Source organism: Klebsiella ornithinolytica NBRC 105727 = ATCC 31898 (assembly GCF_001598295.1).
GTDB classification, from domain to species: Bacteria; Pseudomonadota; Gammaproteobacteria; order Enterobacterales; family Enterobacteriaceae; genus Klebsiella; species Klebsiella ornithinolytica.
Genome location: NZ_BCYR01000003.1, coordinates 168924 through 224876, shown reverse-complemented (window position 1 = coordinate 224876; position 55953 = coordinate 168924). Strand labels below are relative to the sequence as shown.

Here is a 55953-nt window from a genome sequence, read left to right as displayed (position 1 = left end):
GACGGATAAACCGTGCGCGCCAGGGTTTCAGCAGCGCAATCGCCAGCGCGGCAGTAATAAAATCAAGCCCTATCGCACAGCTGAAGACCACCCCCCACCCTTGAGTATGCTGGTACAGCAGCGCCGCCAGCGGGCCGCCAAAAATCGATCCGATCCCTTGCGATATATACAACCAGCCGTAGTTAGAGCTCGCATATTCGCTGCCGAACGTGTCGGTCAACGTGGAGGGGAACAGTGAAAAGATCTCTCCCCAGCCGAAAAACACCACCCCGGACAACAGCACAAACAGCATCGGATCGTCCCGGCAGGCCAGCCACAGGGTCATCGCCACCCCTTCCAGCGCAAAGGCGATAAACATGGTGTTTTCGCGGCCATAGCGATCGGAGATAAATCCGAACAGCGGTCGCGTCAGGCCATTGGTAAAACGGTCGATAGTCAGCGCCAGCGGCAGCGCGGCCATGCCGAAAACCACCGCCTTACTGATACCGAAATCCTCAGCAAAGACGGCCATTTGCGACGTCACCATCAGTCCGGAGGTCGACATCATCGCCATCATGGCAAACATCAGCCAGAAAAGCGGTTGGCGCAGCATTTCGCGCGAAGTGAATTGCCGGGTACTTTGCGCAACGCTCCGACTGGCGGGCAACGCTCCGCTATCGGGCGGCAGCTTCAGCCCCTGACTGGCCAGCAATCCCACGGCGGCAAAGAGGATGCCAAAGACCGTCATGGTCTGTTCCAGTCCGTACTGGCCCAACGAAACGGAGACAGGAAAGGTGGTCATAATCGCCCCCATGCCATACCCTGCCGCGACGGCGCCAGCGGCAAATCCACGATGGCGGGGAAACCATCGCACCATTAAACCGACGACGCCGATATAGACAATACCGGTCCCCAGCCCGCCGAGGCCGCCATAGACGAGGTACAGCGCGGCCAGGCCGCTGACCTGAGCCGAGAGAACCCAGCTCAGCCCAGCCATGACCGTGCCGATAGAGATAAGCAGCCGAGGGCCAAAGCGCTCAACCAGCCGTCCCTGAAACGGCGAGAAAAACGTCTGCAGGATAATCAGCAGCGAAAAGGTAACCTGTAGTTCCGCTAACCCGACGCCCAGCTTTTCGGTCAACGGTCTGGTCAGCAACGTCCAGACATATTGCGGACTGGATATTGCAGCCATACAGATCAGGCCAAGTGAGAGTTGCGTCCATTTGCCATATCTGGCGACAACCAAAGGTTCTCTGAGAACGGTCATAATCAGCTCCAGTAATCCGTTAGCCACAAATCAACAATGACGGCCATGACGGTTATGGGTCCTTGAAACCCCGCCCCGTCCCCTGCGCATCCCAATACTTACAGTGCTAAGCATTAACCATGCCACGTTATTTATTTGTTATTTATCAATGTCTTCTTGAAGTCATCGGCCGCCGTATGTTCAGCCAGGCGTTGCGCTGCACCGCTGAAGGGCGGTTTTTGTTCGCCTGGTGTGCAGCTAGAAAGGGAGATTCGCTATAATTGTGTCGCCGCCGGGGATGTTCCGGGTTCAGGCAGGGAAAAGAGAAAGGAGTGAGATTGACTATTTCAGTTCGTCAGGCAACCCGTCATGACTGGCCAGCATTACAGCGGCTGTTTCTTTTATCGCGGTGTCATACGTTTACGTGGCTGAACGTCACCGATTTTCGCTTAACCGATCTGGAAAAGCAGACTGAAGGGGAAACGATCTGGCTGGCGCATGATCCTCAGGGAGAGCTGGCCGGTTTCATTGCCGTCTGGATGCCAGACCACTTTATTCACCATTTGCATGTCGCTCCCGCCCGTCAGGGATGCGGAGTGGGCAAAATGCTGCTGCAGGCATTACCCGGCTGGCAAGAACACGGCTATCGGCTGAAGTGCCTGACGCGCAATCACAAGGCGCTGGCGTTTTATGCCGCCAGCGGCTTTGTCACGCTTGGCGAAGGGAAAAGCGACGAGGGAACGTATCACCTGCTGGAACGCAAAGCGGCCTGGCCGCAACAGCAGGCGAAAAAAATGCGCCCGCAGGCGCATCGTTGACGCGGCGCGGATCTACTCTTCGCTGGCCGGGGATTTCACCCGTACGCCGGCAAAAACAATAATCATGGCGGTCAGCAGGAGTAAACCGCTGCCGGTAAAGACGCCGCTGGCGCCATTGAGGTCAAACACCGCCCCGCCGCCGGCCGCGCCGGCGCCAATCGCCAGCTGAATAGAGGCAACCAGCAGCCCGCCCGCGCTTTCCGCTTCATCCGGTACCGTCGTCGCCAGCCAGGTTGACCAGCCTACCGGCACCAGACCGAAAGCAAAGCCCCACATGGCGACCAGCAGTCCGTCGAGAAGCGCGATGTGGCCGAAGGTCACCATCATCAGCGCCAGCACGCTCATGGCCAGAGGAACCAGCGCCAGCGTCAAACGCAGGCTACGGCTCAGCAGATGCCCGGCAATAGAGGTCCCGATAAAGTTCGCCACCCCAAATCCCAGCAGAATCAGAGAGACCCCTTCGACGCTGGCCTGGGCGACGGTCTCCAGAAACGGCCGCAGATAGGTGAAAAAGGCAAAATGTCCGCTGAAGATTAAAATGGTCGCCAGCATCCCGCCAACCATGCCGGGACGACGCAGAACCTTAAACAGCGTAGCAAAGCTGCCGACGCTTTCCGGGCGCATTGAGGGCAGTACCCACAGTTGCCACAGCAGCGCCAGAACGCTCGGGACGGTACAGAGAATAAAGACGCTGCGCCAGCCGATCAGGCCGCCAAGATAGCTGCCCAGCGGCGCCGCTACCACGGTCGCTATCGACACGGCGGAGAAGATCACCGCCAGCGCTTTCGGCACGAACGCGGCAGGCACCAGACGCATCGCCGTGGCGGTCGACATCGACCAGAATCCGCCGATCGCTATCCCCAGCAGCAGGCGTCCCAGCAGCAGAAACTCGAGCGAGGTGGCGAAAGCCACCATCAGGCTGGAGACGATCTGCAGGACAGAAATGAACATCAGTACCCAGCGGCGGTCGATATTTTTAGTGGCGGGGGTGATCAGCAATCCGGTCGCCAGCGCCACCAGAGCCGTCGCGGTCACCGCCTGCCCCGCCATCCCTTCGCTGACCCCAAGGCTGGCTGCCATCGGTGTTAACAGGCTGGCGGGAAGAAACTCTGCAACAATCAGGCCGAAAACGCCCAATGCCAGTGCATACACGGCGCGCCATGCGGGCCTGGCGGTGGCCAGCCTCTCTTCAGTTGCAATGCAGGAACTCATAAACATCTCTCCAGAACAATTAACATTTCGTTAAGGTTAGGAGGTTCCGTCAGGACGATCTATGATAAATACTCTGTGATTATTGATAATTCGTCCGGGAATGATGTTATGACTCAGCAAGCCCTCGATCTCACCAGCGAACTACTGCGCGGCATGCGCCTTTCCGGCGTCAACTATCGGCGCATCGAAACCTCCCGTCCTTTCGGCGTCGAGTTCGGCTTTGTACCCGGTAAAGCGCAGTTTCACTTTATCAGCCGGGGACCGGTACTGCTGCGCATGGTCAGCGGTCAGCGCTTAATGTTGCAAAGCGGCGATGCGCTGTTTATTCCCAACGGCGATGGCCACGTGCTGCTCTCTGATGACCAGGCATCGGTAGTCAACGTCTCCAGACTTCCCAGCGAACCGGTTTGTGACTCGGTAAGCTGTGTCAAAAACGCGTGCGACGACGCGGAAAGCGGCAGCGCCATTATCTTCAGCGCTTGTATGGACTTTGAGCTGGGCGGCATGCAGCCTCTGGTTAAAGCGATGCCCGAAGTGATGCTGGTCAGCAGCCTTCTGACCAGCCGCCCGGAAATCCAGCCGATGCTGGCGGCCATGGAACGCGAAAGCCTCACTCGACAGGCGGGCTATGCCGGTATTCTGGCGCGACTTGCCGATGTGGTGGCGGCGCTGATTGTTCGCGGCTGGGTGGCGTGCGGTTGCGGTAACGCAAACGGCTGGGTACAGGTCCTGCGCGATCCCAAACTTGCCAGAGCTATCTACGCGATGCATCAGCAGCCTGGCGTCAACTGGAAAGTCGAAGAGCTTGCGCGCGAAGCCGGGACCTCACGTTCCGTTTTTGCGGAACGTTTCCTCGCCGCCACCGGTACCACACCCGCGCGTTATCTCACGGAACTGCGGATGCGTCTGGCCGTGCAGTATATTTCGGATGAAGGTCAGACGCTGGAAAAGGTCGCCTTCCGCCTGGGATACAGTTCGTTAGCCGCCTTCAGCCGGGCCTTTAAGCGCATCACCGGCAAGGCGCCAGGGGCGCTCCGTGGCGAGACGGTGCTGTAACGCTTCGCGCTTACGCCCTACTCTTTTTTATTCTGCCAGTTCGCCCACGGGCTTTCCGCCGACAGCGGCGTCGCGGTGGAGGTTGAATCGCCGAGAGAGTCGATATAAAGGTCTTCAACCTCTTTACGCGCCCACGGCGTTCGACGTAAAAATTTGAGGCTCGATTTGATGCTCGGGTCGCTCTTAAAACAGTTGATATTGATCCGTTTTGCCAGCTCGGCCCAGCCATACTTCGCCACCAGGGCGTTCAGTAAAGCCTCAAGGGTGATGCCATGAAGAGGATCTTTAGAAGGCTGCATTGCGATGTTGAATCCTGAATATCTGATAAATGTCGCACACCATACTGGCTACACCGCCCCTGCGCAAGGCAGAAAGCAGGTTCGCGACGTCTTTATCCATTATTCGCAAAAGCACAGAACCCCGCCCGGTCATAAATTAGAAAAGAAGGTTATTGGTTGATTATTTTCCGTTGAGGCAAGCTGTGTTCACCCCACAGAATGAGGAAATCACCATGCGCTGTTGTTGTCCCCGAACCCTGAATATGAATAAACGCAACTCCCTGAATGCCGTCTTCGGAGCACACAATGAACGCAACGACTTTGCCGATTCTCGATCTTGCTCGCTACGCCGATCCTGCTGAAAAAACGGCTTTTCTGGCCGACCTTCGCCATGCGGCCCGCGAGATCGGCTTCTTTTATCTGATCAATCATGGCGTCGACGATGCCCTGCAAAAAGCTGTCCAGCAGCAATCCCGCCGCTTTTTTGCCCTGCCTGATGAGCAAAAACAGCCGGTTGCGATGATTCATTCCCCACACTTTCGCGGCTATAACCGCGCCGCATCCGAGCTGACCCGCGGACAGCCAGACTGGCGAGAACAGTTTGATATTGGCGCCGAGCGTCCGGCGCTGCGTCTGGATGACGATGCGCCGCGCTGGCAGCGTCTGCAGGGGCCTAACCTGTGGCCGGAAGCGCTACCGACGTTGAAACCCACGCTGCTCAGCTGGCAGCGCGCCATGACCGAGGTCGGCACAACCCTGTTGCGCGCCTTTGCTGAAGCGCTGGCGCTACCTGATGACGCCTTTGAGACCTTGTATGGCAATAAACCCAACGAGCATATCAAACTGATCCGCTATCCCGGTCAGCATGAGACGCAAAGCCACCAGGGCGTCGGCGCGCATAAAGACTCCGGGTTCCTCAGCTTCCTGCTTCAGGATGAGCAAAAGGGTCTGCAGGTAGAAGTTGCCCCCGGGCAATGGATCGATGCGACTCCGCTGGCCGGCAGTTTTGTCGTCAATATTGGCGAACTGCTGGAGCTGGCCACCAATGGCTACCTGCGTGCCACCGTCCATCGGGTGGTGTCTCCGCCGGTACACCAGGAGCGTCTCTCTATCGCATTTTTCCTCGGTGCGCAGCTGGATGCCACCGTTCCGGTCTTCACCCTGCCGCCGGAACTGGCGCAGGAAGCGCTCGGACCGGACAGCGATCCGCAAAACCCGCTGCTGCGCGAAGTGGGCTGGAATTACCTGAAGGGCCGCCTGCGCTCACACCCGGATGTGGCTGAACGCTACTACCAGGATGTGTTTCGCGAACCGGCCGGGCAACCAATCGTTTAAAGATAACAATAAAGGAAAACACCATGAAAATTGCCGCTTTTAAACTGGCAGGGGTTGCTCTGTCTCTCTCTTTCGCCTGGACATCAGCGCAGGCCGCCGCCTTACGCGTAGCGGCTGACCCGGTTCCGCATGCGGAGATCCTTAACTACATCAAGAAAATCGATCCGAGCCTGGATTTGAAGGTGGTCGAACTGACCAGCGGCGTAAATGCCAATGAACTGCTGGCAAACGGCGACGTGGATGCAAACTATTTCCAGCACGTACCCTATTTGAAGGATCAGGAAAAGGCGCTGGGCAAGACCTTCGCCGTCGCCGCCACGGTTCATATTGAGCCTTTGGGTATCTATTCGCGCAAGCACAAAGACTTTGCTTCACTGCCGGAAAATGCCACCGTCGCCGTGCCCAATAACACCACCAACCTGAGCCGTGCCCTGTTCCTGTTGCAAAGCCAGGGACTGATCAAACTGGCCTCCTCCTTCACCGACCCGGCCACGACGCTGGCGACGCCCAAAGATATTGTGGAAAACCCGAAGCATCTGAAGATTCTCGAAATTGAATCGCCGCAGATCCCGCGCTCTCTGGACGATGTCGATCTGGCCGTGATCAACGGTAACTATGCGCTGGAAGCCGGGCTGACGCCGGCAAAAGACGCGCTTGGCCTTGAGAGCGCCAGCCATAACCCTTACGCCAACATTCTGGTCACCAATCCCTCCCTGGCAAGCGATCCGCGCATCAAACAGCTGGCGAAAGACCTGACTTCGCCGCAGGTGGCTGAATTTATCCGTCAACGCTATAACGGCTCGGTTATTCCGGTTATCCCGAAATCATGATTGAAGCGATCGGGCTGAGTAAAACCTACGCCGGAACAGGCCGACCGGCGCTGAACAATGTGTCGCTGCAGGTCCCGAAGGGCGCGATTTACGGCATCCTCGGACGCAGCGGCGCGGGAAAAAGTACGCTGATCCGCTGTCTGAATCTGCTGGAGCGGCCCACATCGGGCCGCATTATTGTGAACGGACAGGATATTACGCAGATGGATAAAGCCGCGCTGCGCGCTTATCGCCTGCGTACCGGGATGATCTTTCAACATTTTAACCTGCTGCACGCACGTAACGTCGCCGACAATATCGCTGTGCCGTTGGAAATTGCCGGCATGACCAAAACGGCGCGTCAGATGCGAGTCGCGGAGTTGCTTGAGCTGGTCGGGCTTAGCGATAAAGCCCACGCGTTCCCTTCCCAGCTATCGGGCGGGCAAAAACAGCGCGTGGGTATTGCAAGAGCGCTGGCGTCAAGGCCGGACGTCCTGCTGTGCGACGAGGCGACCAGCGCCCTGGATCCCGAGACCACCGCCTCGGTGCTGGCATTGCTCGCAGATATTAATCAGCGTCTGAATCTGACGATTGTGCTGATCACCCATGAACTGGAGGTGGTCAAAACCCTGTGCGACCACGCCGCGCTGCTGGAAAATGGCGAAATCGTCGAAAGCGGCAGTATCGCCGAACTGCTGGTGGCGCCGTGGTCGAAGCTGCGTCAGTCATTGCTGCACGATCCGCAGTCGGAACGCGATTTTCTTGCTCGTCATGGTTATCAGCGGAGGCCATTATGCACAGTCGCATGAGCTGGGATGACCTTTGGCCGCTGCTGTGGGACGGGACGCTGGAGACGGTGTATATGGTGGGGCTGGCGGCGGTATTTACCGTTCTGCTCGGCCTTCCTGTTGGCGTGGTGCTGTTTATTTCGCGTAAAAACGGGTTGCTGCCGATGCCGAAACTCAACGCGCTGCTGGGGGCAGTGATTAACTTTGGTCGCTCGCTGCCGTTTATCGTGCTGCTGATCGCCCTGATCCCGTTTACCCGGCTGATTATCGGTACGACGCTCGGGAGCACGGCGGCGGTGGTGCCGGTAACGATTGGCGCCTTCCCTTTTTTCGCCCGGCTGACGGAAAACGCGCTCGATGAAGTGGATTACGGACGTATTGAAGCCATTTTGTCGATGGGCGGCACGGTCTGGCATGTAATTTTTAAATCGCTACTGCCGGAAGCATTGCCAACCCTGCTGGCTGGCGTCACGCTGACTATCGTGATGTTGATTGGCTTCTCGTCAATGGCCGGCGTGATCGGCGGCGGCGGGCTGGGCGATTTGGCGATTCGCTATGGCTATCAGCGCTTTAATAATGAAGTGATGGTCGGCACGGTGCTGATTCTGGTGGCCCTGGTGCAGGGCGTGCAGATGGCGGGCGACAGCCTGGTCCGCCGACTGGCCCACCGTCGTTAAACATCAGCCGTCGCGGCAGGTCGCCATCACCGCCGCGACGGCTGAGTGGAAAATCCGCCCTCCCGGATCAGCGTTTGCATCAGCTCCGCTGCCGGCAACGCCCGGATCATCCCGACCCCCTGTCCTGCCCAATGTGCCCCAAATCCCCATTCGCCCTGCGCTTTCGCCGCTGCCGCCAGCGCTTTTCCCGCGTCGTAGGCTAGCGGGTAGTCCGGGGGCATAACGTCGGGATTGCGTCGGCCGGTTTCACAAAATGCATTGTCAATGCAGCGCGCCGGGCGACCGGAAATCGCCGCAGTCATCACGGTTTCTGGCGTTGGTTCACCGCTCAGCGCCTGGCGATATCCGGCGTCGGTAGCCGATTCCGGGCAGAGCAGGAACGCGGTCCCCAGCTGAACCCCTTCTGCGCCCAGATGCATCATGCTGCGGATCCCGGCACCGTCCATGATCCCCCCGGCGGCAATAACCGGTATCGACACCGTCCGCTTTAGCGCCTGGACCAGCGTCAAGGTACTCATTTGCCGATCGTCGCCGCGAGGATCGAAGATCCCGCGATGACCTCCGGCCTCATACCCCTGCGCAATCACCACATCGACGCCCTGGGCGACGACCCGCTGTGCCTCGTCTACGCTGGTGGCGCTGGCCATGATCAGCACACCTTTTTCCTTCAGCCGGCGAATGAGTGTCTTATCCGCCACGCCAAAGTGGAAACTGACCACCTCTGGCGCCAGGTCAAGTAGCAGCTCGGCCATGGGCTGATTCACAAGGAAACTTTGATAGATTTCCGTCAGCGTCTCGGGCGGTTGCGCGCCGAAACGAGCGAATAGCGGACGCAACAGCGCGGTCCACCTTGCTTCCGTGTGCGGGTCCCGGCGCGCCGGCGCATGGCAAAACAGATTGACATTGACGGGCTGCGTGGTCAGATGACGAGTACGCGCAATCAGCGCTTCGGCCTGGAAAACGGTCGCGGCCCCCAGCCCCAGCGAGCCGAGCCCGCCGCTGTTACTCACCGCGGCAGCCAGCTCTGGGGTTGAGACCCCGGCCATCGGCGCCTGTATGATGGGATAGGCAATATCCAGTCTCTGCGTAAAGCGGTTGCTCATGGTCACCCTGTTTGAATGTGTGATGCTGAATGCTTAACATCTCTTTTTGAGATGTTAAGATCAATATCATTTCCATATTTAGAAGAAAAATATGAACCACGCCACGTTACTGATCTTTAAAATTGTCGCGGAAGAGCAAAGCATTACCCGGGCAGCCAAGAAGCTGGGCCGTGTGCAATCAAACATCACCACGCGCATCCAGCAGCTGGAAGAAGAGCTTGATGTCGAGCTGTTCGTGCGGGGCAATAAAAAAATGGTGCTCTCCTCTGCCGGCAAGCAGTTCCTCGATTATGCGCTAAGAATACTGAGCCTTGGCGAAGAGGCGAAACAGGCGCTGCACCCGACAAACCCCGCCGGGCGCCTGCGCCTGGGGGCGATGGAAGCGACAGCCGCGAGCCGGCTTATTCACCTCCTTCCACGGTTCCGCGCCATCTGTCCGCAGGTCGAACTGACGTTGCACACCCAGCCTACGCAGCAGTTGACCGATCTGGTACAGCGTGCCGCCCTCGACTGCGCGCTGGTGAGTCTGCCGGTTACCGCCGAAGGTGAGCTTGTCCGCCCGACGGACATCGACGCGATCCCCGTTTTTGACGAGCAGCTGATGCTGGTGAGTCCAGAGGGGCCGGCTGATATCAGACTTGCCGCTTTTCCCAGGGGCTGCAGCTATCGGGCGATCGCGGAAGCGTTTTTCGCCTCCGATGCGCATGTCGAGATTCAGGATGTGGGGTCGTACCACGCCATGATCGCCTGCATTGCGTCCGGTGGTTATCGCGGTATCCTGCCGCAAAGCGTAATAGATATCCTGCCCCTGCCAGACAACTGCCAGATTCAGCCGCTTAAGCAGGTACAGACTCAGCTCATCTGGCGCCGGGAATCTATGTCCCCTGCGCTCAGTGAAATGCGGCAACTGCTGACGGCGGGCATCCAATTTTAAGGATGCGCGCGCGCTGACCTGACCGCAACCAGCCCTGCCGCCAGACACAGAGACGCTGCCGCCGCAAGCAATGAGGGATTAAACGATCCCGTCAGGTTATGCAGCGTCCCGGCGACAAATGGCCCGATAATCTGTCCGATACCATAAGTGGCCGTCATCGCCGCGATCATATTGAATTTTACCCGCTGATTCAGCCTTCTGGCTTCCGGGAGCGCAATGGTAACGGTGCCCATAAAGGTAAAACCGACCAGCAGCGCGCTGAGCAGGCAAGCGAGGAGCGTCTGGCTGAGAGCCGGCAGTACCACGCCCGCCGCCTGTATCAGCAGATTGGCGGTCAGCGCCCGGCGGAAGCCCAGTTTGATCACCAGTTTGTGCCAGATAAAGCATGAAGGGACCGCCGCGAGACCAAACAGCGCCCAGAGTTGCACGGGATCGATCTGCGCCAGCGAAGCGGATAAAAACAGCGGCAGGTAGGTCGCGGTAATGATGTAACCAAAGCCAGAAAAACCATATATCGCCAGCAATCGCCAGGCATCGGCGGTTTGTCCATCCGTCGCTGTTAAAGCCGGCGACTGCGGCGGCCAGGTCTGCACCTCATGGGCCGGCGTCAGCAGCAGGCGCACGACCAGTAAAAAGAGGATCGTCGCGCTCGCGGCGCAGATAAGCCAGATTTGTGGGCTGGAGAGCGCCGCATGTTTCGCCAGCGAAATACCTTCGGCGGATAAAAAGATCCCCATTCCAACGCCGGAAAAGAGTACCGGCGCACCGTGATGGTGTTGCATATGCTGGAGCAGCCATAGCGAGGCGGCGATCATCGTCACCGCACTCAGCACCCCCGCCAGTCCGCGGATAAGTATGATCCCCGAGGGCGAACTCACCCACGCCAGTAGCGCCAGGCACACTAACGTGCATGCCACCGAAGCGAGAGTCAGGCGGGTGCTGTCAGCCGGTCGGGCTTTCGACAGCAGCAGCGCCCCGATCAGATAACCCGCGTAGTTGACCGACGCTGCCAGATTCCCCTGCTGCAGCGATAGAATCTGCTCATTCAGCATTACCGGGAGAATTCCGGTATAGGCAAAACGCCCGTATCCCATGCCGATAATCAGCACCACTGCACCGGCCAGCGCCAGCCACAAAGCCTGACGTTCCGGCCGCTGTTTCGTCCTGTTCACTCGCTACCTCGCCGCTGAAAATCTCAATAAGAGAATGACGTTTCTACTGTTCTCTTGGTGTCGTGGTAATAAACAGGCCGACCAGCAGAAAACGCGGAGCGCAGGCCGACCACTGCTGCCAGTGTAGAGGAGCCCGATGAAGATGCTTCGCTGAACAACGAAGTGTGGTGGTCAATGCGACGGATAAATAATGCGGGGGGCTTGCAGCCCCCGTAACGGTTAGCGGTAACTGAGCGCCAGTCTGGCCGCAAAGAGCATAAATACCCCCATTTTCGGATTTAATACGTTCCCGAGCACTCCTTTTAAAAACCAGTTGCTGGTAGAAGGCGCGGTAGACTGGCGCGTATCGAAGGCCTGACGTGGACGAAGCAGAAGCTGAAAGCCTGGCCAGCATAAGTAGGCTGCCCCACACCATTTCAGGATGTTGGTCACGAGCCGCATCGTGCTTCAGCGCACCAGGCGGTTCCACTCCTCCCGGGTGATTTCCCACAATTCTGCATCCAGCATGCCCGCGGTAAACTGCTGTTTCTCTACGCGAATCAGGCGCATGCCGCTGTTCATCGATATTTTCCTCGATCCATCGTTGTCGCGGGCTTTAGGCGCGCGCAGCACCTCCCGATGGAGAGTGTTAAACCAGAAATCGGTCACACAGCGGCAGGCTTCGGTCATTAACCCCTGACGCTGCCAGGCCGGATCCAGCCAGAAGCCGCGATTGTTATCCGCCTGGTCGGAGAGCGTAATCAGGCCGATAAGCTGCTCCGGGTCGGCCTGGCGGCGAATCGTCCAGAACCAGCCGCTCCCCTTTTCGGCAGCCGGTAAGGCAATCGTGTTCACATAGCGAGACGCGCCGTCGTCCGGGAACGGCCACGGAAAACTGGCCGCCAGATGGCGCACGATTTCCCATTGCGGAAACACCGCCTGAATCTGCGGCGCGTCGTCTTTGACCAGCGGGACCAGCCGCAGCCTGTCGGTGGTTAAGAGTGGCGCTTTCACGGAGCCTCCTCGCGGAGCCATGGCGTAATTGTGACGCCCGTCAGCAGCCCTTCCGGGCTGAGCAGTCGGGTGACGGTCTGACCCCATGGTTCTTCCCGGTTGGCTATCAGCAGTTGGTATCCTTTGGCCATCAGTACGTCGGTGGCGGCCTGAATATCGCGCACTTCAAATTCAATCCACGCCTGGGGAACGGGCAGATCTGCCGGCCACTCTTCACTGCCAAAGCAGGAGAACGCCGCCTGGGCCAGCGGCCAGAGGGCAAAATGTTTCACTCCCGCCAGCGCATCCTGCTCGGTCAGCAGATAGTCATCGTTACCCGCCATCCGTTTCAACGGTAAACCTAACATCTCGCCATAAAAGGCATGGCTCAGCGCGGTGTTTTGCGTGATGGGGCCAAATCCCGCGACAAACAGCACGGCGATATCGGTGAAATCTTTTGTCATCTTCCCTCCTGACGGTGAACACAGAATAGAGCCAGTAGAAAATTTATACATTGAATACGCAGACTTGCACAGATTCGTCTTGTCCCAACGCTAATTTTGGTGGGTTTGGCTAAAACAGCGGAAAAACGCATCCTGTGCTCGTCCGAATGACCGGGTCTGCGCTATGCTGCTCACACCTTCGTTTGAAATACCATGATGTTATGACCTCTTCAGTCAGTAATACTCAGCTTAATCTGCGCATTATCTCGATCGTCGTTTTCACCTGTATCTGCTATCTCTCCATCGGCCTGCCGCTTGCCGTGTTGCCGGGATATATCCATTACCAGCTGGGATACAGTACGCTCATTGCCGGTGTTGTTATCAGCCTGCAGTACATTTCGACGCTGTTCAGTCGGCCGCACGCCGGACGCTATACGGATATCTGGGGGCCGAAAAAGGTCGTCAGTCTTGGGATCGTCTGCTGCCTGTTGAGCGGTCTGTTCACACTGGTTGCTGTGGCGCTGCAATCGGTGCCGGTGCTGGCGATTAGCGCTTTGTTGATTGGGCGTATTTTCCTCGGCGTCGGTGAAAGCTTTACCGCGACGGGAGCAACGCTGTGGGGAATTAAAACCGTGGGGGCGATCCATACTTCGCGAGTGATTTCGTGGAATGGCGTGGCCACCTATGTGGCGATGGCGGTAGGCGCGCCACTCGGCGTGATGCTCAACAGCGTCTTTGGTATCAGCGGTTTTGCCGCGGTGGTCGTTCTGGTGGCGGTGATTGGCCTGCTCTTTGCCCGTACGCGCCAGGATGTCAGCGTCACCGCCGGTATCCGGGCGCCGTTCCACGTGGTGGTGCGCAAGATCTGGCCTTATGGCCTGGGCCTGGCCCTGGGAACCGTCGGATTCGGGGTCATCGCGACCTTCATCACGCTCTACTTTTCCGCGCATCGCTGGCAAGGCGCGGCATTTACCCTCTCCCTGTTCAGCGCCGGGTTTATCTGTGTTCGCCTGGTCGCAGGCAATGTAATTACCCGCTATGGCGGCGTCCGCGTCTCTCTGGTCTGCTTCGTGGTCGAGTGTCTCGGGCTGATGATTATCTGGCTCGCGCCTTCCGCATGGATAGCCGGCCTCGGCGCACTGCTGACCGGCAGCGGTTTCTCTTTGGTTTTCCCGGCGCTGGGCGTGGAGGCGGTCAGACAGGTTGAAGAACAAAACCAGGGGACGGCGCTGGGGACCTATTCGGCCTTTCTCGATTTAGCGCTGGGTTTGACCGGTCCGCTGGCTGGCTGGGTCGCCGGCTATTATGCACTGGATACAATTTATCTGCTGGCCGCGGTGGTCGTCGTGCTGGCATTCCTGCTGGTTTTTCGTGTCCACCTGCAGCAACGCGCCGCTTTGCGCCACGTATGAGCGACGGTCTCCGGTAGCCGCAGGTTACCGGAGCCGGTAAAAAACTAATCAATAATTGACTGTGATTCCGCATCCGTGCCAACATCCTTGTCACGTCTGGTTACAGGCGCACTGACGTGGCGGGTGGCATAACAGAGATCGCGTAATTAAAGATCCGGCCCGTGACGTAACCCAATCCGAATCACTGACCACGACGGTGAGTTCTTGAGCCTGGCGGGAAATACGCAAATGCATCAAAGCTTTAATCAGCGCGTTCATTTCTATTACTGCATCTTAGTCGCGCTGAAAATTCATGGAAAATCAAAAAAATCGGGTGGAATCAGAGGAAAGAACAATTTCCTGCTGAAATGGCTGCGTAAAGCTCAGGACAACAATATCTTCCATCCGGATATCACCAGCGAAATCGAATGGCTGCGCGGTAAAATTATTCAGGCCGGGTATGACACCGATCTGGAGCCGATGCTGGACTTCGTCTATGCCACGGCGAAACGCGCCGAAGCGCTCAAGGAGAGCGATTAACCGCCCGCACATTGCACATTACACATGCCGGGCTCCCCGGCATAGCCCACGTGTAAACGCTGAGGCACGTGCGGCGTACCGCTCGTGCGTGACATTGTCACAAAAAGGGTGACAATTCCTTCATCGCGAGCAAAAGACGTTTTATCTGATGGCATTGCCCTCTATGCTGATGAACGCGTATATCTTACCCGGAGTCACCCATGGCCGACTGGAATCCTTCCCTGTATCTGAAATTTGGCGCTGAACGTACGCGCCCCGCCGCTGAATTAGTCGCCCGTATTGCACAGCATCCCGTCACATTCGCTGTCGATCTGGGCTGCGGTCCTGGTAACAGCACCGCTTTGCTGCATCATGCCTGGCCGGAAGCGACCCTTGTCGGCGTCGACAGCTCACCGGCGATGCTCGATGACGCCGCCCGGGCGCTGCCGACCTGCCGGTTCGTCGCCGCCGATATTCGCCAGTATCAACCCGAACGCCCCGCGGATCTTCTCTATGCGAACGCATCGCTGCAGTGGCTGACGGATCATGAAACCCTGTTTCCGCACCTCGTTAATCAGCTGGCGGATAACGGCTTGCTGGCGGTACAAATGCCGGACAACTGGCAGGAACCCTCCCACACGCTTATGCGTCAGGTGGCGCAGGAGATGGGATTCCCGGAGAGCGGACGTCATCCGCTGCCGGGTGCGCAGGCGTATTACGATATTCTCACCGCCTGCGGTTGCGAGGTGGATATCTGGCGAACAACATATTACCACCCGCTGGAGTCGCACCAGGCGATTATCGACTGGCTGCAATCCACGGGGCTTCGCCCCTACCTGCAACCGCTCGATGCCGGGCAGCAGGAGGGATTCCTCGAACGCTATCTGGCGCTGTTGCAGCAACACTATCCGCTACAGCGTAACGGAAAGGTCCTGCTGCTGTTCCCACGACTGTTTATCGTCGCGCAGCGCAAACCTCGCCTCTGATGACAGAGACGTCCGGCGAGATAGCCACGCAATGCGCTATCGCCGGGCGTCAGCGTCGTTTTTGTCGTTGTAATGACCGCTTTCTGGCATTACGCGTTTTTTTCTTTTCTCATTGATCGTCAACTCAAGCATAAGGTCTTCCATCCGCTGTTTATCGTCCTCGTGGCGAAAGATAAATTGACATGAAATACGATATTCAACGCGGCTGTCGCGGCCAAAACAGGGGGGGCTATAAATATTTTTTATCGCCAGATCAACGATTATTTCGCCATAGGCACCAAGATTTAATATGGCTTGCTTCAGATACAGGTTAGCGACTTTTAATTCACTGAATGCCTGATGCGCTATTAATCCGCAGCCGCCGCAGGATAGATTATCGATCGCAAAATGATAGTTTTTGCCATTACGAAAACGGCCATGGCAGAAGAAAGGATAGTCCGGCGCCGTCGTCAGGCGCGGATGCGCTCTTCTCTGGGTTATTGTAATGCTATCCGGGAGATTAAATAGTGTCCCGATACTGTCCGCTACACCCTTCTTTCTCCGTGAAAAAAAATTAGCCTTTCCATTCTCGCTAAAAATAGTAAAGGATAATTTTTTACCATCAGAAATATCAAGGTCGGTGGTAAAACCGGCGGCACTCACCTTTTTCAACTGAGTGGTCATCAGGTTATCTTGCGTGTGTATTTGCAGGAGACTTTTCTTTTTTAACTCCTCTCTCAATAAACCCATTAAATCATATTTATTCGTACGATGTATTCTTGACATATACTTCACCTCAGCGCAAATCTTAAGTGAAGATAAAAATAAACTTAAGTCAATAAACACGATAATAAATATCAATTAATACGATTGTTATTTTGCAGTGAAATTATTTATGGTTTGTACAGATTGAATGGTTTATAGCATGCCGCTATTTACTCGCCAGAAAAGACTATAATTAGGCCAATACTGAATACGGAAAATGCTATGGATATGATTCTGGCCATGCGCGTATATGCCCGGGTTGTCGAACGAGGGAGCATCTCGCAGGCAGCCAAAGATCTGCATATGGGGCAATCTTCGGTAAGTGAAACCCTCACCCGACTGGAAAAATATCTGGCAGTACGTTTACTGATGCGCAATCCGCGCGCTATCACCTGCACGGATTATGGCATGACGTTCTACAACCACAGCAAAATTGTCCTTGCGGCGGCGGCAGAAGCCATTCGCGCCGTGACACCGACGGAAGATCGACTTGCCGGGACGTTACGTCTGTCTTCGCCCTGCTGCTTCGGCGAAACGGTGGTGCCAGAACTATTGGCACTGCTCTATGCCGCCTATCCTTTGCTAAAAATCGATCTCACCCTCAATGATGCAATTGTGGATCCGGTCACTGAGGGGGTCGACATCTCTCTGCGTCTGGGAAAATTAGCAAACGGGATTTTTATTGCCCACCCGCTTGGCCAGGTTGAAAGAAAACTTGTTGCCTCAGCTGAATACCTCCGCAACAGCGAGGCCATTACCGTTCCGGAACAGCTCCGCCATCATCCTTTTATTCGCGTAAAGGGGATTTTTGATGGTGGAGACCTGATACTGTATGGCGAGGATGGCGTGGTGGTTCACACCCGTATCAATACGGTGGTGGCGACCACCCACTGGAGTTCTATTTATGGGCTGGTCAAACGCGGCATCGGCATTGGCGTTCTTCAGGCGCCGGCATGCATGAAAGAAATAAGCAATGGTGAAATGGTTGAGCTATTGCCGGGTTATCACATCCCCGCTTTTGATTTACATGCCTTGACCCCACCGCAAAAACCGATTTCACCCGCAATCAATCAGGTGATATCTTTCCTGAAAACCACGGTGCCCTCTCTTCTGGCACAATATCATGCTTCAGCAATAAACATCCGGCGCGGTTGAGCGGCGCCAAAGCAGGCGCCGCAGCAGAGTTACCAGGAAAGATGGTGCACCAGCGAGAGATCCCACGCGGTGGCCAGCAGCGAAAGAAACATAATCAGGTTAATGGCGGTCTCGATGCGTTTTTCCATTTTTTATTCTCCTGAGTTGTTTTCAGCCGCCAGGCGACGCTGAACAACGGCTTTTCTTTTGACCTGTTTTAACAGGTGATGCGATAACGCACGTAATCATCAGCGGGAGTAAATTCGTCATACAGTCGACGGGCCGGATTGTCGGTGCGCGTATGCCAGTAAAGGCGCGACCATCCTTGCTCTTTGGCTTCCGCCCGTAGCGCCTGCATCAATTGCCGGGCAATGCCGCGGCCGCGGAGCTGCGGATCGACGAACAGGTCTTCCAGATAGCAAATCGGGGTTTTCACCCAGGTCCCTTCATGGAGGACGCAGATTGCAAAACCCGCTACGCGATCGTCGACCACGGCCACACGCCCCAGAACCGGTGAGCCGTGGTCCAGTAACCGCTGCCAGGTGTATTCCGTGACATCGGCCGGCTGCGGGCTGTCATAAAAAGAGGTATAGCCTTGCCAAAGCTGCAGCCATTGCGACTTGTCTTGCGCACAGACCTCGCGAATATCAACAACCATCGATTATCTCTCCTGATGTCCGAACTGGACCGGTTACGCGGGCGATCGATTAACGTTTTGCAGTTACGATGTCCCATTATTTTCCTGGCCTGACATTTCTTCAAGCGGCGGGGGCACAATTTGCCCTTATTCGTCTTTATCTGTACGCGCATTTACCGCTGCCTGGCGATTGTTGTTTTCAGCGCTACAGATCTGCGCGGTTTGTTTTTGATTTGCAGCCATTGTATGTTGTAACTAAATAAAGCAAGTTAATAACCCGGCCGTGGCCGGGTCAACGTTGTTTGACGATGTTTAAATCAGCACAACGGCTTCACCGCTTCTCGCATGCCGCGCAGCAGAATGGCATCAAGATCCTGCGTTACCTGTTCAACCAGGCCATTAATCTGCGTCAGATCCTGCTCCCAATGAGAGGTCATCGATAGCACCGCTTTCACCAGTTCACGAGTGCCGATCTGCGCGTCGCGATGCTGCGCCCACAGGGTCTGGAAACGCGTCATCCATTCGGCGTCATCCTGCACCGGATAAGTTGCGCCATCGCGCTCCGCGCGATAGAAGGCAATCAACGCCGCCAGCGCAAAAGTCAGACGCGCCGGTAGTTTACCTGATTTCGCCTGCCCTGCCAGCAGCTGCGGCAGAATGCGGGTGCGGAATTTGGTCATGCCGTTTAGCGCAATGGAGAGCAGCTGATGTTTGATATACGGATTGCGAAAACGCCCTGTCACCGCGCTGGCAAAAGAGTCCAGTTCAGCACGCGGCAGATCGAGCACCGGAATAATCTCTGTATATATCGCCTTCTCGACGAATGCACAAATCTCCGGGTCATTCATCGCTTCGCCGACGGTATCCAGCCCTGCCTGGTAGGCCACCGGTACCAGGGCGGTATGTGCGCCGTTAAGAATCGCCACTTTCCGCTCTTTGTACGGCTTAATATCATCAACAATCAGGACATTAAGTGGCAATTTATCCAGACGCAGTTCAGCGGCCAGCGATTTTGGCCCCTGGATAACAAACAGATAGAAGTGTTCGGCGGTGGCGAGGAAACCGTCTTTGTACCCCAGCTGCGCTTCGATCGCCGCGGCTTCATCACGCGGGTAGCCCGTTACGATACGGTCAACCAGCGTCGAGCAGAAAGTATTTGCCTCCTGCAGCCAGGTCATAAATGCCGCCGGCAGCGCCCATTCATGAGCATAGCGCAGCACCAGCTCGCGCAGCGCTTCGCCGTTATAATCGATCAGTTCGCAAGGGATAATGATCCAGCCTTTATCCGCCGCGCCGGCGAAGTGGCTGTAACGCTCGTACAGCAGTCGGGTCAGTTTTGCCGGGTAGCTCACCGCCGGCGCATCTTCAAACCGATCGCCGGCGTGATAGCTGATGCCGGCTTCGGTGGTATTGGAAAACACAAAGCGCATATCCGGGTTATGAGCCAGCTGAAGGAAGGCGTCATAATCCGCGTAAACGCTGATTTCCCGGTTTACCGAACGGATCAGACGCGCATCGCTCACCGCCTCACCCCGTTCGTTCAAACCGCGGATAATGGTGGTGTACAGCCCATCCTGCGTGCTCAACGACGGGGGGAACGCGCTCTCTATGGGGCGAACAATCACCACGCCGGCGTTCAGGTCGGTATGCTCATTCAGCAGATCAAGCTGCCAGTCGACAAATGCCCGAAGAAAGTTACCTTCACCGAACTGGATGATACGTTCAGGGTACTGCGCGCCGGGAAAATCACGACGGTTTAATGTTTTCACAATAGGTTCCCTCGTAGAGTGGTCATACAACCTGAGTAATTGGTGTAATAACTTAACAGCTTTTCTAAGAGTAAAACCGTGTTTTGATCAAACCTGTCTCGGTTATTGCAAGATCTTATAGAACAGTGAGGTCGCCGTCATCGTTCCGTCCGGCATTAAGGCATAACGAGGAATTTCCCCGGCTTTTTCCCAGCCACACTGGACATAAAAGCGTTCTGCGCCGCTGCCGGTGGCCGTATCAAGGACCAGAACCGACTTGCCCTGCTCGCGGGCAAGTTGCTCCAGATAATTCATCAGCGCATTAGCCAGCCCCTGCCGCCGCGCATTTTGGTGAACCAAAAGTTTTGCCACGTCGGCGCGATGAGGCTGATTTTCCGGTTGATCGATGACCAGCTGTACCGTGCCGACAATCTGCCCGGCATGTTCGGCCACCAGCACGAGACGCTCCCCGGCCGCCACGCTTTCGGCGATGCGCAGCCAGAACGTTCGCGCCGTTTGCAACGAAAAAGGCAGCATAAAACTGACGGAGGCACCGCCGTTAACGCAATCGGCCAGAATATCGCTCAGCGGGGAAAGGTTTTCGAGAATATCAGCACGCGAAAGCGTACGAAGGGAAAAGGATGTGGTCATTGGTCGCTCCATGAAATTGACCACATCACTATCTTTTTAACTTATATTTAACACAAGCGGAATTGTCATTGCGTTTTCTTATGGCTGATGTTCCGCCAGCGTCGGCGTACAAATCCGATTGCGCCCGGCTTCCTTCGCATTAATAAGATAATCATCGGCAGCCATCAGCAGTTGATTAAACAGCTCGGTGATCCGCCCGCCGCCGACTGGACGACACTCCAGCCCCATGCTCAGGGTCAGTTTAATCTTGTGCGGCCCCCAGACGAAGGTTTGCGCCGCCACGCCCTGGCGAATTTTCTCCGCCAGCAGCTGACCCTCCTGCGGCGTCGCGCTCAACATGGCAACGGCAAACTCCTCCCCGCCAATACGCGCCACCAGCCCCTGCTCGCCCACCAGATCCCGCACCCGCTGGGCGAACTGAGTCAGCACGCAATCTCCGCACTCGTGACCCCAGCTATCGTTGACCCGCTTAAAGTCATCGATATCCAGCAACATCACGGTAAGCTGCTGCGTTTCTGATTGCGGTTGACGCTTCAGCGCCTCGCTCAGACCGGAACGCGAGTAAACCCGCGTCTGGAAATCAAAATCAGCCCGCAGCGCCAGCTGTTTCACCAGGTTATTAATCGCGTCAACACTTGAGGCCACAATCACCGGGCTGATTAACATCGCCGCAATGCCAAGGCGGGTCGAGAACAGCTGCCATGGCTGCAGATGCGCATCGGGAGAGAGATGAACTAACGCATTCGCCACCAGCAGGATCTCACCGATTCCGGTGAGGAAAGTCAGCAGGCAGGTCAGCGGCAGCGGATAACGAATCGCACACCAGATCAGCGCAGGCAGCGGGAAAGTGATACTTTCGGCTCCCCCTACGGCGACGCCAAGGATAATGGACAGCACCAGCACCATGACCGGTAGCAGCTGACTCCAGCGGAAGCCGCTGAACGTCGAAGGTATCGTCACCGTCAGGATAAACGGCAGGATCAGCACCGCCGTCGAGAACTGTTCGCTAAACCAATCGGCCAGCAGAGAGATAAATGTCTCCCGCTCGACATCCATCGATCCAAGCGTCCCCACGGCGGCGCTCAGGAAAGCGGCCAGCAGACAGTAACAGAACAAATTCAGCACATTGATCGGGCCCGGCATGGAATCAGTCCGTCGCTTATCCCACAGCAACAGCTGCGCCAGGCTGACGATAAAGACAATATTCGAGAAATTAATCAGCAGCGAGGCAAAGCCCATTCCCCAGCGTGAGGTCAGGCCGTCGTACACCATCATCGCCACAAAACAGGTGGCATAAAAATAGCTACGATTGAGCCAGACATAGCGGGCGAAGATCCCGACCATCACGGCATTCAGCGGCCAGAAAAAGGACAGTTCCTGGACCAGACGCAGCATGGCACCGAAAAAATGGAGCAACAACGTTAAGGTGAATAACACCAGCGCGTCACGCACGGGGTGTTCCTCACGAAACAGCGTGAATAACCGAATCGACAGTGAAGACATTCAGTGATTATCCGTCTAATTGTTTCAGGCAATTATTATGTTAATAATTAGTTAGCGGATTATCATAACATGAGAATATTTATCCAGCATACCCATGGCGGATAAATGCGCATTATTGACCTCCAGATGAATTCATCTGGATAACCAGCCAGCGATGGATCACCTGCACCACATAGCGCTGCTCCCGGTCTGTCAGTTCACGGCCGGCGGGAATATCATGCCACTTCGCGAGACAGCCACGACAGCAGGTGGCGGTGGCATGTTGGGCGATAAATACCGGATGTCCGCGCATCGGCGTCTGTTTACCGTCATTCGCAATATGCGCTGGCGCCAGACGGCGGGCAATAAAATCCGCCGCGTGCTGGTCAATGATCTCCGGCCCTTTATCGACACAGTACTGCCGCTCTTTGCGACCAAGATGGAAGCGGGAACGAAAGGTCGACCGCTGGAGACGGACAAATAAGGAATCTATGTTGGCCATCAGAATACCGACCTTCCCAGGCGTTGGGTCAGTTTTTCCAGTACCGCGGTTCCCGCCAGCGAGTTACCGGCCGCATCCAGCTCCGGACTCCACACCGCGATAGCCATCTCCTGCGGGACAATGGCGACAATACCACCGCCTACCCCTGATTTTGCCGGCAGTCCAACGCGCCAGGCAAATTCACCGGCGTTCTGATACATCCCGCTGGTCATCATTAAGGCATTCACCTGCCGCGACTGGATCGGGGCAATTACCGGGGTATCCAGATGCGGAGCCACCCCGCGATCGGCGAGAAACAGAAACGTCCGCGCCAGTTCGACACAGCTCATTTCCAGCGAGCAGTAGTGAAAATAGTTTTGCAGGACCGTCGCGACATCATTATGGAAGTTGCCGAACGATTTCATCAGCCATGCGATCGCGGCATTACGCGCAGAATGTTCGAACTCCGAACGCGCCACCACCGGATCATACCCGATATCCGTCACTCCGCTCAGACGACGCACGATTTCCAGCATCCTCTGTCGCGGCGCGCTCAGTCGGCTTTGCAACATATCGCAGACCACCAGCGCACCGGCATTAATAAACGGGTTGCGCGGTTTGCCCTGCTCGATTTCCAGCTGTAATAATGAATTGAACGGCTGTCCGGAAGGATCTTTCCCCACCCGCTGCCAGATCTCCTCCTCCTGATAGTGGTTCATCGCCACCACCAGGCTCAGCACTTTAGAGATGGACTGAATGGAAAAACGCTCGTGGGCATCGCCGGCAGAATAGTGTTGACCCTCCACCGTACAAATCGCCACACCCAGCTTATTACCGCTTACGCTTGCCAGCGCCGGAATATAATCCGCCACTTTGCCACGCCCAATTAGCGGCCTGATTTCTGCCAGAATCGTCTCCAGCATTGCATTATTGATGACCGTCGCCACACCCGGCTCCTTGCCCGCCGTCAAAATTCGGGCTGCGAGTATAGCAGAGCACGACGACGATCGTCAGGTGCGACTTCCGTTAGCGACGGTCTTTCCATACGGTCTGGACGTTGCAGAACTCATGCAGGCCAAAGTGGGACAGCTCGCGACCAAAGCCGCTCTTCTTCACCCCGCCAAACGCCACGCGCGCATCGCTGGCGCTGTAACCGTTGATAAAGACGCCACCGCACTCCAGCTCGCGAGAAAAACGCCCGGCTTCATCGACGCTGGCGGTAAACACGGTCGCCGACAGGCCGAATTCGCTGTCATTTGCCAGCGTCAGCGCATGGGCGGCGTCTCGCGCCACGGTAATGGTCGCTACCGGACCAAACAGCTCCTGGCGGAATCCGGTCATCTCCGGGGTCACGTTGCCCAGTACCGTTGGCGCATAGTAGTTACCCTGCCCGGCGATTTTCTCCGCCCCAAGCAGCAGGGTCGCCCCTTCAGCCAGGGTGGCCGTTACCTGTTGATGCAGCTCATCACGCAGATCGAATCGCGCCATTGGCCCGAGGTAATTGGCCTCATCACGCGGATCGCCCATCTTCAGCGCTTCAACCGCGGCAACAAACTTTTTGCTGAAGGCTTCGGCAATCCCGGCCTCAACGATAAAACGCTTCGCGGCGGCACAAACCTGCCCGGTATTTTGATAGCGGCCAATCACCGCGGCTTTTACCGCTTCATCGAGATCGGCATCATTCAGGACGATAAACGGATCGGAACCGCCCAGTTCAAGAACGCATTTCTTCAATGCCGCGCCGGCCTGGGCGCCAATCGCTTTCCCGGCGCGTACGCTGCCGGTTACCGTCACCGCGGCAATACGCGAATCGTTGATCATCCGGGAGACGCCGTCATTGGTCGCGTTAACCCAGCCAAATACGCCGGCCGGCAGCCCTGCCTGATTAACGATCTCGCCAATCAGCGCCGCGCTCCCCATCACGTTCGGCGCATGTTTCAACAGATAGCTATTCCCCGCCAGCAGAATCGGTACCGCACCGCGCAGAACCTGCCACAGCGGGAAGTTCCACGGCATAATGGCGAGAATCGCGCCCAGCGGACGATACTCAATCACCGCATTGTTATTTTCCACCTGAGTGGCTTCGGTCGCCAGCATGGCCGGGCCGTGTTCCGCATACCAGTCGCAGAGATTGGCGGATTTAGTCACCTCACCACGAGCCTGGGCAATCGGTTTACCCATCTCCAGGCTGATCATTTGCGCCATCTCTTCGGCGCGGGCGCGCAGCGCGTTACCGATTTTACGCAGGGCGTCAGCGCGCTGTTCGAGACTGACGTGACGCCACTGACGATAACCTTGCTCAGCAAGCGCAATCGCCGAATCCACCTCTTGTTCGCTCGCCCAGGGCAGAGACGACACCCTTTCTCCCGTGGCCGGGTTGACGGAAACCGCGTGAGTTGCAGATAAATTCATCGTTATGCTCTCTCTGTTGATGACGAATGTTGATTGCGAATTGACCTCATTCTGGCTTACCCTGCTTTTCATTGAAAATGAATAATATTAAGCAACCTATTCACAAAAGAAGAACACTATGGACCTGACCCAGCTTGAGATGTTTAACGCCGTTGCCAGCACCGGCAGCATTACCCAGGCCGCGCAGAAGGTGCACCGCGTCCCGTCAAATCTGACGACCCGAATTCGCCAGCTGGAGGCCGACCTCGGCGTCGAGCTGTTTATTCGTGAGAATCAGCGCCTGCGCCTTTCGCCGGCGGGACACAGCTTTTTGCGCTACAGCCAGCAGATCCTCGCGCTGGTCGATGAAGCCCGAATGGTGGTCGCCGGAGATGAGCCGCAGGGGCTGTTTTCGCTGGGTTCCCTGGAGAGTACCGCAGCGGTTCGCATTCCCTCGACGCTGGCGCTTTATAACCAGCGCTACCCGAAAATCCATCTCGCGCTTTCTACCGGCCCTTCCGGAACGATGATTGATGGCGTACTGGAGGGCACCTTAAGCGCCGCATTTGTCGACGGGCCGCTGGTCCATCCCGGCCTTGAGGGGTTACCGGTCTTTCCGGAAGAGATGATGATTGTGGCGCCCTTCGGCCATCCGCCGATTACCCGCGCCAGCGAGGTGAACGGCAGCAGCGTCTACGCGTTTCGCGCTAACTGTTCCTATCGCCGCCATTTTGAGAGCTGGTTCCACGCCGACCGGGCAACGCCGGGGCGGATCCATGAAATGGAGTCCTATCACGGGATGCTGGCCTGCGTCATTGCCGGCGCCGGGCTGGCGCTGATCCCGCGTAGTATGCTGGAGAGTATGCCCGGCCATCATCAGGTGTCGGCCTGGCCGCTGGCCGAAGAGTGGCGCTGGCTGACAACCTGGCTGGTCTGGCGGCGCGGAGCGAAAACCCGTCAGCTGGAGGCGTTTATAGCGCAGCTGAACGAAGATCGGCAACGAGCAGTTTCTCCATAAACAGGCTCAGCGGGTCCGGTTGATAGGGGGCGAAGGCGCTGCGGGTCTGATAACCCCAGCGGGTATACAACCTGACCGCCGCCTGCTGATGAACTCCCGTCTCCAGCCGCACGGTATGGCAGTCCCGGCGCAGCGCTTCCGTTTCCAGCGCCTCCAGCAGCCGTTCGCCAAGCTTTTGCCCACGATGATCCGGGTCGATAAACACCCGCTTCATCTCCCCAATCCCATCGCGGCCGAGCACAATCGCCCCGCAGCCGACCGCCTGTTGGTGGGCATCGCGGATCAGCAGCACAATCACCGACTCCACCGCCAGCTGGCTCAAATCCACGAGGTGGTTGCTCTCGGCCGGATAGAGGGATTCCTGATAGGCATCGAGGCGAGCAATCAGCGCCGCCAGATGCGGATCGGTTATGGCTGTCGGGGCGATGGTATACATAGGCGAGCTCCTTTTTTCGCCTACTGTAGCGCAGCGTATACCCCCTTTCTCATAGTTTTAACTTATACAACCCGCCGCCACTTGCGCTAAGCAATTGAACCGCAGTAATTTTATGCCATGACGCTTGATATCGGGAATGGGCCATGAATACCAAAGCACGCAAGGTGATGATTATCGGTGCCGGCAATGTCGGCACCTCAGCGGCTTACGCATTGTTAAACCAGACTATCTGCGAGGAGCTGATCCTTGTGGACCTCGATAGGGCCAGAGCACAGGCACATGCTCAGGATCTTAGCGATGCAGCCGCCTATATGCCGGGGATGATGACCATTTCAACCCGGGAGGTCAGCGACTGTGCCGATGTCGATATCGCGGTGATTACCGTTTCCGGCGGATCGCTGAAACAAGGCCAGACCCGCCTTGACGAGCTGAACGCCACCGCCAAAATCGTTAACAGCATCGTTCCACAGATGATGGACAACGGCTTCAACGGTCTCTTTCTGGTGGCCACCAACCCCTGCGATATTATTACCTGGCAGGTATGGAAGCTGTCCGGACTCCCGCGTAGCCAGGTGATAGGCACCGGCGTCTGGCTGGATACCACCCGCTTGCGGCGGGTGCTCGCCCAGGCACTCGATATTGGCGCCCAGAGCATCGATGCTTTTATTCTCGGCGAACATGGCGACACGCAGTTTCCGGTCTGGTCGCATTCGTCGGTTTACGGTTCCCCGATTGCCGATGTTTACCTGAAACATACCGGCCAGCAGCTGGATCGCCAGCAGATCGCGGAGAAGGTTCGCACCCTTGGCTTTGAAATTTACGCCGGGAAAGGCTGCACCGAGTACGGCGTCGCCGGCACCATCGCCGAGATCTGTCGCAATATTTTCACCGGCAGCCACCGTGCACTGGCTATTTCGTGCATTCTTGACGGCGAATACGGTATGTATGATGTCGCGGTTGGCGTACCGGCGGTACTGACGCAGAGCGGCGTCCAGCAGATTATTGAACTGCAAATGGCCGACGATGAAGCGGCGCAATTCCGCCGCTCTGTTGAGGTGATTAAAGCCAATATCGCCCGTCTCGGCTAGACTCGCTTCTCTGCCGTTGATGCCCGCTTTACGCGGGCATCCAGCTCTCACGGGTTTAGATTCAGCGCAGCAAAATTCTCCCCTGCAGCCAGGTCACCGCCTGGCCGGCCATCAGCACGCGATCGCCCTTCAGCTCACAGCGAATATCGCCGCCGCGCGCCGATATCTGACGGGCCAGCATTTTACTTTTCCCCAGTTTCGCGCTCCAGAACGGGATCAGCATGGTATGCGCCGAACCGGTGACCGGATCCTCCCATACCGCTTCTCCCGGGGAGAAAAAGCGGCTGACAAAGTCATACTCGCCATCGCCGGGGGCGGTAATCGTCACCTTATGTTCTCCGGGCGTCATTGCCGCGATATTCGGGCGCACGGCGGCAACCTCTTCGCGGCTGGCCAGCTCGATAAGCCATGCCCGGCCACGGTGGGCGCTTACGTACCGCTCAAGGCCTAATCCGGCGAGCAGGGCTGCAGGCGGGGTGCTCTCTTGCGTGGCACTCGCCGGGAAATCCAGGGTCAGCCAGCCCCCTTCCCGGCTCACGGTCAGACGACCGGAGGCGGTCGCAAAATGAATCGCCGCGTGCGGAAAGTCGAGGTGATGAAAAATAACGTGTGCGCTGGCGAGAGTGGCGTGCCCACACAGATTCACTTCATTGCGGGTCGTGAACCAACGCAGAGAAAACGCCTCTCCCTCGCGCACCACGAAGGCGGTTTCAGACTGATTATGCTCCTGCGCCATTTTGAGCAAAATATCATCCGCCAGCCACGCGTCCAGCAGGCACACCGCCGCCGGGTTACCGGCAAAAGGCCGTTCACTGAACGCTGAAACCAGATACATGGGGATCTCTTTCACGGTATCTCCTTAGCGTAGCGTAATGGTGCCGGTCATGTACGTTGTCGCCTGCCCGCCAATCAGCACCCGATCGCCCAGCCACTGACAGCGCAGATCGCCCCCGCGGGCGGAGACCTGCCGCGCCTGCAGCGTCGTTTTGGCCAGTTTTTCCCCCCAGTAGGGAATCAGCATACTGTGCGCCGAGCCGGTCACCGGGTCTTCAACAACGCCCTCGCCCGGGCAGAAAAAGCGGCTGACGAAATCATATTCATCATCGGCGGCGCTGACGCAGATCATTTTGCCCGTCCGCTCAAGCAATGACATATTCGGCCGCACGGCTTCCACCTGCTGGCGGTTTTCGAGGATCACCAGATAATCCCGCCCTTCGCGAATCTCTACGGCCTTATCCAGCCCAAGTCCGGCCAGCAGCTCCGGCGGCGGGGCGATAACCGGGGTGGTTTGCCACGCCGGGAAGTCTAACGTCAGCCAGTCGCCGTTACGCGTCACCCTCAGTTCCCCCACAAAACGGGTACTGAACACCACCGTGGTGGAAGGATGGTCGAGATATTCAAAGATAATGTGCGCCGAGGCCAGCGTGGCGTGACCGCAGAGGTTAATCTCATGCAGCGTGGTGAACCAGCGCAGCCCATAACCCTCATCGGTACGCACAAAAAAGGCGGTCTCGGACTGGTTGTGCTGCTGCGCCATACTCAGCAGCGTGTCGTCGGGTAACCATTCGGTGAGTGGGCACACCGCGGCGGCATTACCGCCAAAATTGCGATCGCTGAAGGCATCTACCAGGTAAAAATCAATTTCCTGCATCATACAACGCTTCCTGTTTTTACTTTTCTTCAACATGACATAAAAGCGGGTCATGTACACGATCTATATAAAAATGAATCCGTTAGCTTATAAATGCCGCCTGATGCCATAGTGAGATCCAGATCACAAAACGATTGTATTTTCACCAGCAATCGTTTTAAGATCGAGACCTCTTCTTCCTCTTTAGTAACCAGCTCAGAACCTATGATTACAAACACGGTTTCACGCAGGGTCGCGTGGCTTCGGGTAGTCACGCTTGCGATCGCCGCTTTCATTTTTAACACCACCGAGTTCGCTCCGGTCGGTCTGCTGTCCGACATTGCCGACAGCTTCGGCATGGAGACCGCTCAGGTGGGTATGATGCTGACCATCTATGCGTGGGTGGTCGCGTTAATGTCGCTGCCGTTTATGCTGCTGACCAGCCAGATGGAGCGCCGCCGCCTGCTGATCGGCCTGTTCATTCTGTTTATTGCCAGCCATGTGCTGTCGTTCTTTGCCTGGAGCTTCAACGTTCTGGTGATCAGCCGCATCGGGATCGCCTTTGCCCACGCGGTCTTCTGGTCGATAACCTCTGCATTAGCAATACGTCTGGCGCCGCCGGGCAAACGTGCGCAGGCGCTGAGTCTGATTGCAACCGGCACCGCGCTGGCGATGGTATTCGGCATTCCTATCGGCCGCATCATCGGGCAGTATTTTGGCTGGCGGACCACCTTCCTGGCGATCGGTCTGGGGGCGCTGGTGACGCTGGTGTGCCTGTTTAAGCTGCTGCCTAAACTGCCCAGCGAGCATTCCGGTTCGTTGAAAAGCCTGCCGGTGCTGTTCCGTCGCCCGGCGCTGCTGAGCATCTATCTGCTGACCGTCATCGTGGTGACCGCACATTACACCGCCTACAGCTATATTGAACCGTTTGTACAAACGGTAGCCGGTATGAGCGGTAATTTTGCCACCGTGCTGCTGCTGATCCTCGGCGGCGCAGGGATCATCGGCAGCGTGCTGTTTGGTAAACTAGGCAACCAGCATGCTTCCGGGCTGATTAGCATCGCCATTGGCCTGCTGCTGGTCAGCCTGCTGCTGCTGCTGCCGGCATCGCAAAACGCTCACCACCTGATGGTGTTAAGCATCTTCTGGGGCATCGCGATCATGATTATTGGTCTGGGGATGCAGGTGAAGGTTCTGGCGCTGGCGCCGGATGCCACCGATGTGGCGATGTCGCTGTTTTCAGGGATCTTTAATATTGGTATCGGCGCGGGCGCGCTGGTCGGCAGTCAGGTCAGTACGCATCTTTCGATGGACGCGATCGGCTACGTCGGGGCGATTCCGGCGCTGGTGGCGCTGGTGTGGTCAATCATGATATTCCGCCGCTGGCCGGTGTCGCTGGACGATCATCAGCCTCACCACTCCTGAACGGGATGACGAAAGAAAAAAGCCTGCCGGTTGTTCCATCGGCAGGCTTTTTTATTCGCGGGTCGTCAGTGAAGCGACGGCGACGTTATCAGGCGTGGTAGGTGGTAATAATTTCCAGCACGCCGTTGATAATAAACTGTACACCCATGCACACCAGCAGGAAGCCCATCAGGCGCGAAATCGCTTCGATTCCCCCTTTCCCCACCAGACGCATGATTGCCCCAGAGCTGCGCAGGCAACCCCAGAGAATAATCCCGACCAGGGCAAAGATAATCGGCGGCGCCACCAGCACCACCCAGTTCGGAAAATCGACGCCATGCTTCACCGTCGATGCCGTACTGATCAGCATGGCGATGGTCCCCGGCCCGGCGGTGCTCGGCATAGCCAGCGGCACAAACGCGATATTGGCCGTCGGTTCATCCACCAGCTCTTCGGATTTGATCTTCGCTTCCATCGAGTCATGCGATTTCTGCTGCGGGAAGAGCATCCGAAAACCGATGAAGGCCACAATCAACCCGCCGGCAATGCGCAGGCCGGGAATAGAGATGCCGAAGGTGCTCATCACCACCTGACCGGCATACCAGGCAACCATCAGGATAATGAATACGTACACCGAGGCCATCAGCGATTGTTTGTTGCGCTCCTCGTTGTTCATATTGCCAGCCAGCCCGAGGAACAACGCAACGGTCGTCAGCGGGTTCGCCAGCGGTAAAATCACCACCAGCCCCAGACCTATCGCCTGAAAGAGTTCAATCATAATGAATTAAGGCCCCGTTAATTTTTCACTATTAAAAAGTTTTGCCGCGCCAGTATAACTTTGCTCGTCAATATCATTCCAGCGCTTATCACCCGGCCAGTGCAGCGCCCCACCGCCGCTTCAGCCAGGGCCAGAAGTCTGCTTTAGCAAATCGTGTCATCGTCTAATCCCTCAGGTTGACATATTATTGCCTGGGCAATAATATCAGCAGCAATTAACTACTTGCCTGGGCAACCATTGTGAAAAACACCAGCGATCTGTTTAACGAAATGATCCCCCTCGGTCGCTTGATCCAAATGGTTAACCAGAAAAAAGATCGCCTGCTCAACGAATATCTCTCGCCGATGGATATTACATCCACCCAGTTTCGGGTGCTTTGTTCCATTCGTTGCGAAGTATGTATTACCCCCGTTGAGCTGAAAACCGTGCTGTCGGTCGACCCAGGCGCAATGACGCGCATGCTCGACCGTCTGGTCTGTAAAGGCTGGATTGAACGGTTACCCAACCCCAATGACAAACGCGGCGTACTGGTGCAGCTAACACCAGACGGTGCAGCCCTTTGTGAGCAGTGTCATCAGGTTGTGGGTCAGAAATTGCACCAGGAATTAACAAAAAATCTGTCGGCGGATGAAGTGGTCAATCTTGAGCATTTACTCAAAAAAGTCCTGCCGTAATAAGAAGAGGTAAGATGATGTCCAGACGCAATAATGACGCCATCACTATCCATAGTATTTTGTCGTGGATTGAAGATAACCTGGAATCGCCCCTGTCGCTGGAAAAAGTGTCCGAGCGTTCTGGTTACTCCAAATGGCACCTGCAAAGAATGTTTAAAAAAGAGACCGGTCACTCCTTAGGCCAGTACATCCGCAGTCGCAAGCTGACGGAAATCGCGCAAAAACTCAAGCAGAGCAATGAGCCGATTTTGTACCTGGCAGAACGTTACGGTTTCGAATCGCAACAAACGCTGACGAGAACCTTTAAAAACTACTTCGACGTTCCGCCGCACAAATATCGCATGACCAATATGCCGGGTGAATCCCGCTATCTGATGCCACTAAACAACTGCTGTTAATCGCCTGCAACAAGACGTATTGAGGAAATCATGAAACTATTCGCTACCGCGGCCATGGTCCTGGTCGGCCTGGTCTCCAGCCAGAGCTATGCGGAGCAAACGACTACGCCGGTTCGCCACAATCACCGCGACGCGATGATTATGCCTTCCGAACATAACGACTCTCCATTTGATTTCAATCATATGGCTGCCGGTAGCGACAAATCGGATGAGCTGGGCGTACCGTATTACAATTAACTGCACTACCCGAGCATTTCGCCCCGTTTACGGGGCTTTTTTTTTGCGCCTCTGACAACAACGGATCGCGCCCCCTGACTGTCCCCAGGTGGCCGTTTACTGCGCTCCCTCAACTCAATTTGTCCCCCAATATCATATAATTCCTTATCCCTGTTCATCGTAGTTACGCTCGCAAAACGATAAGACCGCCGATGTACATTCCAACCCGGTTTAAAATTGTTCTTCACCTGTGTGGGTTTCTGGTTTTGCTCTACAGCCTGACCATGATCCCGCCGATGCTGATTGCGCTGTTCGCCAAAGAGCGCAGCGTTTTTGCCTTTTTTTCGACCTTTGTTCTCGCCTTCTCTGGCGGTTTGCTCTGCTGGCGGGCGACGCATCAGTCGAAGGTTAACCTCGAAACCCGCGATGGTTTTCTGATTATCGTGCTGTTCTGGCTGCTGTTTTCCGCCATCAGCGCCTTGCCGCTGTGGTTAAATGACGAACTACGCCTGTCGATAGCCGACGCCCTGTTTGAGGGCGTCTCGGGGATTACCACCACCGGGGCGTCAGTATTTCATGACGTCTCTTCGCTACCCGTGTCGATCCTCTATTACCGCGCCCAGCTCAATTTTGTGGGCGGCTTAGGGGTTATCGTGCTCGCTGTGGCGGTGTTGCCGCTGCTGGGCATCGGGGGAATGAAGCTTTATCAGTCCGAGATGCCCGGTCCGTTTAAAGAGGAGCGTCTGACGCCGAGGCTGGCGGATACTGCCAGAAGTCTGTGGCTCACCTATATGCTGTTGGGGGGCGCCTGTACTCTTGCTTTTTTCCTTGCCGGGATGTCGTTTTTTGATGCCCTTTGTCACGGGCTATCGACGGTGTCGCTGGGAGGGTTCTCCACGCATACGGAAAGCATCGGTTACTACCAGAGCGATGCCATAGAACTGGTGGCCGGGGCCTTTTCTCTGCTCTCGGCCCTTAACTTCACCCTCTATTTTGTGGCTATCGCGCGTCGTAGTCTGAAACCGTTTCGCCGCAGCACCGAGATGCATTTCTTTTTCCTGGTGGTGGCGCTGGTGGTGGCGGTGGTCACTTTCGAAGTGTGGCGTGCGGGGATGTACAGCCTGCCCAAATCGTTGGTCCACGCCTTTTTTCTCACCAGTTCTATGATCACCGATAACGGTCTGGCAACGGCGGATTATGCCTCCTGGCCGCCGGAAATTATCGTGCTGCTGCTGTCAGCGAGCTTTTTCGGCGGCTGTGTCGGGTCGACCTGCGGGGGAATTAAGGCGCTGCGTTTTCTGATCCTCTTCAAGCAGAGCCGCCACGAGGTACATCAATTAGCCCATCCCCGGGCAATCATGAGTATCCGCGTCGGAAACGCAATCATCACCGATCGCGTGCTGCGTTCGGTGTGGAGTTTCTTCTTTCTGTATATCCTCACGACCTGCCTATTTGTCTGGCTGCTGAATCTACAGGGCTACGATCTGCTGACATCGTTTGCATCGGTTGCCGCCTGCATTAATAACATGGGCCTCGGTTTTGGGGCGACCGCCGATGGCTTCGCTGGCCTGAATGATGTCTCGAAATACCTGATGTGTATGGCGATGCTGCTGGGGCGACTGGAGATCTATCCGCTACTGATTCTGCTTTCGCGTACATTCTGGCGTAGTTAGCGGAGACGGCTTCCGGCTATTCACCAGACAGTTGATCGCGCTCTGGCGCTGAGAAGAATACATAACGCCTGCAGTGCAGGCGTTAATGGTTAATTCACCGTGGCCGGATGCGCCAGACGTCCCTCGTCCTCACCCCGCTGCTCTTTCTCGTGCCTGCGCTCCGCCAGTAGTCGGCAGATCTCCGCATGCTTCTCCTCGGTAAAGGTAAAGCGCGACATAAACACCAGCCGGATCAGCGAGCCTATGGCCGGGAGCAGGCAGATACCAAAGAACAGCCCCGACAGCACACCGTCACTCTGGGTGGGCGCCTGCGGCACATAGCCGATCATCGTCAGAAACACGCCGATTAACCCGCCGCCGACCGCAACCGACATCTTGCCGGTAAAGGTTTGTCCGGAGAAGGTGATCGCCGCGCAACGCTTGTGGGTGTGGTACTCCGCATATTCGATGGTGTCGGCAATCATCGACGAGGTGAGGATATTGGTCATCATCACGAACAGCGTACTCAGGCCAAGCAGGGTAAACAGCATGGCCGCGTGCTGATATCCGACAAACCACATCACAACGCGTACCGCGACATCCAGCCCGCAGAGGATCATAAACAGCTTCCGCTTCTGCATCCTGCGCGTCAGCATCGGGGCGACAAGGCACACCACCGCCGCCATAATCCCCATCACGCCGATCGCCATCTGCAGGCTGCCGTCCCCCATATTGTTGATAAAGAAGTAGATATAGAGGCCGCCGGCCACGTTGTGAAACACGCAGAAAAAGAACGACAGCAGAACGATAAACAGCGGCTTGTTCTGGCGCAGGTTATGGAAGGTGTCACGTATCGTCACCTTTTCCGGACTCGGCGGCACGCGCTCCTTAATCTGCATAAAGCCGTTGAGCATCAGCGGCAGGCCTACCAGCATCATGACCAGCGCCGCCATAAAGTAGCCTTTGTCGTTGCTGTAGTGCGCGAAAAACGCCGCCAGTTTCGGGAAGAAGATATTGGCGCAGGCGATCCCGGCGTTGACCCCCAGCATGGCCGCCGTCACCGCGCGGGTGCGCTGCCCGGAGTCATTGGTCATCACCGACGACATCGACCAGAACGGAATATCAGAGATGGCGTACAGCGTCCCCCACAAAATGTACGTCACCCCGGCGTAGAGAATTTTAGTGGTCATGTCCGCTTCGATTTTATAGAACGACAGCAGCGTGACGCCGGTAATCAGTACCGGGGCAATCAGCAAAAAGTGGCGAAACTTGCCGAACCGGGTGTTAATGGTATCCATTATGCTGGCAAATAGCGGATCGTGAACCGCGTCCCACGCGCGGGCAATCAGGAAGATGGTACTCGCCGCCAGTGCCGAGATCCCCAGCACGTCGGTGTAGAAATAGTTAATAAACGAACCCACTAAACCAAAGCTAAAACACTGACCTAAACCATAACCAAAATAAGACCACAACTCGCGAGACGGTATTTTCATTGTCATTGCCATAGTGCGTACCTGGTTGCCCGGCGGCAGGCCGCCGGGTGGATATTATTAGCCCTGAGCCTGCGGGGCAATCTGACGGAGCTTCTTCATTAAGGCCATCTCACTGCGCGAAAACGGGATACCGTTCTCCTCAAACACATCGTGGAACCAGAGACGGCAGTAGTCCGTGGACTCTTTCATCACTACCGGCCACGGCAGCCACGTCTGCGTTTTGCCGCGCACCAGTCCCCACTGATACGGAGCGATCTTCGCCGCGTACATCAGCGGGAGTTGCTCTTCGATGGTGCTGCCCACGTGGCGGGCCAGCCATTCGGTGCAGAAGATTGGTCGCCCAAGCGCCTGCAGCTGCTGGATAATCGCGGTCATACGCCCGGTGTTGGTGTAGGCGTGGAAACTCACCACGTCTGATAACGCCAGCGCGGTCTGATCCAGCGGATGCTGATAAAACGTCTCGCCCTCCTCCTCCGCCGGCAGACGCCAGGCGCAGACGGTAAGCGGCTGAGTCGGATCCTCTTCACGCGCCCAGCGGAACGCCAGTTTCATCAGCTCATGCGCGCAGGTCTCCAGCTTCGCGTCATACTGCACCTCTTGCGTACCGGTTGCGAAAATGCCGCGGTTGCCCGGCTCGTTATACAGATCCCACAGCAGCACGCGGCTGTCGTCGCGGAACTGGCGGACAACGTCGCGAATATAGCGCTCAATATGCGGCCAGCAGTCAGGATCGCAAACCTTGTCGCGTCCCGGGCTCGCTGCCGCCTGGCTGTTGTGCTTACCCGGCACCGGCGGTTTTTGCGGCCCCAGATAGGGCTCATCACCGGAGAAACCGCAGTCGTCCATCAGAGTCAGCATGGTGCTGAATCCGCGACTGTCGGCGAGGGTCAGAAACTTGTCGATACGCGCTATCAGGCCGTCGCGATCGTCTTCCCAGACAATAAACGGCAGGTTGATACGCAGGGTGTTGTAGCCCGCCTCCGCCGCCCAGCCCAGTTCGCGATCGATGGTCTCGGCATCGAAAGTCTCTTGCTGCCAGATATCGGTCCAGTTCACTGCCGTTGACGGCAGGTAGTTGAACCCGCACAGCCACCCCTTCTGCTGATACCACGCCTGCGCCTGCGCTTTACTCCACTGCTCTTTCATTACGCGTCCTCTTGCTGATAATATTTAGCTAATAAATATTAGCTGCGGGATAAATGCGCAAATCACCACGCGAAGAAAAGCGACAGCCTTCACAAAGTTCACGCTTCGGTGAATGAGAAACGTGATCGACAGCGCGTAAGCGAGCAGTTAGGGTATGATGCGGTGACGCGAGAGGGAGAGGACGAATGAAGCGAAAGACTAAAGTCACGATGAATGATATTGCGCGAACGGCGGGCGTGTCTCAGGCGACGGTATCGCTGGTGCTCAACCAGTCGCGCAACATCAAGCTCAGCGACGACACCCGCCAGCGGGTCATCAGCGTGGCGACCGAACTCGGCTACGACCGCCTGCCCGCCATTCATGCGCCGCGCAACCAGGAAGAAATCGCCCTGCTGGTGAGCTCCCTGCAAAGCTTTGATCCGTTTATCGACGCCATCAGCCAGGCGCGGGAAGCCGCGTGGCGCAACGAAGCGCTGCTGACCGTTTACGACTATGGCGATGACGTGGAGCTGGCGCTGAACATTATCCGCCAGCTGGAGAAGCGCAACTGCGTGGGGATTATTCTCGCCTCCCCCGTGACCACCCTTGTCGACATGACTGCTTTTCAGGACTGCAGCCGTATTCCGCTGGTGCTGCTCAACCAGCGCGACCCCGGCTCGCCGCTGCTGCCGTCGTTTATTCCGGACGACTACGCCAACGCCTTCCAGGTGACAAAACACCTTATCGCCTGCGGCGCAAAGCGTATTGCCCACATCACCGGGGAGAGCTGGATGGAAGCCTCCCGCCAGCGTCTGGCCGGCTACCAGGCCGCGCTGCAGCAGGCCGATTTAGCGTGTGACGACAGCCTGGTGCGCCAGACCAACTGGCAGTTCAGCGAGTCTTTTACCGCCACCACCTCTCTGCTGGCGCTGGATGAACGCCCGGACGCCATCTTCTGCGCCAGCGACTGGCTGGCGATCGGTTGCTATCAGGCGCTGGCGGTAAACGGCATTGGCATCCCCCAGGATATGCTGCTGGCGGGCTATGATGACCAGAAAATCTCCGAGCAGCTCACCCCGCCGCTGACCAGTATCCAGCTGCCATACAGCGAGCTGGGACGCCTGGCGGTGGAGTACCTGTGCAACCAGGAAGATGCCGCCACGCACGTGATGCTGGCGGGCAGGCTCAAGGTGCGGACATCGAGCCTCGTCTGAGGTGAAGACCCTTCTGGCACAAGGCTCGCCGCCGGCGTGGCGCGTAACTTACGGCTATTGACTATCCGAGCGCGCAGAACCGCATCGATCGGCAACGAATGATGTCCTGAAGATCTGTGCGCGAGGCGGCTACGCTTTTCACGCGACCATGATAGACCGCCGAATTAACGTGTCCGGTATCGCCAGCGCCATTAACGCCGGCGAGATGTCTCGCCCAGGCTGGAAGGCGAACGGTCGCTTGCATCGTCCCCCAGAGGGTGGGGAAATGGTTGCGATGATCTGTCTGTTCGACCGAAAGCGTATTTCGTAACCTTATCTGCCCTGCATTGCTAAACACCCGCGGCTACCACTCATCAGCAGGTTTTAAACTTATTCATGGCTAATAATCAAGCGGTCCCACAAAAATCCGTAACGTGCGTAACGATAAGACCGATAATTGCACTTCCCTGTTTTTTTTAAATATCAGATGCTCAGAAAATATCGGGTGTTTTTTTAATTCCTCATGTAATTATATTCGCTGCAAGGAGATGCAATGCGCTATACCCATTTTTTTATGGTTCCTGAAATCGGCGCGAGCCGCCTCAACCAGACGCTGAAAAAAGACGCACAGACCATGCCTTTTTATGTCGTTTTCGATAACAGAGAAAACCGACAGCATTATGGCTATATCTCTTGTCAACAGGCAAAAGCCAGGGGAATATTTAGTCAGTAAGTTTGATTAAAAACCATTCCTCCTCATGCTGTCTTGATTAAGAAGAGGAATATTAATTTATTAAAAAATCAGTACCCTGCAGCTTTATTGGCGGCTTTTATACGCTTATTCATGGCGTCTTTTTCTTGTTTGTCATGGGCCTGCATTATCCCGCCCGCAGCATCCACCCAATCATTTGCGGTACATCCTGATAATCCCACGCTCAGCATAAACGCAAAAACATACTTCATATTCGCCCCATCCCCTGATTATTGTAGAAATAACGTCCATGTAATACACAAAGTATTCGACGCTGACGTCGTTACTTTAACAAGAAAAAGGCATTATGAACAAGACGAGAATTTCCAATCCGCTACGCTATAACGGCCAGAAATGAATTCTGACGTTATTCATTTAATATACAGAAGAGAAAATAGAACTTAACACACTTCATTTTAAAGGGTGAACTTGTCTGTTGTTTAGCGTGGCGTCGCCTGGATGCGGGATGTTGCCAGAAGGCCGCGTCGGGGCATTGGACATCCCCCCGTTCCCCCTGCGATGGTTGACAGAAGAAAGCAAGAAGCCCTTTGCTTTCTCTCTCTTCTCAGACGGATTTAATCAGTTGGTCGGCAGCAGCTAAAAAATGAATGGCCCGAATGACAAGAGCACTTAGATTTCAAGTGCAGCACGGATTATGGTTTCCATTTTCTCCGGCGTGACGAACGGTGCAAAACGCCTGAGCGGTTTACCGTCGCGTCCAATCAGAAATTTAGTGAAGTTCCACTTGATCCGCCCACCCAGTACACCGGGCAGTTCATCTTTCAGGAAACGAAACACCGGGTGCGCTGCGGCCCCGTTCACCTCTACTTTCTCGAACATCGGGAAGCTCACACCGTAGTTGATGTGACAGGTCCGGGCGATTTCGTCGGCGCCGCCGGGCTCCTGCTTACCGAACTGATTACAGGGGAAACCAAGCACCACCAGCCCCTGGGCGGCGTACTGTTTGTACAGCGCTTCAAGACCGGCGTATTGCGGCGTGAAGCCACAGTGGCTGGCGGTATTCACCACCAGAACCAGTTTGCCGGCGTAGTCGGCCATAGAGATGCGCTGGCCACGCAGACTGTTGGCCGTCAGTTCATAAAAGGCGGTCATGTCGGAATCCTCAGAGCAGAACCCGTTCGACACCGACATGACTACGCAGCGCGTTGCTGCACGGGAATATCGCGTGGAGAGCGGCAAGTTGTTCCTGCTGATGATAACCCGGTAGGTCCTGAATCGCGACGTCAAGTTTTAGTAAGAGCAATGCCGGCGGTGGTGGCCTGAATCCGAACGCGGATCTCGGCATCGTGCCTTGGCTGCCTGTTTACACAATTAAATCGTGCGAACAGGACCCGAAGGACACCCAACAGGCGACCGGTGCCCCGTTCCCCATTGATGAACTCTGCATGATGTTAATCGTGTCCGTTTTTGCTACGAAACCCACCATAGAGCTACCATCAGACGACGATGAGCGAAAAGCTGACCTTGAGTCATCCTTTCCCAGGCCGGCGTTTTATGTTTTCCTTGGCTTAAGCAACGGAACAAGGAAAACACCGTGAAAATCTACTGGACCCTAAAAAGTATTACCGAACTAAAAGACTTATCTTTTCGGGAGCGCGGAAGACGGTGGCGGAATGCCTATAAATCGGCCTTCCGGCACTGGCAGACCTGGGGCGGCCTCGTCCTCTGCGGGGCCTTCAGCGGCGCGGGAGCGCACTTTGGCGGCCTGGCCGGCACCGTAATATTTGCTGGGCTGGGTGGCTTTATTTACGGCCAGATCGTGACACACGTTGTCCTGAAACATTATCGGCACCGACTGCAGGACGAAGCCAACTGATCTTTCAGGCCTGAAAAGCGTTCAGGCTCATCAGGCTGTAAGTGACTAGATCTTTTTTTCGCAGCTAACCTTAAGATTCAATCATTTCTAATGATTGAATCTTAAGGTGCTCCCTCCTGCTCACCCTGGCCAAAACCCGCACTACGTTTCCCCGCGATACAGTAAAGGCCCTGCATTTAAGATACCACCCAAAACAGTAATGATAACTATTTGCATCAGTGTGCTATGTTGTATGCGCTTAAAACAAGAGCGGGCTCTCATGGCGGAAGATAAGACTCATCGCGTGGGAAAATCCTGTGGCTGCGCTGAGATGCAGCATCAATACAATTTATGGAGAGAAGATGAGAAGAATTTCAGTCTGGTCAGTGCTGTTGGCTTCAGCTATTGCGATGTCAACCGCCATAGCGGCATACGCCGATAGCCAATGGACAGCCGCCACCACGACCTTTCCTGGTAGCATCCGTGCCGGGTCACGGGAAATTCCCGTCAAGCCCGGAGATAAAACGGTTATAGCCATTAAGAGCCTGCAGGCGGGCACGACCGTCACCATTCTCAATGGTGCTGAAGTCCTGACACCAAAACCACTGACCGCCGACGAGAAGGGAAACCTCACTATTCCGTTGACCGTTCCGGCCGATGCCGCAACAGGCCTTCATCCACTCACTGTTATTACGCAAAACCCGGCGAGCGTTTCGCAGGTCATGTTGAAATTGTCCCAGATTGTCCCGCCAAAAAACACGGAGGCTTTCAGGCTGCAAACAACGTCCGTCGGTGAGCGGGCTTACCAGGCGGCAGTGTCGGCTGACGGAAAGCTGTTCGTGACCTCTGCCCGCGGCCCGAAGGATGGTAGCCGCCTACTGAGACTGAATGCCAGAACCCTGGCTGTCGAAGCGGAGGCAACACTGCCTGAAGACAAAAAGGGTGAGCAGATTGGTGTCTTCGGTGTCGGTGTTGATAATGCCCATAATCAGGTCTGGACGACGAACACCCTTGCCGAGACGGTGACCGTCTATGACGCAAAAACGCTTGCCGTCGCCAAAGTCTTTCCGGAGGGTTCGGTCGCACATCCACGCGATGTGGTTATTGATGAAGCCAACAATCGGGCCTATGTCAGCGCGGCGCTGACCGGTTTTGTCGAAGTGTATGACACCAAAACGCTGGAGCACATCGGTCAGCTGGAGTTTGTGGTGGAGCGTGGCAAAAACCTGTTTAACAGTACCGATCTTACCCTCGATAGCGCTGGCGGCAAGCTCTACGGCGTCAGCCGCGATACGCCATGGGTAGGCTGGATTGATCTCAAAACCGGCAAGAGTACGACGGTGAAAGTACCTCAGGCGCAGGGCGCAACCGACATCGCTCGCGATCCGCAGACCGGCCGTCTGTATGTCGCGTCCCAGGAGACGAACAATGTCGTGGTTCTTGATGCGGACGGTAAGGTACTTGCGGATACCTATATTGGTGCCGGGGGAGTATCTGTCGTCTGGGATCCGGTGACCTCGCAGGTTTTCGCCGCCGCGCGTGCAGGCGGAACCGTAGCAGTGCTGAACAAGGACGGTAAACTGGTCGCTAATATCCCGGTGGATGATACGCCAAACAACCTGACCGCCGGGCCTGATGGCGCAGTTTATCTGGTGTCTATGTATGGCTCGACCGGAGATAAAGTTCAGACCGGTTCAGTGACGAAAATCACCGCCAAAAAATAACGCCATGAGTCCGCCGGGTTAGTCGCAGGCAGGTCAGCCTGGCATTATTATTAACCCCCAGTCACCTGTGGGCCGGGGGTATGTTTTAGCGTATCCGATCGGTATTCACATCTTTTTACTCGAGGCTGATTGACGTCCATCACGATCAATCAACACAAATCTCGTTCTGGTGTTCACTGTCTCACCTGGACGAAGCGGTATGTCTGCCCAGAGGCCCACAAAAAACGGCTTCCGCGGTTGCGGCACCTTACCTTCCGGCTGCAAGCAGATCAGAATAAAACGCTATACGTCAGGAGCTCGAGGGAAAATTTCAAGGTAACTACTATTCGTATAAAAAGGAACAATCAGAAACAGCATACCGGCACCTCCTTGCTGATACTGTACGGCTAAATCTCCATTTTGAGTGATGAAGAGTCGGTGCTCCCACCACTGGCATCCGGCGCTCATATCTGGGGTACAGTTTTTGACCTTTCTAATTAATTCACCATCCTTTGTCAGATATAGAGATTTCACGTTTGAGTCTGATGGTTTTTCTTCTGAGCCATCGAGAAGGACAAATGTTCTTTCATCCAGAGTTCTGTTTTGCGAATCAATCGATTTGATATGCATTGTTTTGGAATCATAATCGAGTTTTAACTCTACAGTTGAAGTCTTGTCACCTTTAACGTAAAAAAACTCAGTCAAATCGCCTGCGCCCCAGTATTTCTCCTCACTTGATTTAACGGGTTTAGCCATGAACCGATAAAGGCTATGTGAATGAATATCCTGTCGGTTAGAATACTCCGCTTTATATTGTGCCATCTGCGGCGAATGGACAACACACCCGCTCAGTGCCAGCACAATGAATAAAACAGACGGTCCGCGCATTGACAATTCCCTATGTTAAATAACCCAAGACAGCATTAATTTATACTATATCTCTAAGCGGCTGACTAACAGGGATTATCGACCGCTGTTCAGCGGTCAGCTATATAGCCTGATCCGGTCACGGAAACCCTCTCAACGAAGAAAAGTGAAAAAGCCAGACCTCACTCCAGCCTGTTTTTGCCGGTGACCTCTCTTTCTACCTGTTTTCGCGTTGCAGCGGGCGTTCCGCTGTTTCTGTCTATGCATGCAGAATGGCTGCCGATACACCTTCATGAGTTTACAGTAGTTAACCGGCAGCTTTGAGCGAGAAGCGGACCGTCATCTATCACGGTGAATACGCGAGACTCAATCATCCACCGTCAGATTAAGGCGCTAACGGATGAAACCCGATCATTGTGTTGTTGGTTGCGTTTTTTCCAGAATCAGCAACAGCAGGCAGATCGCTCCCGCCGCTGCGAGGTTGTAAAGCATTCCAGCCACAAAGGCAGAAGCATACTGTCCGGCTGGTGACAAAGAGGTCGTCTCTGCAAGAGCGCCATTAAACAGAATGCCCACGACGGCAACGCCCAGAGCAGCGCCGACTTGCTGTACTGTTGATACCACTCCGGAAGCCATGCCGGAGTCTGCTTCGTCAACGAAACCCAGCACCAGGTTCAGCAGTGGCGTCATAATGTAACCCTGTCCGGCACCGATCATAACAAGCGCCGGGAGCAAGTACACCGGTTTCAGTTCAGCGCCTGACAGCCAAACCTGAGCAACTAATACCGTGATGAATAGCGCATAGATCAGGGCGCCCCAAAAAAGGGTCCGGGTTCCCCATCTGGAAAGCACTCGTGGCGCCGCCAGTGACGCAAGCACAAACCCTACGCTACAGGGCGCAAACAGGCTTCCCGCCAGGAAAGGATCCAACCCCATCCCCGTCTGTACCAGTAAAGCAAAGCAGAGGAAAAATGAACTTGATGTCGAATAAACCAGTAATACCAGCAACGTGCCCAGCGCAAAATGGCGCTTCGCCATCAGGCGCATATCCACCAGCGGCCATTTACCACTCATTCGGCGGTGTACCTGTTGTCGACAAAAGAGCGCGAGTACAATCAGCGCGATACCCGGTGACCATAGACTCCACGCGGGCCAGCCTTGCACCGGCCCTTCTATCAATGGAACCAGCAACAGCGTCAACCCGGAGCTGATCAGTACCACGCCGATCCAGTCCAGCTGTGGTCTTTGCGGGGCGGCGGATTCGGGAATCGATCGTGCGGTGAGAATAGCGAGAACGCCAACCGGCACATTGATAAGAAACAGAGTGCGCCAGCTCAGGCCGAACAGGTCTACATGTACCAGCCAACCGCCCAGCACCTGACCGGCAATCGCGGCCAACCCCAGAGTCATCCCCAACAGGCCAAAAGCTTTGCGCCTGTCATTACCCGCAAAGTTGACCCGGATAGAGGCATACACCTGCGGGAACAACAATGCCGCCGCCAGCCCCTGTAACACCCGGGCGCTGATAAGATAACCGGTATCAGGCGCCAGGCCACAAAATGCCGACGCCAGCGTAAAGCCAGCCATACCGATGATGAAGAGGCGACGGCGGCCAAACCGATCCCCCAGCCGCCCGCCGGTAATCAACAAAACGCCAAATGCGAGTTCATATCCGGCGACAATAAGACCAATCTCGGCGAAATTTGCCCCCAGCCCGGCCTGAATACTGGGAATGGCCACATTAACGACAAACAGATCAAAGATGGTGACGAATCCCGCGAGGAGCAACACGGACAAACCAGCCCACGGAGGCGTTTCACGTTCGCGCGGCATCGAAAAACAGAGGGGTGAACTCATCATGTATATCCAGGGTAAGGAGAATATGCGACGATTCTCTCTTGCTCTTTAAACCATTACAATTTAACACTTTATACTATTACTTAAAGTAACGAGATAAGCGATGCGCACACTGAATCGAACGCGTTCCGATCTGGCAGCCTTCCTGCGGGCACAGCGGGAACGTCTGTCACCTGCCGACGTCGGGTTGCCCAGCGGAACCCGACGTCGGACGCCAGGCCTTCGGCGTGAAGAAGTCGCGGCGCTTGCCGGAGTCGGCCTCACCTGGTACACGTGGCTTGAACAGGGCCGGGATATTGGGGTGTCGTCCACCTTTCTGGATAATCTGTCGCGGGTACTGAAACTGGATGCCGCTGAACGTCGACACCTCTTTATGCTCGCACATCAGCGTCCTCCTGCCGACCCCGGAAAAACCTGGTGCGTACTCCCTCCCCTTGTTCGGCGGCTGATGCACGATCTGCCGCATCCTGCTTTTGTGCTCAATCTGCGCTGGGATGTCCTGGGCTTTAATATGTTAGCCGATAAGCTGTTTAATTTTGCCCGTCATGTACCGGAGCGGCGTAACCTGCTCTGGCTACTGTTCACCGATTCCGCGCTACGGGCGCGTGTGGTTGACTGGGATGAACAGGCTCCGCTGATGTTGTCTGACTTTCGCCGTGACTTCACTCGCGCCAGCCAGAGCAGCGATATTCCTGAACTGGTCAATGAGCTGGAACAGGTTTCACCCGAGTTCAAAACCTGGTGGCGACAACATCAGGTTCACGCGCCTTGTAATGGCATCCGCCGTTTGCTGATAGAGGAACAGCCCGTGCCTTTCGAATTCACGTCGCTGACCGTGGATGAAGACAGGCATCTGAGGCTGGTGGTGTATGCGCGCCAAAAAGAGGAACCAGCGCTTGCTGATTAGCATTCAGCGTGGGGCCAGTGGCTTTCGCCCGCTGGCTTAAACACGGCTGAATCTACCGCAGCTGCTCACGTAACTACGTTCCGATCCCATCTGGCGATCTTCAGATACCTTCGGGACCAGGGGCTTTCCGCGGGAGGCAACTTGTTTTTCTCACTCCTTCGTTCTTTTATTCATCTTGATCCAATACAACTTGAGCGTGCCCGGGAACACCTTCGTCACCCTCTCCGGTGTGATGAGCGGTGGATGGACAAATCAAAGTAACGATACCTCTGTTTTTTCCGGATGCGTAAGCACGCAAGATAGCGTTGGAGAAAATGGGGGCGATAGAAAGCGGGAAGCAAACCCTGGCGCACCTCGCAGGCTATGTAATCAAAACCTAATCAAAGAGAAAATCATGAGAAAAATAGTTTCGTTTGTCCATGTGTCGCTAGATGGTTTTGTCGCTTCTACCGCAGAGGGCCCGGCGGGTCTGGCCTGGATAAGCATAAGCCCCGACCTGTTTGAATACGTAGAGCAGCGAATTCAGCAAACCGACACCGCCTTATATGGGCGCACCACCTACCAGATGATGGAATCGTACTGGCCAACGGCTGCCGACAAGCCTGACGCCAGCCCACATGACCATGCGCATTCGCGTTGGTATAAATCTGCCCACAAAGTGGTGTTGTCGAAAACCCTTCTGGAGAAAAATCACCCTAATACGCAAATTATCAGTCGCAATTTAAGCGGCGAAATCAGCAAGCTCAAGCAGAGCGCGGGTAGCGAAATCTTAATGTTTGGTAGTCCCTCAGCTACTCACTCGCTAATGGCGGAAAACCTTATTGATGAGTATTGGCTATTCGTCAATCCGATTCTGCTGGGGCAAGGCATTCCCTTGTTCCAAAATATAAAACACAGAACCTCACTCACGCTGGTGAAGAGTCACGTTTTCCCGTCGGGCGTAGTGTGTCTGCAATACGAGGTGAAACGAAATCAATAATGCCAGGTTCCGATAGTTCAGCAACAGGAATAAAACTCCGGGCGGCTGCATTTCTGCAAAAGTGTAGCCAATCGATGTTTTGCGCTATGTGTCTACCCTGATTGACAATAGCGCCTAAGGGGTCGCAACATCCGCTCCTGGCACGCAGCGGACTTTACTTACATAGATGATGCGCGTCAGGCTGCTGGTCACAAAAGTTTCTTGCACCTTCCTGGTGGTGCTACCGTCTGGGGGGATTAATAATGACTACTATTCTGTTATCTGTTGCCGGTTTTCCTTTTTCATACCGCCATTCATTCTTCATTTTACTGATGACTATACGCTCTAACTCCGGCGTCGTTGTCGATTCAAGGATTTGTGTATTCTGAACTCTTCCGTCTGCATCAACATCAAATTGTATCCGCAGTACATTCGGCAGTAGCTTTCCGTTCTTATCATGAATGGCGATTGCTGTATTTGCAGAGGAAGTGCTGCCAGATGGAATGCTGTCTCCGGCCTGTGGGCCAGAGCAGGCTACCAGAAGCAATGACAGGATGAGAGTGAGTGGTCTGATAGATTTCATAAAGCGTCCATGTCTTAAAATTAACCCTATAATAGACATCCTTAATAGTTAAGTACTCGGCCGAAACAACACGATGATGTATTGTCCTCTGGAGCACAATCTTATCCAATGTATTGGCGTACATTGGGGAAAATTAGGGCGGTGTAATGTTGTCATTGCGCTGTGGTCTGATGAAAATCGTGCGCTCTCGATGATGGCCTGCCGATGTAAACAAGTCTTTCATTTTCATCATCTCCAACGATAATCCGCTATAACCCCAGGCCCACACTATGCGGGCAGGATTAGCTGCAAATCCGGATAGCGTTCCAGCCACCGTTTTGCCACGACACGCTGCCAGAAAACATCCCGCTTATCGCTCTCAAAGAATGGCGTTGCCCGAAGACGTCGTTCAAACAGATCGTCGAGCCCATAAGGCGCAATGATCTCAAGAAGGGTGGAACGGCCTATTCTGACCGCGACGGCCGTCGCCGTCTCAGGCCAGTAGCGAAGAGCATTCGCTGTCGAGCAATAGGGTTCATTATCATTACGTTGATGCATCCTGGCTTGATTCTTCACCGACCAGTTAAAGACCGGTAATTGCCGGCTGAGCGTCTCTTCCAGAGCGCTATCAACAACTGAACTGCAGTTTTTCGGGTCGAACCAGACAACGTCCACATCACCCGAGACTGGCCTTTGCCCGTATCCGTGCAGATGATCCCAGACCGCATCTCTGACCAAGCCGGCACCAATCCAGCCATCGCTGAGTTCCAGCGCCTGAACGGCATACAGCGCCTTCATTCTTATCGGGTCGTTTAACAACAGGTCCTGCAATACGTCCTGATATTTCATCATTTCCCTGAAAACAGTGATTAAGGTTGCTATCTGCCTGATAATAGCATCAATGTCCAGGGGGGCGCCGCTGCTGGCGCCCCCCTGCTATTACCTCGCGGCTAATCCTCGTACGCGGCGTGGTGGAAATCAATTTCCCACTGCAGCACATCCCCGTACAGCGCCGACAGCACCTGCTTTTCGTTTTCACTCAGCGCCATGGCGCAGCGATCGAGTTCGTTCTTCAGCCAGAGAGCCTGCTGATAAAAGTCGTCTTCGGCGTGCATTACCACCCAGCGCCTGACGTCAGCATCGCTCTGACGATGCTCGCTCGCCCCCCGGCACCAGGAGTAGTACATCCATTCCGCCCCGAACATCATGGTAATGATCTGTTCATAGTTGCCCGACCGGGCTGTCCGCAGCATGCCGTCGCGAAAGCGCTGCACGGCTGGCAAATCGTGCGGATAATCCGCGGGATTAATCCGCCGGTCAGACAAGACCTGTTCAAACCACGCAATCTGCGTGTCTACCAGCGCGTTCAGTACGCCGATGAGCCAGCGCTGCTGCTGAATATCCGGCGCCTTGCTGACCCCGAGGGCGAAAATCGCGATTGCCGTGGCGACAAAGTTGCCCTCAAACACCAGATAGCGGTTGAATACGGTTGTCGGCAGACGATCCTGTTCAATATCAACCACAAAACGGTGCCTCTGCATCGTCTGCCAGACCTGCTGATGTTCGCGCAGCAGGCGATCGCTAAATGCTTCCATTATGCCTCCTCCAGCGCGGCCTGGGCGACGGACATAAAATGCTTAACCCGGGCCAGCTCTACGTCGTTCCACCAGACGCCATCAACCTTCATGGTGCTGGCCACAATGACTCCCTGAGTCCGTCCGAGGATCTGGCTGACATTGGCTGGTGTCACCCCCGAGCCCACTAATAACGGTAGCTCTGTCGCCGCGCGAATCTCATCAATTTCCGCCATCGTGGCGCTATCGCCGGTGCGCTGACCCGTGGCAATCACCGCGTCGGCCTCGAAAAAGTCCACATCGCGAGTCAGCTCCTGAATCGAACGATCGGCAACGATAGCATGGCTGCCGTGCTTAACGTGGCTATCGGCAAAAACGCGGATATGTTCAGCGCGCAGCATGCTGCGATAGCGCAACGCCCTGGCCGCCGCCCCTTCAATAAACCCTTCGTTGGCGATATAAGCATTGGCCCACTGATTGACGCGAATGAAATCGGCGCCCCCCGCCAGAGCGATAGCCATCGCCGGAATCGCAGCGTTTGCCAGGACATTAATTCCCAGCGGTACGCCAAAACGCTCGCGTACTTTCTCGGTAATGACCGCCATCAGCGCCGAGGTTTCATGACCGATATCTTCAGGTTTAGAAAAAGGGATATCGCCATGATTTTCAACAATCAAGCCATGAACGCCTCCAGAAATATAATTTTCAGCATCCCGAAGCGCACGCTCGACAATATCACCCACTGATTTCCCTCGATATTTAGGCGTGCCGGGAAAAGGATCGCAATGAATAACACCTATAACAACTTTACTACGTGAAAAAATAGCTTGTATTGCATTCATTTTTTCTGCTGAGATAGCAATCATCTTATCCATCCTGTTAAGGGAACACTATGCGTGTTTACGTTATCGGCAATATTACCGTAGATGAAACCTGGTCTGTTTCGGATATACCAAAAAAAGGCACTTCAATTCATGGCGTTAAAGTTTCGCAGGATATCGGCGGTAAAGGCGCGAATCAGGCGATTATATTATCCCGCAGTGGAATAGAAACGCGCTTAATTGCTGCCACAGGAAATGACAGCAATGGAATCTGGATTCGTCAGCGGATACAAAATGAAGCATTGACGTTGCTACCCGACTGCCATTTTAACCAACATAGCGATACCTCGATTATTTTAAATAGCGCTGATGGCGATAATGCCATCATTACCACTACCGCCGCCGCCGATACATTCCATCTTGATGATATAATTCCACACATGGCCGATGCCGCCGCGGGCGATATTTTGCTACAACAGGGCAATTTCTCCCTGGAGAAAACGCAGGCGCTATTCCAGTACGCCAGAACCCGCGGTATGACAACGGTATTCAACCCCTCACCGGTCAATCCTGACTTTTGTCATCTGTGGCCGCTTATCGACATCGCAGTGGTCAACGAATCAGAGGCTGAATTGCTCCAGCCATACGGCGTAAAAACCTTAGTGATTACCCAGGGGGCAGCAGGTGCCTGGCTGATCCGTGATGGCCAGCGTCAGTTTTGCCCCGCCGCCCCCGCCGAGGCGCTTGATACCACCGGCGCGGGCGATACGTTCCTCGCTGTGATGCTGGCATCCGCGCTACTGCGCGACGTCGAACCAGATCGCCTGGCGCTTGCCCATGCCAGCCGTGCTGCCGCGATTACCGTTAGCCGCCGGGGCACGCTCAGCGCGTTTCCCGATGCTCAGGAACTCGCCGCCCTGTTAGCCACGGGCGGCGCGCACTGACCTACTTAAACAGCGAGCGGTAGCTATCAACGTTCGCTTTGGTCACCACCGTTGCCGGAACCAGAATGGTTTTCGGCACGGTTTTTCCCGACGTAATGCTGTTCAGCGCCTTGAGGGCTTCGGCCCCCATCTTTTCCGGATCCTGTTGCAGTACGGCGGTGACGTATCCGCCGTCAATACCCGAAATCGCCTTCGCCGTCAGATCCCAGCCAAAGACTTTAATATCTTTCTGACGCCCCTGGTTCTCCACCGCGGCAATGGCGCCCAGCAGCGCAGGTTCGCCGGTAGCATAGATAGCCGTCAAATCGGGGTTGCCGGTAATCAGGTTTTCCGCCGCGGTCATCGCTTTATCCTGCACGTTCTGCCCGTCGACGACGTTGGCGATGGTAATTTTCGGGTTGCTTTTCAGCGTCTCTTCGAAGCCCTTCTGCCGCTGGTTCTGAATCGCCGAGTTCAGGGCGCCGACGATCCCCAGCCGCGCCTGGCCGCCCATCTCTTTCTGCACGTAGTCAACGAAGTATTGGCCAATAATTCTGCCGCCTTCGATATTATCCACGCCCACCTGAGCCGCCTGAGGCCCGGCCGGTAATACGGCATCAATAGCAATCACAGGAATGTTAGCAGCGGCGGCTTCTTTTACCGCGGGCATAATTCCGTTAACGTCGATAGCGGCAACCAAAATGCCCTTAACACCTTGCTGAATATAGTTTTCAATCGCGTCATTTTGCGCGACGGGATTGTCGTTAGAGTTAAAAATAACTAAATCCTTACCGCTGGCTTTTGCTGCATCCTGAGCGCCTTTATTCATCAAATTAAAAAACAGAGCCTGCTGATTGATCTGTACCAGTGCATAAGTGGGAGCGGCGGCACTGGCGGTAGAAATAAAGCTCACTGATGCCAGCATCGTCGTTGCTATAGCAATAAAACGCAGTTTTCCGGTGTTAAATAACATCATCAGTATCCTCGTCGGGAATAGTTGATAGCCAGCAGAGTTCCGCGTCGCATGCGAACGCAGAAGGATTATTTTTTGGCGGGCAAATATCGTCTATATGGCCAGAACGATCGTCGAACGTTCGGCTGGACCTGCTTAATTTCATTCCGGCAACCGGTCCGTGTCGGTGCGCGACTGGAATGAGTTAAACGGGTTTGGGAATGACTTCCCGGATGATGCGGTAAACTGTCTATACAATTCTCCGCCATTTAAAATTTGTCAAGCATTTATTTAAGGATATTGTTAACAGAGATATTGCTGTATCCACCGCGCTTAACTATGTTACAGATAGCCGATTCTGGCAGAAATGGCGCAGGAAATGAGTATAAAACGCGTATTATTATCCGACGTGGCAAAGCTGGCGGGCCTGTCGAAGGCTACCCTGTCGCGCTATATGAACAACAGTATTGTGCTGCCGCAGGAAACCATCGACCGCATCGAAACGGCAATACGCGAACTGGACTATCGCGGTAATAGCCTCGCACGCCGTCTGAGTAAAGGCGGAAGCGAAACCCTTGGCCTGGTGCTGCCCGACATCACCAACCCCTTCTTTGCCGAACTGGCCGATGCCGCCGAAGAGGCCGCCTCTGCCAACGGCTACAGCCTGGTACTGTGCATCACTCGTAATAACCCGGAAAAAGAGTGTCAGTTTATACGCTGGCTGGATACCTGCCAGGTCGATGGTCTGCTGTTCACCACCAACCGCCCCGATAACGGCCTGCTACGCAAAGAGGTTCAGCGCCACGAACGCATTGTGCTGCTGGATGAGGACATTCCCGGCAGTAAAGTTCCTAAAGTCTTTGCCGATAACGTCCAGGGCGGGCGGATTGCGACCGAAAAACTGATCGCCGCCGGGCATCGCCATATCGCTTTCGTCGGCGGTCCGGACAAGCTGATGAGCGTCCGCGAACGCTATCAGGGCTTTTGCACCGCCATGAAGCAGGCCGGTCTGAGCTGGCCCCCCGAATGGGTTATGTACGGCGACTACCAGCGCGAGTTCGGCCAACAGGCGCTGCAGTATTTGTTTAGTCAGCCGGTTCGCCCTACTGCCGTCTTCGCCGCCAGCGACTATCTGGTGCTTGGCCTGCTCGACGGGCTGCGCGCCGGCGGACTGCAGGCGCCGGAGGCGCTGTCGTTAGTCGGCTTCGATGACGCCAGCTATGCCGATTTCACCCAGCCGCGTATTTCAACTATCCGCCAGCCCGCCCGGGAGCTGGGCCGCACAGCGGTGAACATCATGATGCGCTTGCTCAACGACGACAAAGATATCCCGGCAGAGACCCGCCTGCCGGTGGAATGGATTGGCCGCGACTCGATCAAGATTTGTTAAGCGCGTCCCAAAATGGCGCAAAAGCGCCCAGTTTTGGCGCAAAAAACGTTCAACCTGCCATCTCTTCACTATAATCAGTAAACCGGTTTACCGGAATGTAATCAAGAAACACTATCTATTACATAAGGTTAAGTCACAGGGCTGCGGTGTTGTTCCTGCCCTGGCACGGATGCTGCAATGTTCTTACTGGCGAACAAATATCTTACATAGCGTTTGACCAGACTGTGTTGGCGAGTGCTCCACTCCGCAGGTAAACCGGTTTACTAGAATGTAAACCGTGTCGGATGGGGTATCTCCCGCAGGCTGGCGAACATTTTCCCGGCAATAGCGATGGGAGTTATCAGATGCAGCAGCCACAAACTACCCCGCCAAGGGTGGAGATGATCAATATCACCAAGACCTACGGGTCGATACGTTCGTTGCGCGGAGTCAACCTGGAGCTGGCTCCGGGCGAGGTGCTGGGATTAGTGGGCGATAACGGCGCGGGGAAATCAACCCTGACCAAAGTACTATCTGGCGCGGTGATCCCCTCCAGCGGCACTATTCGTATCGACGGTGAACAGCACCAGTTTGCTAATCCGGCCGATTCGCGTCGCTGCCATATCGAGATGGTGTATCAGGATCTGTCGCTATGCGACACGGTCGACGTCGCGGGCAATCTGTTTATGGGGCGCGAGCCGATGAAATCGCTCCTCGGCATCCCCTTTCTCGACGAAGCCAGAATGCACGCCGATGCCCGGGAGATGCTAAAAGGGCTGGGAATTTCCATTCCTGATACTCGCCTGTTGGTGCGAAATCTTTCCGGCGGCCAGCGCCAGGCCATTGCCATCGCCCGCGCGGCGGCTTTTGATCCGAAGGTGCTGATCATGGACGAGCCAACCGCCGCGCTGGCCGTCGCGGAAGTTGAAGCGGTTCTGGAGCTAATTCGTCGCGTTTCCGCTCGCGGCGTGAGCGTTATTCTGATTACCCACCGCCTGCAGGACCTGTTCCTGGTCTGTGACCGGATCATGGTGATGTATGAAGGTACCAACGTCGCCGACCGGCGGGTGGCCGACACCAGCCTGAGCGATATCGTTAACCTGATTGTGGGCGAGAAATTCACCGCCCGCTCTGCGGCTGCACATTGAGGTAACAGGATGAGTATCATGAACTTAAGCAGCTCCCGCATGATCCAGCATTCGCTGCCGCGCCGCCTGCTGCATAACCACTCGGGCGTGGTGAGCATCGCGCTATTTTTTGTCTTCTGCTGCGTGGTGTTTTCGCTGATTACCGGCAATTTCCTCACCGGCACCAACTGGCTGAATATCATCCGTCAGAGCGCCCCGCTGCTGATCGTCGCAACCGCAATGACCCTGGTGATTACCACCGGCGGCATCGACCTGTCGGTGGGATCCACCCTCGCGCTGGTCGGCGCGCTTTCCGCTATCGCCCTGAACAACTGGGGACTGCCGTGGCCGGTGGTTTTGCTCGGCGGTCTGCTGCTCGGCGGATTAGTCGGCGCCATCAACGGCTTTTTTATTGCCTATGAAGGCATTCCGGCGTTTATCGTCACCCTCGCCACCCTGGCCGTTGTGCGCGGTATCGCGCTGCTGGTGACCCAGGGCTATTCGATTCCGCTTCCCGCTGACAGCCTGTTTACCTTTATAGGGCGCGCGTGGGTCGTGGGTATCCCCATGCCAGCGCTGATTGGCATTATGGTTCTGATTATCGGGCATATCGTTCTCAACCATATGCGTTTTGGCCGCTATGTGACGGCTATCGGCGCGAATGCCGAAGGCGCACGACGCAGCGGGATTAACACCAAAGCGGTGACCATGAAGGTCTATATCATCAGCGGAATGGCCGCCGCGCTGGCCGGAATGATTATTACCGCACGTCTCGGCAGCGGCTCCTCCAACCAGGGCGAAGGTTTTGAACTGCAGGTCATCGCCGCCGTTGTGCTCGGCAGTACCAGCCTGTTTGGCGGCTTCGGGACGATTATCGGCACGCTGCTCGGCGCGCTGTCGATTGCGGTGATTCAGAACGGGCTGATCCTGTCGCATATTTCACCGTTCTACACCCAGATAGCCACCGGCACTATCATCCTGCTGGCTATCTGGCTGAACACCCGCATTCTCAACCCCACGCGCTCGGCGGCAAAAGGATAGATAGCTGATGAAAGGATCAATTTTTCGCCATCCCTCCCCGCTGCCGGTCGGCGTCAGCAGCGGTTACGTCATGACGGTGCTGGGCCCGCTGCCGATTAGCGAGATGGGCGTCACGCTGATGCATGAGCATATTCTGCTGGACGCGTCCGGCAAATGGGTGCCGCCCTGCTGCTGTAGCGATCGCCATCTAGCCGAAATGCCGGTGAAGATGGAAAACCTCGGCGAACTGTCGCTGAACCCGCTGATGAGCCGCGATAACTGCCAGCTGTTTGATGTCGACGTCGCGATTGAAGAACTGACCAAATATCGCGCGCTTGGCGGGGAAACGGTGGTCGACCCGACCAATATCGGCATTGGCCGCGACCCCAAAGCGCTGGCGCGCATCGCGCGTCTGACCGGTCTGAACATTGTTATGGGTACCGGCCTCTATCTGGAGCCGTCACACCCCGAGTGGGTAAAAACCAGCAGCGTCGAACAGCTGGCCGAACGGCTGATTTACGATCTTGGCGGCGCGGAGGAGAAACCGGAGGTGCTCGCCGGGCTTATCGGCGAAATCGGTATCTCAAGCCGTTTTACGCCGGATGAAGAGAAGTCTCTGCGCGCGGCCGGCCGGGCCAGCGCCGCGACCGGCGTG

Annotated in this window: 59 protein-coding genes and 1 pseudogene (2 of these 60 running past the window's edge); 29 read left to right on the top strand and 31 right to left on the bottom strand. The window is 55.7% G+C overall.

The window, feature by feature from the left end; translation table 11 throughout:
• Positions 1 to 1246: the 5' portion of an oxalate/formate MFS antiporter gene (gene oxlT, locus ROR01S_RS08620; protein WP_004862108.1), read on the bottom strand. 29 nt of this gene lie to the left of the window's left edge; the window shows 1246 of its 1275 coding nt (coding positions 1-1246); its start codon is at positions 1244 to 1246; its stop codon lies off the left edge, out of view.
• Positions 1247 to 1563: 317 nt separating this feature from the next.
• Between oxlT and ROR01S_RS08615 the strand changes: the two genes are divergently transcribed.
• On the top strand, positions 1564 to 2043 hold the full coding sequence (locus ROR01S_RS08615) for a GNAT family N-acetyltransferase (RefSeq protein ID WP_004862110.1): 480 nt from the start codon (positions 1564 to 1566) through the stop codon (positions 2041 to 2043).
• A 12-nt stretch (positions 2044 to 2055) separates the two neighbouring features.
• On the opposite strand, the gene ROR01S_RS08610 is transcribed toward ROR01S_RS08615, so the two are convergent.
• Complete coding sequence (locus ROR01S_RS08610) at positions 2056 to 3255, bottom strand: MFS transporter (RefSeq protein ID WP_064359328.1); 1200 nt, start codon at positions 3253 to 3255, stop codon at positions 2056 to 2058.
• Positions 3256 to 3363: 108 nt separating this feature from the next.
• On the opposite strand from ROR01S_RS08610, the gene ROR01S_RS08605 reads away from it, so the two are divergent.
• Positions 3364 to 4311, top strand: coding sequence for an AraC family transcriptional regulator (locus ROR01S_RS08605; protein WP_004862114.1), 948 nt, complete (start codon positions 3364 to 3366; stop codon positions 4309 to 4311).
• A gap of 17 nt (positions 4312 to 4328) precedes the next feature.
• On the opposite strand, the gene ROR01S_RS08600 is transcribed toward ROR01S_RS08605, so the two are convergent.
• Positions 4329 to 4610, bottom strand: a complete 282-nt coding sequence (locus tag ROR01S_RS08600) for a VF530 family protein (RefSeq protein ID WP_004862116.1) — start codon at positions 4608 to 4610, stop codon at positions 4329 to 4331.
• A gap of 285 nt (positions 4611 to 4895) precedes the next feature.
• On the opposite strand from ROR01S_RS08600, the gene ROR01S_RS08595 reads away from it, so the two are divergent.
• Genes ROR01S_RS08595 through ROR01S_RS08580 form a run of 4 tightly spaced genes read left to right on the top strand, consistent with a single transcriptional unit; the run spans position 4896 to position 8198 of the window.
• Positions 4896 to 5924 carry an isopenicillin N synthase family dioxygenase gene (locus ROR01S_RS08595; protein WP_004862120.1) on the top strand — a complete coding sequence of 343 codons (1029 nt, stop codon included), beginning with the start codon at positions 4896 to 4898 and terminating at the stop codon, positions 5922 to 5924.
• Between the two features lie 23 nt (positions 5925 to 5947).
• Positions 5948 to 6754, top strand: a complete 807-nt coding sequence (locus ROR01S_RS08590; RefSeq protein ID WP_064359327.1) for a MetQ/NlpA family ABC transporter substrate-binding protein — start codon at positions 5948 to 5950, stop codon at positions 6752 to 6754.
• Entirely contained in the window at positions 6751 to 7542 is a 792-nt protein-coding gene (locus ROR01S_RS08585) for a methionine ABC transporter ATP-binding protein (protein ID WP_073972282.1), read from the top strand. Before ROR01S_RS08590 ends, ROR01S_RS08585 begins: the two co-directional genes overlap by 4 nt.
• The gene (locus tag ROR01S_RS08580) at positions 7539 to 8198 is read left to right on the top strand and encodes a methionine ABC transporter permease (RefSeq protein ID WP_160873165.1); all 660 of its coding nucleotides are present in this window, start codon (positions 7539 to 7541) and stop codon (positions 8196 to 8198) included. The genes ROR01S_RS08585 and ROR01S_RS08580 overlap by 4 nt, the downstream gene beginning before the upstream one ends.
• A gap of 26 nt (positions 8199 to 8224) precedes the next feature.
• On the opposite strand, the gene ROR01S_RS08575 is transcribed toward ROR01S_RS08580, so the two are convergent.
• On the bottom strand, positions 8225 to 9325 hold the full coding sequence (locus ROR01S_RS08575; RefSeq protein WP_255265541.1) for an NAD(P)H-dependent flavin oxidoreductase: 1101 nt from the start codon (positions 9323 to 9325) through the stop codon (positions 8225 to 8227).
• Positions 9326 to 9392: 67 nt separating this feature from the next.
• Here ROR01S_RS08575 and ROR01S_RS08570 point away from each other — a divergent pair, with 67 nt between their 5' ends.
• Complete coding sequence (locus tag ROR01S_RS08570) at positions 9393 to 10235, top strand: LysR family transcriptional regulator (RefSeq protein ID WP_015584306.1); 843 nt, start codon at positions 9393 to 9395, stop codon at positions 10233 to 10235.
• Here the strand turns inward: ROR01S_RS08570 and ROR01S_RS08565 are convergent.
• The 4 genes and pseudogenes from ROR01S_RS08565 to ROR01S_RS08550 all read right to left on the bottom strand — a co-directional run bounded on the left by ROR01S_RS08565 (position 10232) and on the right by ROR01S_RS08550 (position 12843).
• Positions 10232 to 11329, bottom strand: coding sequence for a YbfB/YjiJ family MFS transporter (locus ROR01S_RS08565; RefSeq protein ID WP_417664402.1), 1098 nt, complete (start codon positions 11327 to 11329; stop codon positions 10232 to 10234). The genes ROR01S_RS08570 and ROR01S_RS08565 overlap by 4 nt on opposite strands.
• A 336-nt stretch (positions 11330 to 11665) precedes the next feature.
• Positions 11666 to 11842: pseudogene (locus tag ROR01S_RS08560) on the bottom strand (LysE family translocator); the annotation flags it as partial.
• A 12-nt stretch (positions 11843 to 11854) separates the two neighbouring features.
• Entirely contained in the window at positions 11855 to 12400 is a 546-nt protein-coding gene (locus ROR01S_RS08555) for a GNAT family N-acetyltransferase (protein WP_004862134.1), read from the bottom strand.
• Positions 12397 to 12843: a VOC family protein gene (locus ROR01S_RS08550; RefSeq protein WP_064359324.1), complete on the bottom strand. Its 447-nt coding sequence runs from the start codon at positions 12841 to 12843 to the stop codon at positions 12397 to 12399. Before ROR01S_RS08550 ends, ROR01S_RS08555 begins: the two co-directional genes overlap by 4 nt.
• A gap of 200 nt (positions 12844 to 13043) precedes the next feature.
• Between ROR01S_RS08550 and ROR01S_RS08545 the strand changes: the two genes are divergently transcribed.
• The 3 genes from ROR01S_RS08545 to tam all read left to right on the top strand — a co-directional run bounded on the left by ROR01S_RS08545 (position 13044) and on the right by tam (position 15718).
• Positions 13044 to 14234 carry an MFS transporter gene (locus ROR01S_RS08545; protein ID WP_032717467.1) on the top strand — a complete coding sequence of 397 codons (1191 nt, stop codon included), beginning with the start codon at positions 13044 to 13046 and terminating at the stop codon, positions 14232 to 14234.
• A 228-nt stretch (positions 14235 to 14462) separates the two neighbouring features.
• Positions 14463 to 14753 carry a hypothetical protein gene (locus ROR01S_RS08540; protein WP_004862141.1) on the top strand — a complete coding sequence of 97 codons (291 nt, stop codon included), beginning with the start codon at positions 14463 to 14465 and terminating at the stop codon, positions 14751 to 14753.
• Between the two features lie 200 nt (positions 14754 to 14953).
• Positions 14954 to 15718, top strand: coding sequence for a trans-aconitate 2-methyltransferase (gene tam / locus ROR01S_RS08535; protein WP_032717468.1), 765 nt, complete (start codon positions 14954 to 14956; stop codon positions 15716 to 15718).
• Positions 15719 to 15754: 36 nt separating this feature from the next.
• On the opposite strand, the gene ROR01S_RS08530 is transcribed toward tam, so the two are convergent.
• Positions 15755 to 16483, bottom strand: a complete 729-nt coding sequence (locus ROR01S_RS08530) for a flagellar brake protein (protein ID WP_064359323.1) — start codon at positions 16481 to 16483, stop codon at positions 15755 to 15757.
• A 201-nt stretch (positions 16484 to 16684) separates the two neighbouring features.
• Here ROR01S_RS08530 and ROR01S_RS08525 point away from each other — a divergent pair, with 201 nt between their 5' ends.
• Positions 16685 to 17617, top strand: coding sequence for a LysR family transcriptional regulator (locus ROR01S_RS08525; protein WP_064359322.1), 933 nt, complete (start codon positions 16685 to 16687; stop codon positions 17615 to 17617).
• Positions 17618 to 17813: 196 nt separating this feature from the next.
• Here the strand turns inward: ROR01S_RS08525 and ROR01S_RS08520 are convergent, their stop codons facing one another.
• The 7 genes from ROR01S_RS08520 to sad all read right to left on the bottom strand — a co-directional run bounded on the left by ROR01S_RS08520 (position 17814) and on the right by sad (position 25007).
• Positions 17814 to 18254, bottom strand: coding sequence for a GNAT family N-acetyltransferase (locus ROR01S_RS08520; protein ID WP_064359321.1), 441 nt, complete (start codon positions 18252 to 18254; stop codon positions 17814 to 17816).
• Between the two features lie 296 nt (positions 18255 to 18550).
• Positions 18551 to 20002, bottom strand: coding sequence for a tagaturonate reductase (locus tag ROR01S_RS08515; protein WP_064359320.1), 1452 nt, complete (start codon positions 20000 to 20002; stop codon positions 18551 to 18553).
• 102 nt (positions 20003 to 20104) lie between these two features.
• Positions 20105 to 20632 carry a GNAT family N-acetyltransferase gene (locus ROR01S_RS08510; protein ID WP_064359319.1) on the bottom strand — a complete coding sequence of 176 codons (528 nt, stop codon included), beginning with the start codon at positions 20630 to 20632 and terminating at the stop codon, positions 20105 to 20107.
• 78 nt (positions 20633 to 20710) lie between these two features.
• Positions 20711 to 22135: a GGDEF domain-containing protein gene (locus tag ROR01S_RS08505; RefSeq protein ID WP_048023611.1), complete on the bottom strand. Its 1425-nt coding sequence runs from the start codon at positions 22133 to 22135 to the stop codon at positions 20711 to 20713.
• Between the two features lie 112 nt (positions 22136 to 22247).
• A complete protein-coding gene (locus ROR01S_RS08500; protein WP_064359318.1) occupies positions 22248 to 22616 on the bottom strand; it encodes a DUF4186 domain-containing protein in 369 nt (122 codons plus the stop codon).
• Positions 22616 to 23542: a glutaminase B gene (glsB, locus tag ROR01S_RS08495; protein WP_004862165.1), complete on the bottom strand. Its 927-nt coding sequence runs from the start codon at positions 23540 to 23542 to the stop codon at positions 22616 to 22618. Before glsB ends, ROR01S_RS08500 begins: the two co-directional genes overlap by 1 nt.
• 79 nt (positions 23543 to 23621) lie before the next feature.
• Entirely contained in the window at positions 23622 to 25007 is a 1386-nt protein-coding gene (gene sad / locus ROR01S_RS08490) for a succinate-semialdehyde dehydrogenase (protein ID WP_064359317.1), read from the bottom strand.
• 118 nt (positions 25008 to 25125) lie between these two features.
• Between sad and ptrR the strand changes: the two genes are divergently transcribed.
• A complete protein-coding gene (gene ptrR / locus ROR01S_RS08485) occupies positions 25126 to 26004 on the top strand; it encodes a putrescine utilization regulator PtrR (RefSeq protein ID WP_004862169.1) in 879 nt (292 codons plus the stop codon).
• On the opposite strand, the gene ROR01S_RS08480 is transcribed toward ptrR, so the two are convergent.
• Entirely contained in the window at positions 25958 to 26440 is a 483-nt protein-coding gene (locus tag ROR01S_RS08480) for a GNAT family N-acetyltransferase (protein ID WP_004862173.1), read from the bottom strand. The genes ptrR and ROR01S_RS08480 overlap by 47 nt on opposite strands.
• 143 nt (positions 26441 to 26583) lie before the next feature.
• Here ROR01S_RS08480 and ROR01S_RS08475 point away from each other — a divergent pair, with 143 nt between their 5' ends.
• Positions 26584 to 27528, top strand: a complete 945-nt coding sequence (locus tag ROR01S_RS08475; protein WP_064359316.1) for an L-lactate dehydrogenase — start codon at positions 26584 to 26586, stop codon at positions 27526 to 27528.
• A 61-nt stretch (positions 27529 to 27589) separates the two neighbouring features.
• On the opposite strand, the gene ROR01S_RS08470 is transcribed toward ROR01S_RS08475, so the two are convergent.
• Positions 27590 to 28378, bottom strand: coding sequence for a PhzF family phenazine biosynthesis protein (locus ROR01S_RS08470; protein WP_032717476.1), 789 nt, complete (start codon positions 28376 to 28378; stop codon positions 27590 to 27592).
• 9 nt (positions 28379 to 28387) lie between these two features.
• Positions 28388 to 29179, bottom strand: coding sequence for a PhzF family phenazine biosynthesis protein (locus ROR01S_RS08465; protein ID WP_064359425.1), 792 nt, complete (start codon positions 29177 to 29179; stop codon positions 28388 to 28390).
• A 204-nt stretch (positions 29180 to 29383) separates the two neighbouring features.
• On the opposite strand from ROR01S_RS08465, the gene ROR01S_RS08460 reads away from it, so the two are divergent.
• The gene (locus ROR01S_RS08460) at positions 29384 to 30583 is read left to right on the top strand and encodes a sugar transporter (protein WP_004862182.1); all 1200 of its coding nucleotides are present in this window, start codon (positions 29384 to 29386) and stop codon (positions 30581 to 30583) included.
• Between the two features lie 88 nt (positions 30584 to 30671).
• Here ROR01S_RS08460 and ROR01S_RS08455 read toward each other — a convergent pair whose 3' ends face one another.
• The gene (locus ROR01S_RS08455) at positions 30672 to 31340 is read right to left on the bottom strand and encodes a MarC family NAAT transporter (protein WP_004862185.1); all 669 of its coding nucleotides are present in this window, start codon (positions 31338 to 31340) and stop codon (positions 30672 to 30674) included.
• Between the two features lie 239 nt (positions 31341 to 31579).
• On the opposite strand from ROR01S_RS08455, the gene marR reads away from it, so the two are divergent.
• The 4 genes from marR to ROR01S_RS08435 all read left to right on the top strand — a co-directional run bounded on the left by marR (position 31580) and on the right by ROR01S_RS08435 (position 34301).
• A complete protein-coding gene (gene marR / locus ROR01S_RS08450; protein WP_004862187.1) occupies positions 31580 to 32014 on the top strand; it encodes a multiple antibiotic resistance transcriptional regulator MarR in 435 nt (144 codons plus the stop codon).
• Between the two features lie 17 nt (positions 32015 to 32031).
• Entirely contained in the window at positions 32032 to 32412 is a 381-nt protein-coding gene (gene marA, locus ROR01S_RS08445) for an MDR efflux pump AcrAB transcriptional activator MarA (protein ID WP_004862191.1), read from the top strand.
• Positions 32413 to 32442: 30 nt separating this feature from the next.
• Complete coding sequence (marB, locus tag ROR01S_RS08440) at positions 32443 to 32649, top strand: multiple antibiotic resistance protein MarB (RefSeq protein WP_004862194.1); 207 nt, start codon at positions 32443 to 32445, stop codon at positions 32647 to 32649.
• Between the two features lie 191 nt (positions 32650 to 32840).
• On the top strand, positions 32841 to 34301 hold the full coding sequence (locus ROR01S_RS08435) for a TrkH family potassium uptake protein (RefSeq protein WP_064359315.1): 1461 nt from the start codon (positions 32841 to 32843) through the stop codon (positions 34299 to 34301).
• An 89-nt stretch (positions 34302 to 34390) separates the two neighbouring features.
• Here ROR01S_RS08435 and ROR01S_RS08430 read toward each other — a convergent pair whose 3' ends face one another.
• Together ROR01S_RS08430 and ROR01S_RS08425 are read right to left on the bottom strand one after the other, a co-directional pair.
• Positions 34391 to 35785: an MFS transporter gene (locus ROR01S_RS08430; protein ID WP_004862200.1), complete on the bottom strand. Its 1395-nt coding sequence runs from the start codon at positions 35783 to 35785 to the stop codon at positions 34391 to 34393.
• Positions 35786 to 35830: 45 nt separating this feature from the next.
• The gene (locus ROR01S_RS08425) at positions 35831 to 36919 is read right to left on the bottom strand and encodes a cellulase family glycosylhydrolase (RefSeq protein WP_015584289.1); all 1089 of its coding nucleotides are present in this window, start codon (positions 36917 to 36919) and stop codon (positions 35831 to 35833) included.
• Positions 36920 to 37104: 185 nt separating this feature from the next.
• Between ROR01S_RS08425 and ROR01S_RS08420 the strand changes: the two genes are divergently transcribed.
• Together ROR01S_RS08420 and ROR01S_RS08415 are read left to right on the top strand one after the other, a co-directional pair.
• A complete protein-coding gene (locus ROR01S_RS08420; protein WP_015584288.1) occupies positions 37105 to 38112 on the top strand; it encodes a LacI family DNA-binding transcriptional regulator in 1008 nt (335 codons plus the stop codon).
• Between the two features lie 532 nt (positions 38113 to 38644).
• A complete protein-coding gene (locus tag ROR01S_RS08415) occupies positions 38645 to 38824 on the top strand; it encodes a hypothetical protein (RefSeq protein WP_064359314.1) in 180 nt (59 codons plus the stop codon).
• Positions 38825 to 38892: 68 nt separating this feature from the next.
• Here ROR01S_RS08415 and ROR01S_RS27335 read toward each other — a convergent pair whose 3' ends face one another.
• On the bottom strand, positions 38893 to 39054 hold the full coding sequence (locus tag ROR01S_RS27335; RefSeq protein WP_004862211.1) for a hypothetical protein: 162 nt from the start codon (positions 39052 to 39054) through the stop codon (positions 38893 to 38895).
• A 418-nt stretch (positions 39055 to 39472) separates the two neighbouring features.
• On the bottom strand, positions 39473 to 39955 hold the full coding sequence (locus ROR01S_RS08410; RefSeq protein ID WP_064359313.1) for a glutathione peroxidase: 483 nt from the start codon (positions 39953 to 39955) through the stop codon (positions 39473 to 39475).
• 442 nt (positions 39956 to 40397) lie between these two features.
• Between ROR01S_RS08410 and ROR01S_RS08405 the strand changes: the two genes are divergently transcribed.
• Positions 40398 to 40679, top strand: a complete 282-nt coding sequence (locus ROR01S_RS08405; RefSeq protein WP_004862215.1) for a hypothetical protein — start codon at positions 40398 to 40400, stop codon at positions 40677 to 40679.
• Between the two features lie 341 nt (positions 40680 to 41020).
• Positions 41021 to 42382: a YncE family protein gene (locus tag ROR01S_RS08400; RefSeq protein ID WP_064359312.1), complete on the top strand. Its 1362-nt coding sequence runs from the start codon at positions 41021 to 41023 to the stop codon at positions 42380 to 42382.
• A 282-nt stretch (positions 42383 to 42664) separates the two neighbouring features.
• Here the strand turns inward: ROR01S_RS08400 and ROR01S_RS08395 are convergent, their stop codons facing one another.
• Positions 42665 to 43249 (bottom strand): hypothetical protein, encoded by a 585-nt coding sequence (locus ROR01S_RS08395; protein WP_048023622.1) that lies wholly within the window; start codon positions 43247 to 43249, stop codon positions 42665 to 42667.
• 390 nt (positions 43250 to 43639) lie between these two features.
• Positions 43640 to 45088, bottom strand: coding sequence for an MFS transporter (locus ROR01S_RS08390; protein ID WP_255265538.1), 1449 nt, complete (start codon positions 45086 to 45088; stop codon positions 43640 to 43642).
• A 100-nt stretch (positions 45089 to 45188) separates the two neighbouring features.
• Here ROR01S_RS08390 and ROR01S_RS08385 point away from each other — a divergent pair, with 100 nt between their 5' ends.
• Positions 45189 to 45992 (top strand): helix-turn-helix transcriptional regulator, encoded by an 804-nt coding sequence (locus ROR01S_RS08385; protein ID WP_004862226.1) that lies wholly within the window; start codon positions 45189 to 45191, stop codon positions 45990 to 45992.
• A gap of 394 nt (positions 45993 to 46386) precedes the next feature.
• Positions 46387 to 46971, top strand: a complete 585-nt coding sequence (locus ROR01S_RS08380; protein WP_064359310.1) for a dihydrofolate reductase family protein — start codon at positions 46387 to 46389, stop codon at positions 46969 to 46971.
• A 220-nt stretch (positions 46972 to 47191) separates the two neighbouring features.
• Here the strand turns inward: ROR01S_RS08380 and ROR01S_RS25920 are convergent, their stop codons facing one another.
• The 4 genes from ROR01S_RS25920 to ROR01S_RS08365 all read right to left on the bottom strand — a co-directional run bounded on the left by ROR01S_RS25920 (position 47192) and on the right by ROR01S_RS08365 (position 49952).
• Complete coding sequence (locus tag ROR01S_RS25920; RefSeq protein WP_073972281.1) at positions 47192 to 47533, bottom strand: energy transducer TonB; 342 nt, start codon at positions 47531 to 47533, stop codon at positions 47192 to 47194.
• A 267-nt stretch (positions 47534 to 47800) separates the two neighbouring features.
• Positions 47801 to 48361 carry a nucleotidyltransferase family protein gene (locus tag ROR01S_RS08375; protein ID WP_064359424.1) on the bottom strand — a complete coding sequence of 187 codons (561 nt, stop codon included), beginning with the start codon at positions 48359 to 48361 and terminating at the stop codon, positions 47801 to 47803.
• A 101-nt stretch (positions 48362 to 48462) separates the two neighbouring features.
• Complete coding sequence (locus ROR01S_RS08370) at positions 48463 to 49107, bottom strand: TenA family protein (protein WP_064359309.1); 645 nt, start codon at positions 49105 to 49107, stop codon at positions 48463 to 48465.
• Entirely contained in the window at positions 49107 to 49952 is an 846-nt protein-coding gene (locus tag ROR01S_RS08365) for a BtpA/SgcQ family protein (RefSeq protein ID WP_064359308.1), read from the bottom strand. The genes ROR01S_RS08370 and ROR01S_RS08365 overlap by 1 nt, the downstream gene beginning before the upstream one ends.
• 26 nt (positions 49953 to 49978) lie before the next feature.
• Between ROR01S_RS08365 and ROR01S_RS08360 the strand changes: the two genes are divergently transcribed.
• Complete coding sequence (locus ROR01S_RS08360) at positions 49979 to 50851, top strand: PfkB family carbohydrate kinase (protein ID WP_004862238.1); 873 nt, start codon at positions 49979 to 49981, stop codon at positions 50849 to 50851.
• A 1-nt stretch (position 50852) separates the two neighbouring features.
• On the opposite strand, the gene ROR01S_RS08355 is transcribed toward ROR01S_RS08360, so the two are convergent.
• A complete protein-coding gene (locus tag ROR01S_RS08355; RefSeq protein WP_004862240.1) occupies positions 50853 to 51806 on the bottom strand; it encodes an ABC transporter substrate-binding protein in 954 nt (317 codons plus the stop codon).
• A 343-nt stretch (positions 51807 to 52149) separates the two neighbouring features.
• On the opposite strand from ROR01S_RS08355, the gene ROR01S_RS08350 reads away from it, so the two are divergent.
• The 4 genes from ROR01S_RS08350 to ROR01S_RS08335 all read left to right on the top strand — a co-directional run.
• The gene (locus ROR01S_RS08350; protein WP_004862242.1) at positions 52150 to 53172 is read left to right on the top strand and encodes a LacI family DNA-binding transcriptional regulator; all 1023 of its coding nucleotides are present in this window, start codon (positions 52150 to 52152) and stop codon (positions 53170 to 53172) included.
• A 380-nt stretch (positions 53173 to 53552) separates the two neighbouring features.
• Positions 53553 to 54299 carry an ATP-binding cassette domain-containing protein gene (locus tag ROR01S_RS08345; protein WP_160873108.1) on the top strand — a complete coding sequence of 249 codons (747 nt, stop codon included), beginning with the start codon at positions 53553 to 53555 and terminating at the stop codon, positions 54297 to 54299.
• Between the two features lie 18 nt (positions 54300 to 54317).
• Positions 54318 to 55319, top strand: a complete 1002-nt coding sequence (locus ROR01S_RS08340; RefSeq protein ID WP_004862247.1) for an ABC transporter permease — start codon at positions 54318 to 54320, stop codon at positions 55317 to 55319.
• 7 nt (positions 55320 to 55326) lie between these two features.
• On the top strand, positions 55327 to 55953 hold the 5' portion of the coding sequence (locus ROR01S_RS08335; protein ID WP_004862249.1) for a phosphotriesterase family protein. It continues 453 nt past the right edge of the window; the window shows 627 of its 1080 coding nt (coding positions 1-627); the start codon lies at positions 55327 to 55329; the stop codon falls past the right edge of the window.

Coding starts and splice junctions, on each gene's coding strand:
- ROR01S_RS08370 (WP_064359309.1), bottom strand. CDS start 49,107: ATGGAAGCATTTAGCGATCGCCTGCTGCGCGAACATCAGCAGGTCTGG.
- ROR01S_RS08350 (WP_004862242.1), top strand. CDS start 52,150: ATGGCGCAGGAAATGAGTATAAAACGCGTATTATTATCCGACGTGGCA.
- ROR01S_RS08410 (WP_064359313.1), bottom strand. CDS start 39,955: ATGACCGCCTTTTATGAACTGACGGCCAACAGTCTGCGTGGCCAGCGC.
- ROR01S_RS08565 (WP_417664402.1), bottom strand. CDS start 11,329: ATGGGATACGGGCGTTTTGCCTATACCGGAATTCTCCCGGTAATGCTG.
- ROR01S_RS08600 (WP_004862116.1), bottom strand. CDS start 4,610: ATGCAGCCTTCTAAAGATCCTCTTCATGGCATCACCCTTGAGGCTTTA.
- ROR01S_RS08430 (WP_004862200.1), bottom strand. CDS start 35,785: ATGGCAATGACAATGAAAATACCGTCTCGCGAGTTGTGGTCTTATTTT.
- ROR01S_RS08465 (WP_064359425.1), bottom strand. CDS start 29,179: ATGCAGGAAATTGATTTTTACCTGGTAGATGCCTTCAGCGATCGCAAT.
- ROR01S_RS08365 (WP_064359308.1), bottom strand. CDS start 49,952: ATGATTGCTATCTCAGCAGAAAAAATGAATGCAATACAAGCTATTTTT.
- ROR01S_RS08595 (WP_004862120.1), top strand. CDS start 4,896: ATGAACGCAACGACTTTGCCGATTCTCGATCTTGCTCGCTACGCCGAT.
- ROR01S_RS08415 (WP_064359314.1), top strand. CDS start 38,645: ATGCGCTATACCCATTTTTTTATGGTTCCTGAAATCGGCGCGAGCCGC.
- ROR01S_RS08500 (WP_064359318.1), bottom strand. CDS start 22,616: ATGGCCAACATAGATTCCTTATTTGTCCGTCTCCAGCGGTCGACCTTT.
- ROR01S_RS08610 (WP_064359328.1), bottom strand. CDS start 3,255: ATGAGTTCCTGCATTGCAACTGAAGAGAGGCTGGCCACCGCCAGGCCC.
- ROR01S_RS08455 (WP_004862185.1), bottom strand. CDS start 31,340: ATGATTGAACTCTTTCAGGCGATAGGTCTGGGGCTGGTGGTGATTTTA.
- ROR01S_RS08425 (WP_015584289.1), bottom strand. CDS start 36,919: ATGAAAGAGCAGTGGAGTAAAGCGCAGGCGCAGGCGTGGTATCAGCAG.
- ROR01S_RS08355 (WP_004862240.1), bottom strand. CDS start 51,806: ATGATGTTATTTAACACCGGAAAACTGCGTTTTATTGCTATAGCAACG.
- ROR01S_RS08505 (WP_048023611.1), bottom strand. CDS start 22,135: ATGTCTTCACTGTCGATTCGGTTATTCACGCTGTTTCGTGAGGAACAC.
- ROR01S_RS08420 (WP_015584288.1), top strand. CDS start 37,105: ATGAAGCGAAAGACTAAAGTCACGATGAATGATATTGCGCGAACGGCG.
- ROR01S_RS25920 (WP_073972281.1), bottom strand. CDS start 47,533: ATGAAATCTATCAGACCACTCACTCTCATCCTGTCATTGCTTCTGGTA.
- ptrR (WP_004862169.1), top strand. CDS start 25,126: ATGGACCTGACCCAGCTTGAGATGTTTAACGCCGTTGCCAGCACCGGC.
- ROR01S_RS27335 (WP_004862211.1), bottom strand. CDS start 39,054: ATGAAGTATGTTTTTGCGTTTATGCTGAGCGTGGGATTATCAGGATGT.
- ROR01S_RS08510 (WP_064359319.1), bottom strand. CDS start 20,632: ATGACCACATCCTTTTCCCTTCGTACGCTTTCGCGTGCTGATATTCTC.
- ROR01S_RS08585 (WP_073972282.1), top strand. CDS start 6,751: ATGATTGAAGCGATCGGGCTGAGTAAAACCTACGCCGGAACAGGCCGA.
- sad (WP_064359317.1), bottom strand. CDS start 25,007: ATGAATTTATCTGCAACTCACGCGGTTTCCGTCAACCCGGCCACGGGA.
- ROR01S_RS08385 (WP_004862226.1), top strand. CDS start 45,189: ATGCGCACACTGAATCGAACGCGTTCCGATCTGGCAGCCTTCCTGCGG.
- ROR01S_RS08340 (WP_004862247.1), top strand. CDS start 54,318: ATGAACTTAAGCAGCTCCCGCATGATCCAGCATTCGCTGCCGCGCCGC.
- ROR01S_RS08360 (WP_004862238.1), top strand. CDS start 49,979: ATGCGTGTTTACGTTATCGGCAATATTACCGTAGATGAAACCTGGTCT.
- ROR01S_RS08395 (WP_048023622.1), bottom strand. CDS start 43,249: ATGCGCGGACCGTCTGTTTTATTCATTGTGCTGGCACTGAGCGGGTGT.
- ROR01S_RS08525 (WP_064359322.1), top strand. CDS start 16,685: ATGGATATGATTCTGGCCATGCGCGTATATGCCCGGGTTGTCGAACGA.
- marA (WP_004862191.1), top strand. CDS start 32,032: ATGTCCAGACGCAATAATGACGCCATCACTATCCATAGTATTTTGTCG.
- ROR01S_RS08375 (WP_064359424.1), bottom strand. CDS start 48,361: ATGAAATATCAGGACGTATTGCAGGACCTGTTGTTAAACGACCCGATA.
- marB (WP_004862194.1), top strand. CDS start 32,443: ATGAAACTATTCGCTACCGCGGCCATGGTCCTGGTCGGCCTGGTCTCC.
- ROR01S_RS08480 (WP_004862173.1), bottom strand. CDS start 26,440: ATGTATACCATCGCCCCGACAGCCATAACCGATCCGCATCTGGCGGCG.
- ROR01S_RS08380 (WP_064359310.1), top strand. CDS start 46,387: ATGAGAAAAATAGTTTCGTTTGTCCATGTGTCGCTAGATGGTTTTGTC.
- tam (WP_032717468.1), top strand. CDS start 14,954: ATGGCCGACTGGAATCCTTCCCTGTATCTGAAATTTGGCGCTGAACGT.
- ROR01S_RS08460 (WP_004862182.1), top strand. CDS start 29,384: ATGATTACAAACACGGTTTCACGCAGGGTCGCGTGGCTTCGGGTAGTC.
- ROR01S_RS08580 (WP_160873165.1), top strand. CDS start 7,539: ATGAGCTGGGATGACCTTTGGCCGCTGCTGTGGGACGGGACGCTGGAG.
- ROR01S_RS08520 (WP_064359321.1), bottom strand. CDS start 18,254: ATGGTTGTTGATATTCGCGAGGTCTGTGCGCAAGACAAGTCGCAATGG.
- ROR01S_RS08475 (WP_064359316.1), top strand. CDS start 26,584: ATGAATACCAAAGCACGCAAGGTGATGATTATCGGTGCCGGCAATGTC.
- ROR01S_RS08530 (WP_064359323.1), bottom strand. CDS start 16,483: ATGTCAAGAATACATCGTACGAATAAATATGATTTAATGGGTTTATTG.
- ROR01S_RS08390 (WP_255265538.1), bottom strand. CDS start 45,088: ATGATGAGTTCACCCCTCTGTTTTTCGATGCCGCGCGAACGTGAAACG.
- ROR01S_RS08545 (WP_032717467.1), top strand. CDS start 13,044: ATGACCTCTTCAGTCAGTAATACTCAGCTTAATCTGCGCATTATCTCG.
- ROR01S_RS08540 (WP_004862141.1), top strand. CDS start 14,463: ATGCATCAAAGCTTTAATCAGCGCGTTCATTTCTATTACTGCATCTTA.
- ROR01S_RS08590 (WP_064359327.1), top strand. CDS start 5,948: ATGAAAATTGCCGCTTTTAAACTGGCAGGGGTTGCTCTGTCTCTCTCT.
- ROR01S_RS08550 (WP_064359324.1), bottom strand. CDS start 12,843: ATGACAAAAGATTTCACCGATATCGCCGTGCTGTTTGTCGCGGGATTT.
- ROR01S_RS08435 (WP_064359315.1), top strand. CDS start 32,841: ATGTACATTCCAACCCGGTTTAAAATTGTTCTTCACCTGTGTGGGTTT.
- ROR01S_RS08345 (WP_160873108.1), top strand. CDS start 53,553: ATGATCAATATCACCAAGACCTACGGGTCGATACGTTCGTTGCGCGGA.
- ROR01S_RS08570 (WP_015584306.1), top strand. CDS start 9,393: ATGAACCACGCCACGTTACTGATCTTTAAAATTGTCGCGGAAGAGCAA.
- ROR01S_RS08605 (WP_004862114.1), top strand. CDS start 3,364: ATGACTCAGCAAGCCCTCGATCTCACCAGCGAACTACTGCGCGGCATG.
- ROR01S_RS08400 (WP_064359312.1), top strand. CDS start 41,021: ATGAGAAGAATTTCAGTCTGGTCAGTGCTGTTGGCTTCAGCTATTGCG.